The organism is Microbacterium sp. UBA7513, from assembly GCF_002478345.1.
GTDB lineage: Bacteria > Actinomycetota > Actinomycetes > Actinomycetales > Microbacteriaceae > Microbacterium.
In genome coordinates this window covers 1-54,995 of record NZ_DLNJ01000034.1, presented here as the reverse complement: position 1 = coordinate 54,995, position 54,995 = coordinate 1, and the positions used below count along the sequence as shown (strand labels likewise).

General features: G+C 72.1%; 53 protein-coding genes. 33 read left to right on the top strand and 20 right to left on the bottom strand.

Annotation, left to right across the window (positions count from 1 at the left end; all coding sequences use genetic code 11):
* From B2W79_RS16580 to B2W79_RS16570, 3 genes are all read left to right on the top strand, one after another.
* Positions 1–474 (top strand): cytochrome b/b6 domain-containing protein (locus B2W79_RS16580; RefSeq protein WP_292791461.1); only part of this gene is annotated, 474 nt, incomplete at its 5' end.
* Positions 475–477: 3 nt separating this feature from the next.
* On the top strand, positions 478–951 hold the full coding sequence (locus B2W79_RS16575) for an ASCH domain-containing protein (protein ID WP_071329904.1): 474 nt from the start codon (positions 478–480) through the stop codon (positions 949–951).
* A 13-nt stretch (positions 952–964) separates the two neighbouring features.
* A complete protein-coding gene (locus tag B2W79_RS16570; protein ID WP_071329905.1) occupies positions 965–2,116 on the top strand; it encodes an acetyl-CoA C-acetyltransferase in 1,152 nt (383 codons plus the stop codon).
* A gap of 53 nt (positions 2,117–2,169) precedes the next feature.
* Here the strand turns inward: B2W79_RS16570 and B2W79_RS16565 are convergent, their stop codons facing one another.
* Positions 2,170–2,679 carry a GNAT family N-acetyltransferase gene (locus tag B2W79_RS16565; protein ID WP_060922628.1) on the bottom strand — a complete coding sequence of 170 codons (510 nt, stop codon included), beginning with the start codon at positions 2,677–2,679 and terminating at the stop codon, positions 2,170–2,172.
* A gap of 130 nt (positions 2,680–2,809) precedes the next feature.
* Here B2W79_RS16565 and B2W79_RS16560 point away from each other — a divergent pair, with 130 nt between their 5' ends.
* The 7 genes from B2W79_RS16560 to rocD all read left to right on the top strand — a co-directional run bounded on the left by B2W79_RS16560 (position 2,810) and on the right by rocD (position 11,505).
* Positions 2,810–3,370, top strand: a complete 561-nt coding sequence (locus B2W79_RS16560; protein ID WP_025105424.1) for an acyl-CoA thioesterase — start codon at positions 2,810–2,812, stop codon at positions 3,368–3,370.
* Between the two features lie 64 nt (positions 3,371–3,434).
* Positions 3,435–7,109 carry a bifunctional proline dehydrogenase/L-glutamate gamma-semialdehyde dehydrogenase gene (locus tag B2W79_RS16555; protein ID WP_292791455.1) on the top strand — a complete coding sequence of 1,225 codons (3,675 nt, stop codon included), beginning with the start codon at positions 3,435–3,437 and terminating at the stop codon, positions 7,107–7,109.
* Positions 7,110–7,580: 471 nt separating this feature from the next.
* Positions 7,581–8,015: a hypothetical protein gene (locus B2W79_RS16550; RefSeq protein WP_071329908.1), complete on the top strand. Its 435-nt coding sequence runs from the start codon at positions 7,581–7,583 to the stop codon at positions 8,013–8,015.
* On the top strand, positions 8,015–8,245 hold the full coding sequence (locus tag B2W79_RS16545) for a helix-turn-helix transcriptional regulator (protein WP_292791452.1): 231 nt from the start codon (positions 8,015–8,017) through the stop codon (positions 8,243–8,245). Before B2W79_RS16550 ends, B2W79_RS16545 begins: the two co-directional genes overlap by 1 nt.
* Positions 8,242–9,240 (top strand): NAD(P)-dependent alcohol dehydrogenase, encoded by a 999-nt coding sequence (locus tag B2W79_RS16540; protein ID WP_292791449.1) that lies wholly within the window; start codon positions 8,242–8,244, stop codon positions 9,238–9,240. Before B2W79_RS16545 ends, B2W79_RS16540 begins: the two co-directional genes overlap by 4 nt.
* A gap of 163 nt (positions 9,241–9,403) precedes the next feature.
* On the top strand, positions 9,404–10,282 hold the full coding sequence (ddaH, locus tag B2W79_RS16535) for a dimethylargininase (RefSeq protein WP_071329911.1): 879 nt from the start codon (positions 9,404–9,406) through the stop codon (positions 10,280–10,282).
* Positions 10,279–11,505 (top strand): ornithine--oxo-acid transaminase, encoded by a 1,227-nt coding sequence (gene rocD / locus B2W79_RS16530; RefSeq protein ID WP_396654766.1) that lies wholly within the window; start codon positions 10,279–10,281, stop codon positions 11,503–11,505. Before ddaH ends, rocD begins: the two co-directional genes overlap by 4 nt.
* Before the next feature lie 90 nt (positions 11,506–11,595).
* On the opposite strand, the gene B2W79_RS16525 is transcribed toward rocD, so the two are convergent.
* The 3 genes from B2W79_RS16525 to B2W79_RS16515 are packed head-to-tail and all read right to left on the bottom strand — an operon-like array spanning position 11,596 to position 13,718.
* Positions 11,596–11,880 carry a hypothetical protein gene (locus tag B2W79_RS16525; protein ID WP_071329912.1) on the bottom strand — a complete coding sequence of 95 codons (285 nt, stop codon included), beginning with the start codon at positions 11,878–11,880 and terminating at the stop codon, positions 11,596–11,598.
* A 60-nt stretch (positions 11,881–11,940) separates the two neighbouring features.
* Entirely contained in the window at positions 11,941–13,272 is a 1,332-nt protein-coding gene (locus B2W79_RS16520; protein WP_292791470.1) for an MFS transporter, read from the bottom strand.
* A gap of 5 nt (positions 13,273–13,277) precedes the next feature.
* Entirely contained in the window at positions 13,278–13,718 is a 441-nt protein-coding gene (locus B2W79_RS16515) for a MarR family winged helix-turn-helix transcriptional regulator (RefSeq protein ID WP_292791443.1), read from the bottom strand.
* A 70-nt stretch (positions 13,719–13,788) separates the two neighbouring features.
* Between B2W79_RS16515 and B2W79_RS16510 the strand changes: the two genes are divergently transcribed.
* From B2W79_RS16510 to B2W79_RS16490, 5 genes are all read left to right on the top strand, one after another.
* Positions 13,789–14,547, top strand: coding sequence for a copper homeostasis protein CutC (locus B2W79_RS16510; RefSeq protein ID WP_292791440.1), 759 nt, complete (start codon positions 13,789–13,791; stop codon positions 14,545–14,547).
* Positions 14,548–14,556: 9 nt separating this feature from the next.
* On the top strand, positions 14,557–15,411 hold the full coding sequence (locus B2W79_RS16505; protein WP_292791437.1) for an alpha/beta fold hydrolase: 855 nt from the start codon (positions 14,557–14,559) through the stop codon (positions 15,409–15,411).
* Between the two features lie 775 nt (positions 15,412–16,186).
* The gene (locus B2W79_RS16500; protein WP_292791434.1) at positions 16,187–16,924 is read left to right on the top strand and encodes a DUF1684 domain-containing protein; all 738 of its coding nucleotides are present in this window, start codon (positions 16,187–16,189) and stop codon (positions 16,922–16,924) included.
* Between the two features lie 33 nt (positions 16,925–16,957).
* Complete coding sequence (locus tag B2W79_RS16495; protein ID WP_025105437.1) at positions 16,958–18,007, top strand: lipoate--protein ligase family protein; 1,050 nt, start codon at positions 16,958–16,960, stop codon at positions 18,005–18,007.
* Between the two features lie 56 nt (positions 18,008–18,063).
* Positions 18,064–18,981 (top strand): DNA-methyltransferase, encoded by a 918-nt coding sequence (locus tag B2W79_RS16490; RefSeq protein ID WP_292791431.1) that lies wholly within the window; start codon positions 18,064–18,066, stop codon positions 18,979–18,981.
* Positions 18,982–19,004: 23 nt separating this feature from the next.
* Here the strand turns inward: B2W79_RS16490 and B2W79_RS16485 are convergent, their stop codons facing one another.
* Genes B2W79_RS16485 through B2W79_RS16475 form a run of 3 tightly spaced genes read right to left on the bottom strand, consistent with a single transcriptional unit; the run spans position 19,005 to position 21,249 of the window.
* Entirely contained in the window at positions 19,005–19,355 is a 351-nt protein-coding gene (locus tag B2W79_RS16485; RefSeq protein WP_292791429.1) for a cupin domain-containing protein, read from the bottom strand.
* Positions 19,352–20,755: an NAD(P)/FAD-dependent oxidoreductase gene (locus B2W79_RS16480; protein WP_292791426.1), complete on the bottom strand. Its 1,404-nt coding sequence runs from the start codon at positions 20,753–20,755 to the stop codon at positions 19,352–19,354. The genes B2W79_RS16485 and B2W79_RS16480 overlap by 4 nt, the downstream gene beginning before the upstream one ends.
* 26 nt (positions 20,756–20,781) lie before the next feature.
* Complete coding sequence (locus B2W79_RS16475; protein ID WP_025105441.1) at positions 20,782–21,249, bottom strand: Lrp/AsnC family transcriptional regulator; 468 nt, start codon at positions 21,247–21,249, stop codon at positions 20,782–20,784.
* Between the two features lie 99 nt (positions 21,250–21,348).
* Between B2W79_RS16475 and B2W79_RS16470 the strand changes: the two genes are divergently transcribed.
* Positions 21,349–22,797 carry a gamma-aminobutyraldehyde dehydrogenase gene (locus B2W79_RS16470; RefSeq protein WP_292791423.1) on the top strand — a complete coding sequence of 483 codons (1,449 nt, stop codon included), beginning with the start codon at positions 21,349–21,351 and terminating at the stop codon, positions 22,795–22,797.
* A gap of 12 nt (positions 22,798–22,809) precedes the next feature.
* Here the strand turns inward: B2W79_RS16470 and B2W79_RS16465 are convergent, their stop codons facing one another.
* On the bottom strand, positions 22,810–23,337 hold the full coding sequence (locus B2W79_RS16465; protein WP_292791420.1) for a GNAT family N-acetyltransferase: 528 nt from the start codon (positions 23,335–23,337) through the stop codon (positions 22,810–22,812).
* A gap of 246 nt (positions 23,338–23,583) precedes the next feature.
* Between B2W79_RS16465 and B2W79_RS16460 the strand changes: the two genes are divergently transcribed.
* From B2W79_RS16460 to B2W79_RS16450, 3 genes are read left to right on the top strand one after another with little or no spacing between them, the layout of a single operon-like run.
* Positions 23,584–24,729, top strand: a complete 1,146-nt coding sequence (locus B2W79_RS16460) for an ROK family protein (protein ID WP_292791418.1) — start codon at positions 23,584–23,586, stop codon at positions 24,727–24,729.
* A gap of 22 nt (positions 24,730–24,751) precedes the next feature.
* On the top strand, positions 24,752–25,678 hold the full coding sequence (locus B2W79_RS16455; protein ID WP_292791415.1) for a polysaccharide deacetylase family protein: 927 nt from the start codon (positions 24,752–24,754) through the stop codon (positions 25,676–25,678).
* A complete protein-coding gene (locus B2W79_RS16450) occupies positions 25,675–27,000 on the top strand; it encodes an MFS transporter (RefSeq protein WP_292791413.1) in 1,326 nt (441 codons plus the stop codon). The genes B2W79_RS16455 and B2W79_RS16450 overlap by 4 nt, the downstream gene beginning before the upstream one ends.
* Before the next feature lie 54 nt (positions 27,001–27,054).
* On the opposite strand, the gene B2W79_RS16445 is transcribed toward B2W79_RS16450, so the two are convergent.
* From B2W79_RS16445 to galT, 4 genes are all read right to left on the bottom strand, one after another.
* Positions 27,055–27,642 (bottom strand): protoglobin domain-containing protein, encoded by a 588-nt coding sequence (locus tag B2W79_RS16445; protein ID WP_071329923.1) that lies wholly within the window; start codon positions 27,640–27,642, stop codon positions 27,055–27,057.
* A gap of 156 nt (positions 27,643–27,798) precedes the next feature.
* Positions 27,799–28,779 (bottom strand): UDP-glucose 4-epimerase GalE, encoded by a 981-nt coding sequence (gene galE, locus B2W79_RS16440; protein WP_292791409.1) that lies wholly within the window; start codon positions 28,777–28,779, stop codon positions 27,799–27,801.
* 46 nt (positions 28,780–28,825) lie between these two features.
* On the bottom strand, positions 28,826–30,010 hold the full coding sequence (gene galK / locus B2W79_RS16435) for a galactokinase (protein WP_292791406.1): 1,185 nt from the start codon (positions 30,008–30,010) through the stop codon (positions 28,826–28,828).
* Positions 30,007–31,176 (bottom strand): galactose-1-phosphate uridylyltransferase, encoded by a 1,170-nt coding sequence (gene galT / locus B2W79_RS16430; protein ID WP_292791467.1) that lies wholly within the window; start codon positions 31,174–31,176, stop codon positions 30,007–30,009. Before galT ends, galK begins: the two co-directional genes overlap by 4 nt.
* Before the next feature lie 118 nt (positions 31,177–31,294).
* Here galT and B2W79_RS16425 point away from each other — a divergent pair, with 118 nt between their 5' ends.
* Positions 31,295–32,260: a LacI family DNA-binding transcriptional regulator gene (locus B2W79_RS16425; protein ID WP_292791464.1), complete on the top strand. Its 966-nt coding sequence runs from the start codon at positions 31,295–31,297 to the stop codon at positions 32,258–32,260.
* A gap of 3 nt (positions 32,261–32,263) precedes the next feature.
* On the opposite strand, the gene B2W79_RS16420 is transcribed toward B2W79_RS16425, so the two are convergent.
* Both B2W79_RS16420 and B2W79_RS16415 read right to left on the bottom strand, forming a co-directional pair.
* Positions 32,264–34,222 (bottom strand): DUF2264 domain-containing protein, encoded by a 1,959-nt coding sequence (locus tag B2W79_RS16420; protein WP_292791403.1) that lies wholly within the window; start codon positions 34,220–34,222, stop codon positions 32,264–32,266.
* Positions 34,219–35,229, bottom strand: coding sequence for a hydroxyacid dehydrogenase (locus tag B2W79_RS16415; protein WP_292791400.1), 1,011 nt, complete (start codon positions 35,227–35,229; stop codon positions 34,219–34,221). Before B2W79_RS16415 ends, B2W79_RS16420 begins: the two co-directional genes overlap by 4 nt.
* Before the next feature lie 182 nt (positions 35,230–35,411).
* Here B2W79_RS16415 and B2W79_RS16410 point away from each other — a divergent pair, with 182 nt between their 5' ends.
* The 10 genes from B2W79_RS16410 to B2W79_RS16365 all read left to right on the top strand — a co-directional run bounded on the left by B2W79_RS16410 (position 35,412) and on the right by B2W79_RS16365 (position 46,267).
* A complete protein-coding gene (locus B2W79_RS16410; protein ID WP_292791397.1) occupies positions 35,412–36,512 on the top strand; it encodes a substrate-binding domain-containing protein in 1,101 nt (366 codons plus the stop codon).
* Positions 36,513–36,614: 102 nt separating this feature from the next.
* Positions 36,615–37,784: a Gfo/Idh/MocA family protein gene (locus B2W79_RS16405; RefSeq protein ID WP_292791394.1), complete on the top strand. Its 1,170-nt coding sequence runs from the start codon at positions 36,615–36,617 to the stop codon at positions 37,782–37,784.
* Positions 37,781–39,001: a DUF993 family protein gene (locus B2W79_RS16400; protein WP_292791391.1), complete on the top strand. Its 1,221-nt coding sequence runs from the start codon at positions 37,781–37,783 to the stop codon at positions 38,999–39,001. Before B2W79_RS16405 ends, B2W79_RS16400 begins: the two co-directional genes overlap by 4 nt.
* Positions 38,998–39,915, top strand: coding sequence for a sugar phosphate isomerase/epimerase family protein (locus B2W79_RS16395; RefSeq protein WP_292791389.1), 918 nt, complete (start codon positions 38,998–39,000; stop codon positions 39,913–39,915). The genes B2W79_RS16400 and B2W79_RS16395 overlap by 4 nt, the downstream gene beginning before the upstream one ends.
* 488 nt (positions 39,916–40,403) lie before the next feature.
* Complete coding sequence (locus B2W79_RS16390; protein ID WP_292791386.1) at positions 40,404–41,168, top strand: sugar phosphate isomerase/epimerase family protein; 765 nt, start codon at positions 40,404–40,406, stop codon at positions 41,166–41,168.
* A 43-nt stretch (positions 41,169–41,211) separates the two neighbouring features.
* Complete coding sequence (locus tag B2W79_RS16385; protein WP_292791383.1) at positions 41,212–42,279, top strand: LacI family DNA-binding transcriptional regulator; 1,068 nt, start codon at positions 41,212–41,214, stop codon at positions 42,277–42,279.
* Complete coding sequence (locus tag B2W79_RS16380) at positions 42,276–43,379, top strand: glycerate kinase (RefSeq protein WP_292791380.1); 1,104 nt, start codon at positions 42,276–42,278, stop codon at positions 43,377–43,379. Before B2W79_RS16385 ends, B2W79_RS16380 begins: the two co-directional genes overlap by 4 nt.
* 141 nt (positions 43,380–43,520) lie before the next feature.
* Entirely contained in the window at positions 43,521–44,372 is an 852-nt protein-coding gene (locus B2W79_RS16375) for an ABC transporter permease (protein ID WP_085605959.1), read from the top strand.
* Between the two features lie 30 nt (positions 44,373–44,402).
* Positions 44,403–45,437 (top strand): ABC transporter substrate-binding protein, encoded by a 1,035-nt coding sequence (locus B2W79_RS16370; protein ID WP_292791377.1) that lies wholly within the window; start codon positions 44,403–44,405, stop codon positions 45,435–45,437.
* An 11-nt stretch (positions 45,438–45,448) separates the two neighbouring features.
* A complete protein-coding gene (locus B2W79_RS16365; protein ID WP_060922883.1) occupies positions 45,449–46,267 on the top strand; it encodes an ABC transporter ATP-binding protein in 819 nt (272 codons plus the stop codon).
* Between the two features lie 437 nt (positions 46,268–46,704).
* On the opposite strand, the gene pgm is transcribed toward B2W79_RS16365, so the two are convergent.
* Positions 46,705–48,348, bottom strand: coding sequence for a phosphoglucomutase (alpha-D-glucose-1,6-bisphosphate-dependent) (gene pgm, locus B2W79_RS16360; protein WP_292791373.1), 1,644 nt, complete (start codon positions 48,346–48,348; stop codon positions 46,705–46,707).
* 45 nt (positions 48,349–48,393) lie between these two features.
* Here pgm and pheA point away from each other — a divergent pair, with 45 nt between their 5' ends.
* Positions 48,394–49,377, top strand: coding sequence for a prephenate dehydratase (gene pheA, locus B2W79_RS16355; protein WP_292791370.1), 984 nt, complete (start codon positions 48,394–48,396; stop codon positions 49,375–49,377).
* 89 nt (positions 49,378–49,466) lie between these two features.
* On the opposite strand, the gene B2W79_RS16350 is transcribed toward pheA, so the two are convergent.
* From B2W79_RS16350 to B2W79_RS16330, 5 genes are all read right to left on the bottom strand, one after another.
* A complete protein-coding gene (locus B2W79_RS16350; RefSeq protein WP_025105466.1) occupies positions 49,467–49,673 on the bottom strand; it encodes a hypothetical protein in 207 nt (68 codons plus the stop codon).
* A gap of 100 nt (positions 49,674–49,773) precedes the next feature.
* Positions 49,774–50,328, bottom strand: a complete 555-nt coding sequence (locus B2W79_RS16345) for an endonuclease domain-containing protein (protein ID WP_292791368.1) — start codon at positions 50,326–50,328, stop codon at positions 49,774–49,776.
* A gap of 750 nt (positions 50,329–51,078) precedes the next feature.
* Entirely contained in the window at positions 51,079–52,116 is a 1,038-nt protein-coding gene (locus B2W79_RS16340; RefSeq protein ID WP_292791365.1) for an LLM class flavin-dependent oxidoreductase, read from the bottom strand.
* A gap of 36 nt (positions 52,117–52,152) precedes the next feature.
* Positions 52,153–52,380, bottom strand: coding sequence for a DUF2795 domain-containing protein (locus B2W79_RS16335; RefSeq protein WP_071329940.1), 228 nt, complete (start codon positions 52,378–52,380; stop codon positions 52,153–52,155).
* Positions 52,381–52,447: 67 nt separating this feature from the next.
* Positions 52,448–52,870 (bottom strand): Hsp20/alpha crystallin family protein, encoded by a 423-nt coding sequence (locus tag B2W79_RS16330; protein ID WP_060922486.1) that lies wholly within the window; start codon positions 52,868–52,870, stop codon positions 52,448–52,450.
* 124 nt (positions 52,871–52,994) lie between these two features.
* Here B2W79_RS16330 and B2W79_RS16325 point away from each other — a divergent pair, with 124 nt between their 5' ends.
* Together B2W79_RS16325 and B2W79_RS16320 are read left to right on the top strand one after the other, a co-directional pair.
* Positions 52,995–53,303: a MerR family transcriptional regulator gene (locus tag B2W79_RS16325; RefSeq protein WP_292791358.1), complete on the top strand. Its 309-nt coding sequence runs from the start codon at positions 52,995–52,997 to the stop codon at positions 53,301–53,303.
* Positions 53,304–53,348: 45 nt separating this feature from the next.
* A partial coding sequence (locus tag B2W79_RS16320) for a cation:proton antiporter (RefSeq protein WP_292791355.1) occupies positions 53,349–54,995 on the top strand: 1,647 nt, incomplete at its 3' end.

The window sequence follows — 54,995 nt, the reverse complement described above, 5'->3', positions numbered from 1 at the left end:
ACGAGCTGGGAGGTCTTCCCGAACGCGCTGTCGGCGGCGCTGCAGTACATCTCGTTCGACTGGCCGCACGAGAACGGCTGGAACAACTACAACAGCCTGCAGCAGCTCGCCTACTTCGTCACCGTCTTCCTCGCGGCACCGCTCGCCGCCGTCACCGGGTTCCGCATGTCGGGGCTCTGGCCCAAGAAGGCGGAGCGCCTGTCGAAGGCGTACCCGGTGGAATGGGCCCGCGCCCTGCACTTCCCGGTGATGCTGTACTTCGTGGCGTTCATCATCGCGCACGTCGCGCTCGTGATGCTGACCGGCTTCCTGCGCAACCTCAACCACATGTTCGCCGCGCAGGATGCCGCGACGTGGACGGGGTTCTGGGTGTTCATCGCCTCGCTCGTCGTGATCGCGATCGCGTGGGTCGCGGCGCGCCCGCTCGTGCTCGCGCCGATCGCGAGGGCGTTCGGCAAGGTCTCGGGGCGCTGATCCATGACCGACCGCACCACCATCGAGGACTACTGGCGCGAGGCCCGCATCGCGCTGCCCCACCTGCCCGAGGCCCTTCCCGAGGCGTGGGGTTTCGGCGCGACGCCGGAGCACGCCGACGAACTCCTGGAGCTCGTGCTCCGAGGCATCAAGGTGGGCACCGCGTCCTCCGTCTGGGACTACGAGGAGACGGGGGACCCGCTGCCGACCGTCGGCGAGCTCAGCATCATCCTCGACGGAACCGGCGCCCCGCGCGCCGTGATCGAGACCACGGCGATCGACATCGTGCCGTTCGACGAGGTCGACGAGGCGCACGCGTTCGCCGAGGGGGAGGGGGATCGCACCCTGGCGCACTGGCGCGAGGTGCACGAGCGCTACTGGCGCACCCACTCCGAGAGCCCGCGCGGCTACGAACCCGACATGCCGGTGCTGTGTGAGCGCTTCCGGCTGCTCCTGCCGACCGGCGTGGAGGACTGAGGAGAGGGAGATCATGGCAGAGGCCTACATCGTCGACGCGGTCCGTTCACCGGTCGGACGCCGTGGCGGCGCTCTCGCGGAGATCCACCCCGCCGACCTCGGCGCGCACAGTCTGCGGGCCCTCGTCGACCGCACCGGCATCGACCCTGGCGCCGTGGACGACGTGATCCTCGGAGCCATCGATGCGCTCGGGGGACAGGCCGGGAACGTCGCGCGCACCGCGTTGCTCGTCGCCGGCTTCCCGGAGCACGTGCCCGGCGTGACGATCGACCGCCAGTGCGGATCCAGTCAGCAGGCCGTGCACTTCGCCGCGCAGGCGGTGCTCAGCGGCACCAGTGACCTCGTGATCGCCGGCGGGCTGCAGAACATGTCGCGGATCCCGCTCACGGCGGCCGCGACCGTCGGCCGGGAGTACGGTTTCACGACGCCGTACGCTGAGTCGCCCGGATGGCAGGAGCGGTACGGCGACCAGGAGATCTCGCAGTTCCGGGGCGCGGAGCTCATCGCCGAGCGGTGGGACATCTCGCGGGAGGAGATGGAGCGGTACGCGCTGGAGAGCCACCGCCGGGCAGCCGTCGCCCAGGACGAGGGGCGGTTCGCGGCGGAGATCGCGCCGCTCGCCGGGCTCGACCACGACGAGGGCGTGCGCCGGGACACCACGCTCGAACGCATGGCCGGCCTGCCGCCGCTCGCGCCCGGGGGACGGATCACCGCGGCGGTCGCGTCGCAGATCAGCGACGCATCGAGCGCCGTGCTCATCGCCAGTGCGCGGGCGGTGCAGGAGCACGGCCTCACCCCGCGGGCCCGCATCCACCACCTCTCCGTCCGCGGCGACGACCCCGTGCTCATGCTCACGGCACCGATCCCGGCGACCCGGCACGCGCTGGCGCGCACCGGGCTCCGGATCGAGGACATCGACCTGCTCGAGGTCAACGAGGCGTTCGCCTCCGTCGTGCTCGCCTGGATGCGCGAGACCGGTGCGCCGCACGAGAAGGTCAACGTCAACGGCGGCGGCATCGCCCTGGGGCATCCGATCGGCGCGACCGGAACCCGCATCCTCGCGACCCTGCTCAACGAGCTGGAGCGCACCGGCGGCCGCTACGGCCTGCAGACGATGTGCGAGGGTGGCGGCGTCGCGAACGTCACGATCATCGAACGCCTCTGAGGGCAGACGAAAAGGGCCGCCCCGCGGGGCGGCCCTTCCGGTGAGGACGAGGGTCAGGGGCGCACGAAGCGGACCTCGGTGAGCGTCTCACCGAGGAACGGCTCGGTGTGCGCGGCGCCGTCGAGGTGGAACCCGTTGCGCGTGTAGAAGCGGTGCGCGCGGGGGTTGTCCTCGGCGACCCAGAGGTAGAGCGGCTCGTCCTTCTCGACGGCGGCGTCGAAGAGCTTCTGGCCGATGCCGGTCGAGTGGTACGCGTCGAGCAGGTAGATGAAGTACAGCTCGCGGAACGCCGGGGCGTCCTTGTCGCGGGCCGGACCCGAGCCGACGAAGCCGACGATCTCGCCGTCGACGAGCGCCGCGTTCATCTTGAAGTCGGGGCCCTGCGAGGCCCAGTGCGTCCAGAGCTCGGCCATGCGCCGAGGCGAGACCTTCTCCAGCGCCGCCTTGCTGATGAGGTGATCGTAGGTCTCATGCCAGCACTGCGCATGCACGCGACCGAGGGCTTCCGCATCCACATCACGGACCGGACGGACGATGACTTCGGGCTGGGCTTCGGCGCTCATGCGGTGACTCTACGGCGGGTCCGTGGAAATCGGAAATCGGGATGACGGCCGGGGAAAGGCCCACCGGGGGCATGGAGGAATCGGACAACGAAGTTCGGTCGTCGTGCGCGGATGGCTACGATCAGTCCTCGTGAACGTGATCTGGCGGACCCTCCTCGTGATCCTCGGTGCGCGTCGCCGCGTGCGGCAGGGGAAGACCCTCGACCCCACCGCCGTCGGCACCGTGACGGTGACCACCCTGCCCACCGACCTCGACATCCTCCGCCACATGAACAACGGCCGGTACCTGTCGCTGTTCGACCTCGGTCGCTGGGACCACCTCATCCGCACCGGGTTGTTCGACGTGATGAAGGAGCAGGGCTGGTACGCGGTCGTGTCGAGCGAGACGATCACCTTCCGCAAGTCGCTCCAGCTCTGGCAGCGGTTCGAGGTGCAGTCCCGGTTCATCGGGCACGACGAGAAGGCCCTGTTCCTGGAGCATCGCGCCGTGGTCGGCGGCGAGGTCTACGCCAGGGCCATCGTGCGGGCCCGCGTGCTGCGGCGCTCCGGCGGCACGGTCAGCAACGAGGAGCTCTTCGCCGCGGTGGGCAAGCCCGACGGGGTGCCGGAGATCGACGCGTGGGTGCACGACTGGGCGGCCGCGTCCGCCCTGCCTCCCGTGCGCACCCCGGCCCCCAGCATCTGGAACTGAGCCGACTCCAGCCCGCACGGTCGGGCACCCCGGGATTCCGCGACCGGCGACCTAGGGTGGTCACATGGCAGAGTCGTCGTCATCCTCCGCGGAGGCGGGGGCATCCGCATCCCTCGCCGATCAGGCGGTCGAGCTCGCGCGCCGCTGGGTGATCGAGGCGGCCGCGGCCGACGTCGACCCCGCCGCGGAACGCCTCGCCGGAGTGCTCCGCGACGCCAACGGTCTGCCGTTCACCCTCGGTTTCGTCGACGGCGTGATGCGGCCCGAGAGCCTGACCGCCGCGGCCGCCCAGCTGCGCCGGATCGCGCCCATCGTGCCGGAGTTCCTGCCGTGGTACCTGCGCTCCGCGGTGCGGCTCGGCGGCGGCGTCGCCCCGGTGCTGCCGACCCCGGTCGTCCCCCTCGCGCGACGGGCGCTGCGCGAGATGGTGGGGCACCTCGTGGTGGACGCCCGGCCCGCGAAGCTCGGACCCGCGATCGAGAAGCTGCGGGAGTCGGGCTCGCGCCTGAACCTCAACCTCCTCGGGGAGGCGGTGCTGGGCGAGGCGGAGGCGCAGCGGCGGCTCGACGGCATCCACGAGCTCATCCGGCGTCCGGACGTCGACTACGTGTCGGTCAAGGTCTCGGCCATCGTCAGCCGCATCTCGATGTGGGGCTTCGACGAGGTCGTCGACCGGGTCGTGGAGCGGCTGCTCCCGCTGTACGTGACGGCTGCGGCAGACGGCACCTTCATCAACCTCGACATGGAGGAGTATCGCGACCTCGACCTCACGATCGCTGTCTTCACGCGGATCCTGGAGGACCCTCGGCTCATCGGGCTCGAGGCCGGGATCGTGCTGCAGGCCTATCTGCCTGACGCCCTCCCGGCCCTCCAGGAGCTCACCGCCTGGGCGCAGGACCGCGTGATCCACGGGGGAGCCCGCATCAAGGTGCGCCTCGTGAAGGGCGCGAACCTCGCGATGGAGCACGTCGAGGCGACGCTGCACGGGTGGACGCCTGCGCCCTACGACACGAAGCTCGACACCGACGCCAACTACCTGCGCTGCCTCGACTGGGCGCTGCGGCCCGAGCACACGACCTCGGTGCGGATCGGCGTGGCCGGCCACAACCTCTTCGGCATCGCCCACGCGTGGCTGCTGGCCGGGGAGCGGGGCGTCCGCGACGATGTCGAGTTCGAGATGCTGCTCGGCATGGCCCAGGGGCAGGTGCAGGCGGTGTCCCGGGAAGTGGGTCCGGTGCTGCTGTATGTGCCGGTCGTCGCGCCGGCCGAGTTCGACGTGGCCATCAGCTATCTCGTGCGGCGGCTGGAGGAGAACGCGTCGTCCGAGAACTTCCTCTCCGCGGCGTTCCACCTGCACGACGACGAGACGCTCTTCGCCCGCGAGGCCGGCCGCTTCCTCGACGCACTCGACCGGGCGGGGGACCCGGCCCTCGGCCTCGGCTCGCGGCGCACGCAGGACCGCCTCGCGCCCGTGCACGAGTCCGTGCGGCCGGCGCCGGTCAGCCCGGTCGCGGAGGCCGATCTCACCAAGGCCGTGCTCGGCATCGTGCGCGGCTCGGACGACGCCGACACCGGCGCCTTCCTCGAGACCGCCGTGTATGCGGCGCGCGAGCGCGGGGAGGACACCGGGGGCGCCCCGGGCTTCGCGAACACGGCCGATACGGATCTCGCCCTCCCCGCCAACCGCGAGTGGGCGGCGGGGATCCGCGCACGGCTCGCGGATTCGACGGTCGGGACGGAGGTCCTCGACGCCGCCCGCGTCGACGACGCCGACGACCTCGGCCGCATCGTGCGCGGCGTGCAGGGCGCGGCGGCGGCCTGGGGTGCGCGTCCCGCGGCCGAACGCGCCGAGGTGCTGCTGCGCGCGGCGGCGGCGCTCGAGTCCCGGCGCGCGGAGCTGGTCGAGGTCGCCGCCGCGGAGACCGGCAAGGTCTTCGCCGAAGCCGATGTCGAGGTGAGCGAGGCCGTCGACTTCGCCCGGTACTACGCCGCGACGTGCCGTGAGCTCGATGCGATCTCCGGCGCCGTCTTCGTCCCCGCCCGCGTGACCGTCGTCGCGCCGCCGTGGAACTTCCCCCTCGCGATCCCCGCCGGTGGCGTGCTGGCGGCGCTCGCCGCGGGCTCCGGCGTGGTCCTGAAGCCCGCCCCGCAGGCGCGGCGGTGTGCGGCGGTGCTCGTGGAGGCCCTGTGGGACGGCGGCGTCCCGCGTGAGGCTCTCGCTCTCGTCGACATCGAGGAAGGCGACCTCGGCCGTGCCCTCATCACGGACGAGGCGGTGGACCGGGTGATCCTCACCGGATCGTGGGAGACCGCGGCGCTGTTCCGCTCCTGGCGTCCCGACCTGCCCCTGCTCGCGGAGACCAGCGGCAAGAACGCCATGATCATCACCCCCTCGGCCGACCTCGACCTCGCCGTGGCCGACCTCGTGAAGAGCGCGTTCGGTCATGCGGGGCAGAAGTGCTCCGCAGCGTCGCTCGCGATCCTCGTCGGGCCGGTGGGGCGCTCGCAGCGTTTCGCCCGTCAGCTCGCCGATGCGGTCCGCTCGCTGCGGGTGGGCTGGCCCTCGGATCCGCTCGCCGAGGTGGGCCCCGTCATCGAGAAGCCCGAGGGCAAGCTCGCCTGGGCCCTCTCCGAGCTGGAGGGCGACGAGCGGTGGCTCATCGAACCCGCCCTCGATCCCGCCGACGACGGCAGCGGCCGGCTCTGGCGTCCCGGCGTGCGGGTCGGCGTGCAGTCCGGCTCCCGCTTCCACACCGAGGAGTTCTTCGGCCCGGTCCTCGGGATCATGCACGCCCCGACCCTCGCGAAGGCCGTCGATCTGCAGAACGCCGTCGCCTACGGTCTCACCGCGGGACTGCACACGCAGGACCCCGACGACCTCTCCTTCTGGCTCGACCGCGTGCAGGCCGGGAACCTCTACGTCAACCGCGGCACCACCGGGGCGATCGTGCAGCGGCAGCCGTTCGGCGGGTGGAAGCGCTCCTCCGTCGGGGCCGGTGCCAAGCCCGGCGGGCCGAACCACCTCATCGGACTCGGGTCGTGGCGCGCCCAGCACGGGTCCCCGGCGTCGAGCACGCTTCATCTGCGGGGGCTCGACTCCCGGATCACGGGGCTCATCGAGGCCGCGCAGCCGTCCCTCCCGTTCGAGTCGTTCGAGTGGCTCCGGCGGTCCGCCCTGTCAGACGCGTTGGCCTGGGACCGGGAGTTCGGCCGGGTGCGGGACGTCTCGCGGCTGGAGATCGAGCGCAACCTCTTCCGGTATCGCCCTGTGCCCGTGGAGATCCGCGCCACCGAGGACGCCGCCCTGCACGACCTGCTGCGGGTCGTGATCGCGGGAGTGCGCGCGGGGGCAGGGTTCGTCGTGTCCACTCCGGTCGGGCTTCCGGCGGGCGTGCGGCGTGCTCTGGGCGACCTCGACGCCGTGGTGTTCCTGGAGACGGAGGACGAGTGGCTCCAGCGGATGCGGGTGGCCGAGGGGGCTGGAGCCTCCGGAGATGCCGGTGTTCCGGCGCTTCCGCGGCATGAGCGCGTGCGGCTCGTGGGCGGACGGGAGTCGGTGGCGGCGCTGCGCTCCGTGCTGGCGGTGGCGACGGGCGGTGATCCGGACCTCGCGGTGTACGACGCGGAGGTGACGGCGGCGGCCCGCATCGAGCTCCTTCCGTTCGTGCACGAGCAGTCCGTCTCGATCACCGCCCATCGCTACGGAAATCCCGACCCCTGGAGCGCCTCCGTCATCTGACCCCCGCCCGGCCCGTCCGCCGGGGTGCCCCGCCCGTTTCGGTGCGGGTGCGACAAGGCGCCTCCCCGGGTCGCCCGGGGTGCGTTTCTGATCCCGCCCGTGCCGAGGGGTGCCGCGCGGGTTTCGGTGCGGGTGCAAAAAGGTGCCGCTCCGGAGCGATGGGGGTGCGTTTTCGATCCCGCCTTCCGGGGATGGCCGGGCTCCGCCTCGGTACGGGGGCGAAAAGGCGCTCCTCCGGAACGACGGGGGTGCGTTTTCGATCCCGCCTGCGGTGGGTGTGCGGGATTGGGGTGGGAGGTTCCTGGGACGCGGGATCGAAAAGGTGCCCTCGGGGGCCTGGGGAGGGGCGTTAGTGATCCCGCGGCGCGGGACGGGGCCAGGGGCTACGGGAGGCGGTGTAAAAGATTCTTGACACGCGCGGGAGTGCAGACGTATCCTCGTGTCAAGAATTTTTGACACGAGGAGATTCGCATGGTCTACGAGGAGCGCAACGTCTGGGCCGGGCTCATCGTCAGCCCGATCGTCGCGGTCGTCTACGTCGTGCTGCTGCTGCAGCAGGCCGGCGGCGGACCGCTCACCGCCACGGACTGGTTCCCGCTGATGCTCTGGACGATCGGCGGGGGCATCGTCGCGACGATCGTGCTCAGTGTCCTCTGGGGCATCATCGCGGGGATGTCCGATCCGGAGGGCATCGGCCGCTCCGACATCCGCGACCGGGACATCGGCCGGATGGGTTCCCGCGTGGAGCAGGCCTTCGTCACGATCGCCGGTCTCGGCGTCATCGTCCTCTGCGGTCTCGGCGCCGACGTGTTCTGGATCGCGAACACCATGTTCGCCGGGTTCCTCGTGGCGGCCGTCGTCGGCGGTGTCGCCCGGGCCGTCGCGTACCGGCGGGGGCTGCGCTGATGGTCAAGCCCACCCTCGTCTCCAACACCATCCGGGCCCATCGCGAGCGTGCCGGACTCACGCAGGCCGAGCTCGCCCGCACGATCGGGGTCACCAGACAGACCCTCATCGCGATCGAACAGCAGAAGTACTCGCCGACACTCGAGCTCGCGTTCCAGATCGCCCGGGCCTTCGGGGTCGGGCTCGACGACCTGTTCGCGTATCCGACCGACCCCGGAGGTGCCACATGACCGAGACGATGCCCGCCTGGACCCGCGAGACGTACGGCCCGGCCGCCGGGACAACACTGACCCGCCAGCCCGTCCCCGAGCCGCATCGAGGCGAGGTCGTGCTGCGCGTGCAGGCCACCGCCCTCAACGCCGGCGACGTGCGGCTGCTCCTCGGCGACCCGCTGCTGGTCCGGCCGTTCTTCGGGCTCACTCGCCCCAAGCACCCGGTGCGCGGGCTCGACGTCGCCGGCACCGTCGTGGCGGTCGGCGCCGACGTGGTGAACGCCGAGCTCGGCGAACTCGTCGTCGGGGAGCTGCAGGGCGGCGGCGGCCTCGCCTCCCACGCACGCATCGCGGCCGACCGTGTCGTGCCCGTGCCCCCGGATGTGACACCCGAGGCGGCGGCCTGTCTGCCGATCGCCGGAGGCACCGCGTGGCAGGCGCTCGATGCCGCCGGAGTGGGGTTGCGGCACCGTGCGCAGCGGGTCCTCGTGATCGGGGCGTCCGGCGGCGTGGGGACCTTCGCCGTGCAGCTCGCGGCGCTCCGCGGGGCCGAGGTCTGGGCGACGTGCGGCGCGCGCAACGCCCTCCTGATGGAGCGTCTCGGAGCCGTGCGCACGCTCGACCACCGCACGTCTCCGCTCACGCACCTGCCCTCCTCGCGGTTCGATGCCGTCATCGACATCGCGGGAGGTGTGCCGATCCGCGAGCTGCAGCGCCTCGTCCGTCCGGGTGGCCGCGTGGTGCTCGTGACCGGCGACGGCGGACGCGTGCTCGGCCCTGTGCCGCGGATGATCCGCGCCGCCGTGCTCTCGCTCCGCGGACCCCGGGTGGTGTCGCTCACGGCGACCTCGCGCCCCGAGGTCCTCACGAAGCTGCTCGAGCTCGTGGAGGAGGGGCATCTGGTTCCGGTGATCGAGCGCACGTACCCGTTCGACGAGGCCGTGTCCGCGCTCGCGCACGTCGAAGCCGGGCACACGGTCGGCAAGGTCGTGGTGACGCAGCGCGAGGGCTGAGGGCGACACGGGACGGATGCTGGTGGCGCCCAGGGTCCGGTGGCACAATGGTCACCGGCGTGCCCGAGTCGCATCTTCCCCTCCGCCTCGTCCGAGCAGGGGGTCGAAGGACCGCCGGGCCCCTGGACAGCGTCCGCCGCGCCCGTTCACACGAGGAGCATCCATGTCGACGCCGGAGACCGCCGTCACCACCGCCCCCACGCGCACCGCGCACCGCCGCCACTACCTGATGTGCCGTCCCGAGCACTTCACGGTGAACTACTCCATCAATCCGTGGATGGAGCCGTCGCGGCCGACCGATACCGCCAACGCCGTCGCCCAGTGGCAGAAGCTCTATGACCTGTACCTCGAGCTCGGTCACGAGGTCGAGCTCATCGATCCGCTCCCCGGCTACCCGGACATGGTCTACACGGCCAACGGCGGCTTCCTCATCGACGGTCGCGCCTACGTGCCGGAGTTCCGGTTCGTCGAGCGCCAGGGCGAGGCTCCGGCCTTCGCCGACTGGTTCCGCGCCGCCGGCTACGACACGGTCATGCCGAAGGAGGTCAACGAGGGCGAGGGCGACTTCCTGCTCGTCGGCGATGTGATCCTTGCGGGCACGGGCTTCCGCTCCACCGGTGACAGCCACCGCGAGGTCGGCGAGGTCTTCGGCCGCGAGGTCGTGTCGCTGAACCTCACCGACCCCCGCTTCTACCACCTCGACACCGCGATCGCGGTGCTCGACCCCGTGCAGGGCGTGGAGAACGGCGGCCCCGAGCGGGCGAACATCGCCTACCTCCCCGGGGCCTTCGACGACGCCAGCCGTGCCGAGCTGGAGAAGCGCTTCCCGGACGCGATCCTCGTGTCGGACGAGGACGGCGCAGTGTTCGGCCTGAACTCCTCGAGCGACGGCTACAACGTCATCATCTCGCCGCGGGCGAAGGGCTTCGAGCAGCAGCTCCGGGAGCGCGGGTACAACCCGATCACCGTCGACCTCTCCGAGCTCCTCCTCGGCGGCGGCGGGATCAAGTGCTGCACGCTCGAGCTGCGGGGTGCGAAGTGACGATCGAGCAGGCGGCGGGCGCTTCGACGAGCTCAGCGACCCGCGAGGTCGCGGAGCCGCACGTCGCGCACAACTACCACCCGCTGCCCGTGATGATCGCGCGCGGCGAGGGGGCGTGGGTCACCGATGTCGAGGGCAAGCGCTACCTCGACCTGCTCGCGGCCTACTCCGCGGTCAACTTCGGGCACCGTCACCCCGCGCTCGTCGCGGCGCTGACCGAGCAGCTCGGTCGGGTCACGCTCGTCAGCCGGGCGTTCCAGAGCGACACCCTGGAGCCGTTCGCCGCCGCCCTCGCCGAGCTTTGCGGCAAGGAGCTCGTGCTGCCGATGAACACGGGTGCCGAGGCGGTGGAGACCGGCATCAAGGTCGCCAGGGCCTGGGGCTATCGCGTGAAGGGCATCCCCGAGGGGAAGGCGCGGATCGTCGTGGCGAAGGGCAACTTCCACGGCCGCACGACGACGATCGTGAGCTTCAGCGACGACGAGACCGCGCACGACGACTTCGGCCCCTACACGCCGGGCTTCGACCGCGTGCCGTTCGGTGACGCGGAGGCGATCGCCGCGGCCATCACGGAGGACACGGCGGGCGTGCTCGTGGAGCCGATCCAGGGCGAGGCCGGGGTCGTGATCCCGCCGGAGGGGTACCTGCGCCGCATCCGCGAGATCTGCGACGAGAAGAACGTGCTGTTCATCGCCGACGAGATCCAGGCCGGCCTCGGGCGTGTCGGCGAGACGTTCGCGTGCGACCGCGAGGGCGTCGTGCCGGACCTGTATCTGCTGGGCAAGGCGCTCGGCGGCGGCATCCTGCCGGTCTCGGCCGTGGTGGGGAACACGGATGTGCTGGGCGTGATCCGCCCCGGGGAGCACGGCTCCACGTTCGGCGGCAACCCGCTCGCGGCGGCCGTCGGCCTCCGCGTGGTGGAGATGCTGCAGACGGGCGAGTTCCAGGAGCGTGCGCGGGCGCTCGGTGCCCACCTCGAGCAGGCGCTGCAGCCGCTGATCGGCCACGGCGTCACGGAGGTGCGCATCGCCGGGCTGTGGGCGGGCGTCGACATCGATCCGGCCGTCGGCACCGGCCGGGAGGTCGCGGAGAAGCTGCTCGACCGGGGTGTGCTCGTGAAGGACACGCACGGGCAGACCATCCGCATCGCCCCGCCGCTCGTCATCCGGGCGACCGAGCTCGACTGGGCCGTCGAGCAGCTCAAGGTGGTACTCGACGCCTGACCGCGCCCGACCCACCCCCTTCTGCACGAGCCACCCCCTTGCGAACGTTCGCAAGGGGGTGGCGCGTCTCAAAGGGGGTGGGTCGACGGATCAGGCCGGCGGGGAGTCGGGGTCGAGCGTGCGGAGGGTGTCCTCCTCGGCGGCGTTGTCGGCCGCGAGCTCGTCCTCGGTGTTCTCGTCGCCGCCCAGCGGAGCGGGGTGGCCGGGGCCGGAGCTGCCCTGGATGGCGCCGCCGGTCGACTCGCCGCGGGAGCTGTCGCCCTGGATCGCGCCGCCGGTGCCGTCGCCCTGGCCGGAGTTCTCGTCAGGGACGTCGACGCCGGGAGCGCCTTCGGCCGGATCCTGCGGGTGCGGGGTGCTCATGTTCTCGTCCATGACCCGACGCTACGACCGTCGGGCCGAGATGAGGAAGGCGTTGACAAACGCCTTCGCAGCTCACTCGCCGTCGCGGCGCGGGAGGCGGATGGGCGTGGTGGCCGCCGCCTTCTCCGTGTAGTCGACCGGCTCGACCGGCTGCACGACCCGCAGCGGCCGGGTCTCGTCGAGCGTCAGCCGGAAGCGGCTGCTCTCCTCACGGCGCAGCCTCCCCGACGTCAGCACCCAGGTCGCGCCGATCGCGCACGCGATGAAGCCGGCGGTGCCGCCGAGCATGATGGCGGCACGAGGACCGAACGCGTCGGCGACCCAGCCGGCGATCGGCGCGCCGACCGGAGTCGACCCCATGATGACCGCCATATAGAGGGCGAGCACGCGGCCGCGCAGTGCCGGATCGGTCGTGATCTGCACGTAGCCGTTCGCGGTCGTGAGCAGCGTCACGATCATGAAGCCGGTGAACGTGAGCGTGACGGCATAGGAGAGGTACGTGGGCATCGCGGCCGAGACGAAGGCCGCGATCCCGAAGCCGCCCGCCGCGAGGATCACCACGCGCACCCTCGCCCGGTCCCGACGCGCGGCGAGGAGGGCGCCGATCAGGGACCCGATCGCGAGCACCGAGCTCAGCACCCCGTACCCGTCGGCGCCGGCTCCGAACTCCAGCGCCATGGTCGAGGCGAAGATCGGGAAGTTCATGCCGAACGCGCCGATGAGGAACACCGTCACGAACACGACCTTGAGGTCGCTGCGCGCCCAGACGTAGCGGAAGCCCTCGGCGAGACCACCGGTACTGCGGTTCTTCGGACGCGGCGCGAGCAGGTGCGTGCGCATGAGCAGCAGCGCGACGATCATGGCGAGGAAGGTCGCGGCGTTGACGATGAACACCCAGCCGGAGCCGATCGCGACGATGAGCAGGCCGCCGACCGCGGGGCCGATCATGCGGGCGAGGTTGAAGGAGGCGGAGTTGAGCGCCACGGCGTTGGAGGTCTCCGTGGCGGACACCATGTCCGACACGAAGGCCTGTCGCGCGGGGGCGTCGAAGGCGTTGACGATGCCGAATCCGAGGGCGAACGCGAACATCATCGGCAGGGTCATCACCCCGGCGAGCAGCAGGGAGCCCACGGCGATCGCGAGGGCGAGGAGCGCGGCCTGCGTGGTCAGGAGGATCCTCCGCCGGTCGAAGCGATCCGCGACCCAGCCGGTCAGGCTCACGAGCACCAGGGGCGGGCCGAACTGCAGCGCCATGGTGACGCCCATCGCGGTCGCGTCGTTGTCGGTGAGCTCGGTCAGCACGACCCAGTCCTGTGCGGTGGCCTGCATCCACCCGCCGACGTTCGACACGAGGGCTCCGGCGAACCAGATCCGGTAGTTGATGTTCGCGAAGGAGCGGAACATGGCGCTCATCGCTCCACCACCCTCCGCATCAGGGCGCTCGCTTCTCGCAGCGTCGCCAGCTCCGCTTCGGTGTAGTCGACCTCGCGGAGCATGTCGGCCAGCAGCACGTCGCGGCGGCGGATGGTCTCGACGACGATCTCGACCCCGGCGGGGGTGATGTCCACCTGCACGCGGCGGCGGTCGTCCTCGTCAGGGGTGCGGGCGACATAGCCCTGCGCCTCCAGGCCGTTCACGATGCTCGTCATCGAGGGGGCGGTCACGCGCTCGCGCTCGGCGAGGGTGGAGATCGTGCGCCGACCGTTCATGCGGAGGTCGGCGAGGACGGCGAGCTGGGTGTCGCTCATCATGTCGGCGGCACGGGCGCAGCGGAGCCGGCGGGCGAGCCGGAACGTGGCCATGCGGAGGTCTGTGGCGGTGAGGTGCAGGGAATCATCGGACGCAGACATACTTAGTTAGTCTATCTAATATTTCTGGCCCGGGGGCGGCCAGGGGCGGGGCACCGGGCACAATGGAGGGGTGACCCGAACCATCCCCCTCGAAATCGCCGTCCAGGATCCCGCCGGAGTGCGCATCGCCGCTGAGGTCGGCGCCGCGCGCGTCGAACTCGCCACGGCCCTCGCGCTGGGTGGGCTCACCCCGTCGCCGGCCACCCTGGAGCTCGCGCTCGAAGCCGCGGGGGTGAAGGGCCCCGAGGTGCACGTCCTCATCCGTCCGCGCGCCGGCGGCTTCCACTACAGCGCCGACGAGCTGGCCGTCGCCGAACGAGACGTGCGGCACGCGGTCGCGGCGGGGGCCGCAGGAGTGGTGATCGGCGCGCTCGACGGCGAGGGGCAGCTGGATCGCGACGCCATGGCGCGGCTCCGGGATGCGGCCGGGGGAGCTCCGGCGACGCTGCACCGCGCGATCGACGTGACCGCCGACCCGGTGGCGACCCTGCGGGCTGCGAGGGAGCTCGGGCTCCGGCGCGTGCTCACCTCCGGAGGGGCGTCCGCCGCGATCGACGGCATCGACACCCTGCGCGCGCTGGTCGCCGCAGCCGAGGGGCAGATCGAGGTGATGGCCGGCAGCGGCGTCGACGTCGCGAGCGCTCCGGTGCTCGCCCGGGCCGGTGTGGACGCCCTCCACTTCTCCGCGAAGCGGGCCGTGACCGAAGACGGCGGCGTGCGCATGGGCTCCGCCTCCGACGGGGTCGGCGGCTACGAGGTGACGGATTGCGACATCGCCTTCGCCATCCGCGACGCCATCCGCGGCGCCCTCGCGGAGACCGACCGGTAAGGCAGGATCATGACCGAGACCCGCGAGTACACCGACAGCCACGGCATCGCCATCGTCTACGACGTCCACCCGGCGGAGGGCACGCCCCGCGGCGTCGTCCAGCTCCTGCACGGGGTGGGCGAGCACGCGGGACGGTATCCGGCGCTGATCGCCGCGCTCACCGGAGCCGGGCTCACCGTCTATGCCGACGACCATCGCGGGCACGGACGCACCGGTATGCGCCAGCACGGCGACCCCGCCCGGCTCGGACGGCTCGGCCCCGGCGGACTCCGGGCGGCCAAGGACGCGGTCTGGCAGCTGACCGGCATCATCCGTGACGAGAATCCCGACCTCCCGCTCGTGCTCCTCGGGCACTCGTGGGGGTCGTTCCTCGCGCAGATGCTGGTGAACGAGCACGCGGAGGCCTTCGATGCGGTCATCCTGTCCGGCTCGGCGCTGCGGACGCCCCGCTCCCTGAACCCGGCGCCGCTGAACGCCGCGTGGGCTGCCGACGACGCGACCGGATACGAGTGGCTGAGCCGCGACCCCGCGGTGTGGAAGGCGTTCGAGGAGGACCCGCTCACGACGGGGGTGCCGCTGCTCAAACTCTTCGGCCTGCTCGACGCGGCGCGACTCTACGGGCGTCCGGCGAAGCACCTCGCGCGCGACGTTCCGATGCTTCTCCTCGTCGGCCGTGACGATCCGGTCGGCGGTCCCCGCAGTGTCCACAAGCTCGCCGACGCGTACCGCCGACGCTCCGGGCTCACTGACGTCACGACCCTCGTCTACCCCGACGCCCGGCACGAGATCTTCCAGGAGCTTCAGCAGGACGAGGTGCGCGCCGACGTGCTCGCGTGGCTCGACGCCCACATCCCCGCCCGCTGACCCCCGCCCCGGCCCGTTCCGTCCCGTTCCGGCCCGTTCCGGGTCCAGGTCCAGTTCCGGTCCGGGATCACTTTCGCCCCTTCCGCCGCTCCCGCGGGATCACTTTGGTTCCCGGAACACGTCCCAGAGGCGCGTTCTTGCACTCGCGAGGAGTGTGCGGGCGTCGGCGTGCGTCGAGGAGGCGGCGTCCGCGGCGGCGTATCGGGATCGCTTTCGCGCCTCCGGCCATCCCGCGGGATCACTTTCGTGCCGCCGGCCATCTCGCGGGATCATTTTCGGGCCTGGGGCGGGCTGCGAAAGGACGTTTTCGAACGCGCACGGTGAGCTGGTGCGTTGGCGCCCGCGCGCATCGTCGGGATCACTCGCGCCTCACCCGCTCCGGGATCACTTTCGCGCCTCCGGCCATCTCGCGGGATCACTTTCGTGCCGCCGGCCATCTCGCGGGATCATTTCCGGACCTGGGGCGGGCGGCGGAAGAGCGTTCTCGAACACACGCGGTGAGCGGGTACGCCGGTGGTCGCGTCGCTGATCGGGCGGTCGTGGTGAGTTCGGAGCGTGCGCGTCCCGGAGGACCGCGCGGTGGCGGGATCAGGAACGGGCTGGGGACGGGATGGGGGGTGCGGTTTTGATCCCGCACCGGAAGGAGGGACGGGGCGGGGGACTGTGACGCGGGATGACGCGGGGTGAAGGCGTGTGACGGACGGGGATCGCGGGCGACGGGGGCAGCCCTAGATTCGGGGCACATCCGCACGAGCGAGGGGGAGGGCCCGCGGCGATGAGCTTCCTGACGGACTGGCACGAGTGGCATGCGGCGCGCGAGCGCTATGCGGGGTCGGAGTACGGGCCGTCCGCGCTGGAGTCGACGAACTGGCTGATCACCGAGCCCGCGGCGGTCGACGGCGTGCCCGGGCTCTGGGCCCTCACCGGGGACGGCGGCATCCGGGGCAGCGAACTCGGACCGTCGGGGTCGGTCGTCACCCTCCGCGGCACCCAGACCCTGCGTCTCGGGCGGCGGGAGCTGCGTGTGTTCGACCGCAACGGACTGCTGGCGCTCCGCGTCTGGAACCCCGCCCGTCCACAGCGGGAGTGGTTCACGGCGATCGACGCCTACGCCCCCGACGAACGATGGCGGATCCCGGCCACGTTCGAGTCCGCGCCGGACGAGCGGATCGTCGTCACGGCGGTGGACGGCGAGGAGCGCGAGACCCCGATCGCCGGGCGCCTGCGGTTCGAGCTCGCCGGTGCCCCGCATGAGCTCACGGTCACCCGCGGCGGGAGCGGAGCGCTGAGCGCGGTCTTCGCGGACGGGACGAACGGGCTGGAGACGTACCGGTTCCGGTTCCTCCCGGTCGACGAGCCCGCTGCCGACGGGTCCGCCGTGATCGACTTCAACCGGGCGTATCTGCCGCCGTGCGCCTTCTCCGACCAGTTCATCTGCCCCCTGCCCACACCCGGCAACCGCTACTCCACACCGATCAGGGCCGGGGAGCGGGTGGTCGTGCTCGGCGGCTGACCACGGCGGCAGCACGCGCCTTAAGCTGGATCCGTGCACGGAGAATACAAGGTTCCTGGGGGCAAGCTCGTCGTCGTCGACCTCGAGGTCGAGAACGACCGGATCGCGCGGTTCCGGCTCGCCGGGGACTTCTTCCTCGAACCGGACTCCGCGCTCGACGACATCAACGCGGCCGTCGAGGGACTCCCCGCCGAGTCCGACGCCACGGCCATCGCCGCTGCCGTCCGCGGCGCCCTTCCCGAGGGGGCGCAGCTGCTCGGCTTCAGCCCCGAGGCCGTGGGCACCGCCGTGCGTCGCGCGCTGGTCACCGCACCGGGGTGGCGCGACTTCGACTGGGAGATCGTCCATGAGAAGGCGGTCTCGCCGCGCATGAACCTCGCCCTCGACGAGGTGCTCACCTCCCGCGTCGGCGAGGGGCGTCGGCGTCCGACGCTGCGCATCTGGGAATGGGACGAGTCGGCCGTCGTCATCGGCTCCTTCCAGTCGTACCGCAACGAGGTCGACCCCGAGGGCGCCGCGAAGCACGGCTTCGACGTCGTCCGCCGCATCTCGGGCGGCGGTGCGATGCTCATGGCCGCGGGGCAGATCATCACCTACTCGCTCTACGTGCCGGCCTCGCTCGTGGCGGGCATGACCTTCGCCGACTCCTACGCGTTCCTCGACGACTGGGTGCTGCAGGCGCTCCGGTCGCTCGGCATCGACGCCGTCTACCAGCCGCTCAACGACATCGCGAGCCCGACCGGCAAGATCGGCGGCGCCGCGCAGAAGCGCCTCGCGAACGGGGGTGTGCTGCACCACGCCACCCTCTCCTACGACATCGACGGCCAGATGATGACCGAGGTGCTGCGGATCGGCCGCGAGAAGCTCAGCGACAAGGGCACGACCTCGGCGGCCAAGCGCGTCGACCCGCTGCGGAGCCAGACCGGGCTGGAGCGCGCCGAGATCATCGAGCGCTTCAAGGACACGTTCCGCTCGCTCACCTCCGCCGAGGACGGCGGCATCACGCCGGACGAGTACGCCGATGCCCAGGCGCTGGTGGAGTCGAAGTTCTCGACCGACGCGTGGCTGCACCGGGTTCCGTGAGCCGTTCGACAAGCTCACGCCCTTCGACAGGCTCGGGGGCCCAGGGCCGGGGGCGGGTGTCGGTGATCGAGGGGGACAACCTCGCGGTCGCAGCGACTCTGCCGTCCGCATCCTTCACACTCGTCTACCTCGACCCGCCCTTCAACACCGGGCGGGTGCGGGAGCGGCAGGTGGTCACCGCCCGCCGCACGTTCACAACTCCGGAAGAATCGGCGGATCCGGACGGGTGCAGCCCCCAACCGGCCGAAAGCGCGTCGGATCTCCTGAGTTCTGAACACGCGGTCGGCGGGCCCGAGGTGCGACACGGCTTCCACGGGCACCGGTATGAGCGGGTGCGCGGCATGCTGCGCGCGTACGACGACAGCTTCGACGACTACGGCGCCTTCCTCATGCCGCGGCTGGAAGAGGCCTGGCGGCTGCTCGCCGACGACGGCACCCTGTACCTGCACCTGGACTACCGCGAGGCGCACTACGCGAAGGTCATGCTCGACGCGGTGTTCGGCCGGGACTGCTTCCTCAACGAGCTCATCTGGGCGTACGACTACGGCGCGAAGTCCCGGCGGCGGTGGCCCACCAAGCACGACACGATCCTGGTGTACGTGAAGAACCCGCGGACGTACGTGTTCAACTCCGACGACGTCGACCGGGAGCCGTACATGGCGCCGGGCCTGGTGACCGCGGAGAAGGCCGCACGCGGCAAGCTCCCGACCGACGTGTGGTGGCACACGATCGTCCCGACCACCGGACGCGAGAAGACGGGCTATCCGACGCAGAAGCCGGAAGGCGTCCTGCGGCGTATCGTGACCGCGTCGAGCCGGCCGGGTGACCGGGTGCTCGACCTCTTCGCGGGCAGCGGCACGACCGGAGCCGTGGCCTCCGCGCTCGGTCGGGAGGCGGTGCTCGTGGACGACAACCCGGAGGCGGTGCGGGTCATGGCCGAGCGCATCCCGCACGCGGAGGTCCGTCGGGCCTGAACGGGACGCGCTCGGCGGAGGCGTCAGATCCCGATCGAGACCTTCCGCAGGGCCTCACTCACCGTCCAGACCGTCCGCATGCCGGCTGTGAGCCGCATCACGGACCCGGGGCCGAGCTCCACCGGAGGGAGCGCGGGCGCGGTGAACGTCACGGTCGCGCGACCGGAGAGCACGACGAACACCTCGTCCTCCTCGACGTCCTCCGCGGTGCCCGGCGTCATCTCCCAGACGCCGATCTCGATGCCGCCTGCGTCGTCGAGCACCGTGTATGCCGTGGTCGGCGCGCCGTCGCGGACGTCCTCGTCGGGCAGCGGGGTGTGCGTCAGCGCGAGGCGTCCGGCGTCGACGACGGCCCCCGGGGCGAGCGCGGTCACGAGTCGAAGCCCATGCCGAGGGCGTCGAGCGTCTTCAGGAACAGGTTGCGGCGCCCCTCGTTGTGGTCGGCCTTGTCCATCGCGGCGCGGACGAGGTTGATGCCGACGGACGCGGCCGGCTCCGGCGGGAACGGGATCGGCTTCTCGCGCACCATCCGCAGCTGCGTGCGCTCGGTCTCCTCGCCGGCGAGTTTGTCGAGCATGACGTCGGCGGCGAACCGGGCGGCGCCGACCCCGAGGCCGGTGAACCCTGTGGCGTAGGCGACCCGGCCGCCGCGGGCGGTGCCGAAGAACGCGCAGAACCGGCTCGACGAGTCGATCGCGCCGGCCCAGCGGTGCGTGAAGCGGAGGCCGGCGAGCTGCGGGAAGGTGGTGAAGAAGTGCGAGGCCAGCCGCCGGTGGCTCTCCATCCGGTCCTCGTAGGCGGGGCGCACCTTGCCGCCGAAGTGGTAGACCGCGTCGTAGCCGCCGAACAGGATCCGGTCGTCGGCGGTGAGCCGGTAGTAGTGGAACTGGTTGGCGCTGTCGGCGAGTCCCTGGCGGTTCCGCCAGCCGATGGACGCGAGCTGCTCCGCCGACAGCGGCTCCGTCATCAACACGTAGTCGTACACGGGCACCGTCATGAGGCGGTTGCGCTTCAGGAGCGAGGGGAACACGTTCGTCGCGAGCGCCACGGCATCGGCGGTCACCCGGCCGTGCTCCGTGACGAGGGTCACCGGACCGGAGTCCGCGCCCTCGATCCGCCGGACGAGGCTGTGCTCGTGGATCTCCACGCCGAGCTCGACGGCCACCCGAGCGAGCTCCAGGCCCAGCTTCGCGGGGTGCACGAGGGCGCTGCCCTCCCGGTCCCACGCGCCGGCGAGGAACGTGGGGGAGTGCACCTCCGCCTGCACCGCCTCCCGGTCGAGGAAGCCCTCCTCCTCGCGCAGCCACTCGACCTGATGCGGCTCCACGGCGACCGCGAGCTGGCCCGTCCGTTCGAACTCGGCATCCATGTCGTACCGCCGCACGGTTTCGGCGATGCCGTCGAGGTTCTCGTGGCCCAGCTCCTCCAGCCGGTCGATCTCCTCGGGCCAGCGGTTCACGCCGTTCTCGTGGCCGTGGGTGAGGCTGGACTCGCAGAAGCCGCCGTTGCGCCCGGACGCCGCCCAGGCCACGCGGGACGCCTCCAGGAGGACCACCTTCCGCTCCGGATCCCGCTCCTTCGCGCGCACGGCCGTCCAGAGTCCGGTGTAGCCGCCGCCGACGACCACGAGGTCCGTGTGCGCGGTGCCGCGCAGCGGCGGATGGGCGGGGCGCTCGACGTCGTCGAGCCAGAAGACCGACAGGGCCGTGTCGCGCAGGGCGTCGTCGATGACGGACTGCGGAGGACGCCGGCGTTCGAAGACCGTGGTGCCCATGTTCACTCCGATGCGAGGGGAGCGCGTCAGCGCGTTCCCCAGTTGTAGAGGTCTTTGTAGAGGCCGGCGTAGAGCAGGCTCTCCGTCTGGATGATGCCGGGGATGGTGCGGATGCGGGTGGCGATGAGGTCGAGCAGGTGGTCGTCGTCCTCGCACACCGCCTCGACGAGGATGTCGAACGTCCCGAGGGTGACGACGACGTACGCGAGCTCGGGGATCGCCGTGAGCTCCTCCGCGATCGCGCGGGGGTCGCCGGACACCCGGATGCCGATCATCGACATGCGGTGGAAGCCGAGCTGCAGCGGGTCGGTCACCGCGACGATCTGGATCAGGCCCGATTCGGTCAGCCGCTGCACCCGCTGGCGGGCCGCGGCCTCGCTGAGCCCCACCTCGCGGGCGATCTCCGCATAGGGACGCCGCCCGTCCTCCTGCAGCAGTTCGACGATGCGCTTCGAGATATCGTCGAGGGCGGGGGGAGGCGTCTTCGGACTCATGTACCGATCGTGACATTCCGATGGGCCCTGCGCAACTGAATCCGTCGATCGCTGGCCGAAAAGCTACAGATTCCGCGTCCGGATGGCTACCATGGCGCTATGTCCTCACCGTCGTCGACGACCGTGCCCCTGCAGAACTTCATCGGCGGCCGCGCCGTCACGGCAGCCGGGAGCGGCCGCCTGCCCCTCATCGATCCGGTGACGGAGGAAGCCTACGGCGCGATCCCGATCTCCGACCGCACCGACGTGGATGCCGCGTACGCCGCGGCCGCGGCGGCATTCCCGATCTGGCGGGACACCCCACCGTCCGCGCGCCAGCTCGCGCTGTTCCGCATCGCCGAGGACATGGCCGCGCGGGCCGAGGAGTTCGCCGACCTCGAATCGAAGGACACCGGCAAGCCGAGGGCGACGCTCGTCGCGGACGAGATCCTCCAGTCGGTGGACCAGCTGCGGTTCTTCGCCGGCGCCGCGCGGAGCCTCGAGGGTCGAGCCGCCGCGGAGTACCTCCCCGGGCACACCTCCTTCGTGCGCCGGGAGCCGATCGGCGTGGTCGGGCAGGTGACGCCGTGGAACTACCCCCTGAACATGGCGGTGTGGAAGATCGCTCCCGCGCTCGCGGCCGGCAACGCCGTCGTGCTGAAGCCGGCGGAGTCCACGCCGCTCACCACGCTGCTGCTCGCCGAGATCGTCGCCGCGCACACCCCCGCCGGCACCCTCAACATCGTTCTCGGCGATCGCGAGACCGGAGCGGCCCTCGTCGAGCATCCGACGCCGCAGATGGTGGCCATCACCGGCTCGGTGCGGGCGGGCATGGCCGTGGCCCGCTCCGCGGCCGACGACGTCAAGCGCGTGCACCTGGAGCTCGGCGGCAAGGCGCCCGCGATCGTCTTCCCTGACGCGTCGATCGAGAAGGCGGTCGAGGGCATCGTCACCGGTGCCTTCTTCAACGCGGGTCAGGACTGCACCGCGGCGACCCGGGTGCTCGTGCACGCGTCGGTGCACGACGAACTCGTCGCCGCACTGGTGGAGCGGACCCGCACGCACGCGAGGACCGGGGCGCCGGACGAAGAGGGCGTGCTGTACGGGCCGCTGAGCAGCGCGGCCCAGCTCGCGCAGGTGCAGGGCTTCGTCGACCGGCTTCCCGCGCATGCGACCGTCGCGACGGGCGGGGCGCGGCAGGGCGACCGTGACTACTTCTGGGAGGCGACCGTCGTGACCGGCGTGCAGCAGGACGACGAGGTCGTGCAGGGGGAGATCTTCGGTCCCGTGCTCACCGTCCAGGCCTTCGACACCGAGGAGGAGGCCCTCGCGATGGCGAACGACGTGCCGTACGCGCTCGCCGCGTCGGTGTGGACCCGGGATCATGCCCGCGCCATGCGCTTCTCCCGCGATCTCGACTTCGGGTGCGTGTGGATCAACACCCACATCCCGTTCGTGTCGGACATGCCGCACGGCGGGTTCAAGCACTCCGGATACGGGAAGGACCTGTCGCAGTACGGCTTCGACGACTACACCCGGATCAAGCACGTGATGAGCGCGCTGGACTGACGACGGGACCGCTCAGCGCGGGGCGAGGTGCTTGACGCGGCGGTGCTCCCGGAGCGTGAACTGCGGGCGTTGGTCGATCTTCGTGGCCCCGTCGAGCTCCCACCCGTGCCGGGCGTAGAAGCCGTCGGCGCGGTCGTTGCCGTCGAGGACCCAGAGGTAGGCGCGGGTGTGGCCGGCGTCGATCATGCGCTGCTCGGCGGCGTCGAGGAGGGCGTGCCCCGCGCCCGTCGACCACGCGGTGGGATCGGCGTAGATGCCGTACAGCTCCGCGTCGTCCAGTCCGTCGGGGTCGCGGCCGGAGCCGGACGACGCCCAGCCGACGACGGTGCCGTCGCGCTCGGCCACCAGGGTTCCGAGGCTCGTGGGCAGCGGGTCGGCGAAGATGCGGCGCCACCCGTCGGCGCGCTCCGAGACGGACAGCCCGTCCAGCACCTCCTGGTCGATGAGGCCCTCGTAGGCCGCCTGCCACGACCGCACGTGCACTCTCGCCACGGCCTCGGCATCGTCGGCGACGGCGTCTCGGATCACCAGGGGCGTCATCCCTCCACTCTATGCACGCCCGCCGACGTCCTTCCGACACCTCCCGTCCCTTCCTCCTCCGGTCACCGGGTCACACCTGCACGACCTGGGTACGTCTGTGGGACCCAAACCCGTGTTCCGTCCTGCAACCGTGCCCGGGTCGTGCAGGCGACACAGCCGGAGAGGACGGGTCGACGGGTGCGACGCGATGTGGCAGGCTGGCGGGCACCGACTCCGCACGAGAATCGACCCCAGAGGTTCCGCCGCATGTCACGACCCCTCGCAGGACCGCAGACCCTGCTCCGTACACTCAACGGCCGCGCGATCCTGGAGCGCCTGGCCCGGAGCGGACCGCAGACCCGGTCCGAGCTCATGGCGGCGACCGGCCTCTCCCGCACGGCCGTGACCCAGGTGCTGCGGATGCTCGATGCCGCGGGAGCTGTCACCGCAGCCGGGGTCGACCGCGACACCCGCGGACCGGCGGCCGGCCGCGTCGCGCTGCACCCGGCCCTCGGCTTCGCGGCAGCGGTCCACGTGGACCATCACGCGGCCCACGTCGTCCTCGTCGACGCGACCGGCGCCGTCAGGGCCGAGCGGCACGGCGCCTTCCCCGCGGGCGAAGACCGCGTCGCGCACATCGCCGCCCTCGTCGCGGCCTGCCGCCGGTCCGTGAAGGGCGCGCTCCACCTCGCCGTCGTCGGAGTGCCGGGCATCGTCGCCGCCGACGGCGCGATCCGCGACGACCAGGGACCGGACGGCGGCGCCTTCCGCTCGGCTCTCGTGGCCGCCCTCGACTGCCCGGTCCGCGTCGAGAACGACGTCAACCTCGCCGCGCTCGCCGAGTCGACCACCGGCGTCGGCATCGACCTCGCGAGCTTCGCGCTCCTGCTGCTCGACGACGACCTCGGGGCCGGCATCGTGATCGACGGGACGCTGCATCGCGGGTTCTCCGGTGTGGCGGGCGAGGTCATGTACCTCCCGCAGACGCCGGTGCCCATCGGCGCCCCCGTCGCGGGCGCCACGGTGGTGCGCGACCTCGCCCTCGGCCTCGGACTGGATGTCGACGCGCCGTTCCTCGCCCACCTGGAGGCGGCGCGGCACGGCGACGAGGCGGCGCAGGCCCTCGTCGCCGAGATCGGACGGCGGCTCTTCCTCGCGGCGGGCAGCGTCGCGCTCGTGCTCGATCCCGAGGCCTTCATCCTCGGCGGGGAGGCGGTGCACCCGGCGCTCCTGGACGCGATCGAGCGCGTCGCGGACGAGTTCTCCGCGCAGCTGCCGCTCCGCTTCCTCGCCTCGGCGTTCGGGCCGGAGGCTCCGCTCGTCGGAGCCGTGGGCGAGGCGGCCTCCGCGCTCCGTGCCGACGTCTTCACCCGGATCCTCACCCCCTCCCGCGCAGCCGCCGCCAGCCGCTGACCGCCCCCCGACAGGACACGCCATGACCGCCTCCTCCGCCCTCGCCGACCGACTCGGACTGCCGTCCGGTGCCAGGGCGGTCATCCTCAACGCCGACGACTTCGGGATGTGCCATGCCGCGAACGCCGCGATCTCGGGACTCCTCCTCCGCGAACGGATCGACTCGGCGACGGTGATGGTGCCCTGCGCCTGGTCCCCGGAAGCGCTCGCTTTCGCTGCCGCGCACCCGGACCTCGACGTGGGCGTGCACCTCGTGCTCACGAGCGAGTGGCGTCGGTACCGGTGGCGTCCGCTCACTGGGGCCTCGACCCTCGTCGACGCCGACGGCTTCTTCCCCGCCGACGTCGCGACGGTGGAGCAGCACGCCTCCGAAGCGGACGTCGCGGCCGAGATCGCCGCCCAGCTGCAGACCGCGCTCGATGCCGGTGTCGACGTGACCCACCTCGACAACCACATGGGCTCCGTCTACGGGCTGCTGACCGGCCGTGACTTCCTGCGCGCCGTCTTCGAGCTCGCCGCCCGACAGGGCCTCCCCTTCCGCCTGCCCCGCGAGATGGAGGGGGCGGACGCCGATCCGATGCTGCAGGCGAAGCTCACCGAAGCCGCGGCGGTGGCCGATGCGTTCGGGGTGGAGATCGTCGACCGGCTGTGGACGCATCCGTTCGAGCTGCGCGGCGAGGGCACCGCGGACGAGGAGTCGTACGAGCAGGTCCGAGACGGCTTCCTCGCGGTGCTGCGCGCCGTCCCGCCCGGGGTCACCGAGATCTACCTGCACCCGATGGCCGATGGCGAGGAGCTGCGCGCCGCGGTGGACTTCGCGGCGGCCAAACGCGGCTATGAGCTGCGGCTGCTCGACGACCCGCTCGTGCAGCAGACGATCGCCGAGGAGGGCCTGGTCCGCGTCGGCTGGCGCGCGCTACGGGAGCTGCAGCGCGGAGACGCCCGGTGACGGCGCTCGGCGAACGGCTGCGCGACCGCCGTCTCGACGCCGCTCCCACCCGCTCCCAGACCATCGCCTTCGGGGCCTCGGGGTTCCCGACGCAGCTGATGACGCAGACGTTCTCGGCGTTCGTCGTGTACTTCTACGTCTCGCACCTCGCCGTCCCCGCCGGGTGGGTGGCGGCCGCGATGATCGCACACGGCATCCTCAACGCAGCGCTCAACCCGGTCGTCGGAGCGCTCTCCGACCGGATCCGCACGCCGTGGGGCCGCCGCATCCCGTGGATCGGGCTCGGTATCGTGCCGCTCGTCGTGGCCTTCGCCCTCGTCTGGATGCCGCCCGCGCTCCCGGCGGCCGGGCTCATCGTGTGGTTCCTCGTAGTCGTCGCGGTGTACGACATCGCGTTCGTCGTGGTGGTGCTGAACATCTCCGCGCTGTTCCCGGAGATATTCCGCACCACGGAGGAGCGCGCCCGCGGGAACGTGCCGCGGCAGATCTTCGCGATCCTCGGCATGGTCCTCGGCACGGCCGGCGCCCCCGCGCTCTACGACGCGATCGGCTGGCCGGGGATGGCGCTCGTGCTGTCCGGCGTCTGTCTCGTGCTGCTCACCTGGTCGTTCCTCGGCGGGATGATCGAGCGCCGAGTGCCAGAGGCCGCCTCCGAGGCGATGCGCTGGCGGGACCAGCTCGTCTACACGTTCCGCAACCGCGCCTTCGTGCCGTACGTGCTGGGCTCGCTCTGCGTGCAGACCTCGATCGCCGTGATCCTCGCCGCCGTCCCGTTCTACGTCCGCTACTCGCTGGGGGCGGCCGAGGGCGAGGGGAGCCTGCTGCTCGGCGCCATCTTCCTCACCGCGATCCCGTCGATCGTGCTGTGGAGCGCGGTGGTCCGGCGTACCTCCCCGCGCACGGCGCTGCTGTGGAGCGTCGCGGTCTTCGGGGTCGCGGTGCTCGGCTACCTCCTCCCGACGTCCGTGGGGGCGGCGGCTCTCGTCGGGATCGCGGTGGGGGTCGGCGTCGGCGGGCTGCTGCAGCTCCTCGAGGTCGTGCTCGCCCAGATCATCGACGACGATGCGCACCGCACGGGCCACCGCCGCGAGGGCGCCTACTTCGGCGTGAACGGCTTCGTCGTCCGCGGCTCCGTCGTCCTCCAGGCGATCGTCGCCGCGGCCGTGCTGACCGCGACCGGCTTCGACGCCGAGCTCGGCGACGCGCAGCCGGAGGCCGTCGACGGCGGCATCCGGCTCATGCTCGCGGTCATTCCCCTGGCCTTCACCGCCGTCGGATGGCTGTGCTTCTGGCTCTCCCCGCTCCGTGGACAGGACGTCTGAGCGTCGCGGAAGGGAGAACAGGGGGCGACCCTGCGGCCGGGCCGCCCCGAGTGCTCACCAGAGCTCGGTGCTGTACGGACGCGCCCACAGCGCGACCGTGAGGGTGACGGCCTTGAGCCAGGCGTCGAGCATCTCCTGCACATCATCCTCTCCGGTGCCGCCGTTCCTGAGGAACGGGCGGATGGTCAGCGTGATCGGGGTGATGAAGCCGATGAGATCGCGGAGGGGGATGTACGCCGAGGTGGACGCCACGCCGTCCGTGCGGTTCTTGCCGCTGGGGTGATGGCGTCGGCCGATCTCCTCCTGGTAGGCGAGCCACGTCTCGTCGTAGGGACGGTTGCACAGGTCGTCGATCCACCGGGCGAAGCGGCGGCGGACGGCTCCGAGGTAGGCGGGATCCGGGGTGCCGTCTTCTCCGGCGAACGTGGCGACGAGGTGCGGGTGCGCACCCACGAAGCCGTACCAGACGTCCAGGATGGCCTCGGTCTGGGGCACGAGGATGGCCCCGGCGCGGCGGAGGGCCTCCTCGTCGGCGCTCGACCAGAGGACCGAGGCCTTCAGACGCTCGAGGTCGGCGAGGGTGACGGGCGATGTCGGGATCCGGGGGTCGGCGTAGTCGTATCCGGCGGTGTGTTCGTGCACGAGGCGGTATCCATCTCTCGAAGGGCGGCGGATACCGCCTCCGTAGACGAGCGGAGCGCGGCACCCGTGGTGTGTCCCTCGACTCTGCCGCAGGAGAGCGGACGAAACAGCTCAGATCGACCGGACTTCGGTGCGGATCGTCCAGAGCTCCGCGTGTCAGACGGCGGCGGCGCGGCGGGCCTCCCAGCCCGTGCGCACCATCTCGTCGACCGTGTAGCGCATGGTCCAGTCGAGGTCGCGGGCCGCGAGCTCGCCGGTCGCCACGATCCGATCCGGGTCGCCGGGGCGGCGAGGGCCGATCTCCGGGGTGAAGCCGATGCCGGTGACGCGGGCGACCGCATCCATGATCTGCTTCACGCTGAGGCCGTCGCCGGAGCCGAGGTTGTAGGCGGGCTCGATCGCAGCGCCCGAGGCCAGGCGCTGCGCCGCGGCGACGTGGGCGGCGGCGATGTCGCCGACGTGCACGTAGTCGCGGACGTTCGTGCCGTCGGGGGTGTCGTAGTCGTCGCCGAAGATCTTGGGGGTGCGGCCCTCGATCAGCGCCTCGAAGACGATCGGGAAGAGGTTGTGCGGGCTGACGTCGTAGACCGTCGGGTCGGCGGAGCCCACGACGTTGAAGTACCGCAGCGAGGTGTGGCGCAGTGGGCGGTCGGAGTCGGCGGTGGCGGTCGCCTGATCGCGGAGCAGCCATTCGCCGATGAGCTTCGACTCGCCGTAGGGGCTCGCGGGCCGCTTGGCGGTGTCCTCGACGACGAGGGAGACGTCCGGGGTGCCGAACACGGCCGCCGAAGACGAGAAGACGATGTTCGCGACACCCGCCGCCGCCATCGCCTCGAGGATGATCCGCGTGCCCTCGACGTTCTGGGCGTAGGTGTGCAGCGGGCGTTGGACCGAGACGCCGGCGTACTTGTAGCCCGCGACGTGGATCACGCCGTCCGCCTCGTGGGTGCGCAGCGTGTCCTCGACGAGCGCGCGGTCGAGGATGCTGCCCTGCACGAACGGCACGCCCTCCGGCACGAACGAGGCCACGCCGCTGGAGAGGTCGTCCAGCACGACGGGGGAGAGGCCGGCCTCCGCGAGAGCGCGGACGACGTGGGCACCGATGTAGCCGGCGCCGCCGGTGACGATCCAGGACATGCGTTCCTCCTCTGCCGCGGCGGTGGCGGCTCGACCCTTCATTGTGTCAGGCGTCGCGGCGCGGACCTGCGGACGGGCTGACCTCGAACAGGTGCGGGGGGTCGAAGCCCTCGGCGGCGAACCGCGCCCGTACCGCGTCGGCGAGGTGGGGCACGGCGTCGCGGTCGACGAGGGCGATCGCGGCACCGCCGAACCCGCCGCCGGTCATGCGCGCGCCCACCGCTCCCGAGGTGAGGGCGGTCTCCACGGCGGCGTCGAGTTCGGGCGTCGAGATCTCGAAGTCGTCGCGCATCGACGCGTGGGACGCGACGAGGAGGTCGCCGATGCCGCGGGCGCCCGCGGTGCGCAGGGTCGCCACGGTGTCCTGCACGCGTTGGTTCTCCGTGACGATGTGGCGCACGCGGCGGAAGGTCACGTCGTCCATCAGGCTCTCGGCGCGGGCGAGGTCGGCCACGGCGACGTCGCGCAGCGCGGGCACCCCGAGGATCGCGGCCCCGCGCTCGCACGCGGCGCGGCGTTCCCGGTAGCCGCCGGTGGAGTGCGCGTGCGTGACGCGGGTGTCCATCACGAGCACCGCGAGGCCGGCGTCGGCCATGCCCAGCGGCACGACGTCGGCGGTGAGCGAGCGGCAGTCGAGGAAGATCGCGGAGTCGGGCTCCCCGAGCATCGAGGCCATCTGGTCCATGATCCCGGTGGGCGCGCCGACGGCATCGTTCTCCGCCGTCCGTCCGATCCGGGCGAGGGCGACGGCGTCGAGGCCGGTGCCCCAGAGCTCGTCCAGCGCGGTCGCCGTCGCGCCCTCGATCGCGGCGGACGACGAGAGCCCGGCCCCGACCGGGACGTCGGAGGCGATCGCGATGTCCAGGCCGGAGACCGCGGTCGCGGGGGCGCCCGCGCGGAGGGCCCAGGCGACGCCGAGCGGGTAGGCGGCCCACTCCGGCACCGCGGGTGCCGCGCCGGCCGGGGTAGGGAAGAGGCGGTCGAGGTCGTCGAGGGCGATCTCGACCGGCTCGTCCGCGAAGGTCGAGGCGACGCGGAGCCGACCGTCGGCGCGGCGACCGACCGCGGCGACGGTCCGCTGCGGGATCGCGAACGGCAGCACGAAGCCGTCGTTGTAGTCGGTGTGCTCGCCGATGAGGTTCACGCGGCCCGGGGCGGACCAGACGCCGTCCGGCGCGTGTCCGGTGAGGGCGGTGAAGAGGTCGACGGCGGCGTCGTGTGCGGAGGTCATGCGGAAGCTTCCTGATCGGTGCGGGCGATCGCTTCGCGGAGTCGGGCGGCGCCCTGCTCGGGCGCGACCTCGGCGGCCCACGCCCACATCGCGGCCTCGGAACCTGCGAGGAACTTGAGCTTGTCGGCGGCGCGGCGCGGGCTCGTGAGCTGCAGGTGCAGGCGCACGGTGTCGCGGCCGACGTCGACCGGAGCCTGGTGCCAGGCGGCGATGTACGGCGTCGGGCTGTCATAGAGCGCGTCGACACCGCGGAGGAGGCGGAGGTAGAGCGGGGCGAGCTCGTCGCGCTCCTCCGCCGTGGTCTCGGCGAGGTCGGGCACGTGCCGATGCGGCATGAGGTGCACCTCGAGCGGCCACCGCGCCGCGAAGGGCACGAACGCCGTCCAGTGCTCGCCGCGGAACACCACCCGCTCGGACGCCTGCTCCTCGGCGAGGATGCGGGCGAAGAGGTCGGGCGCGGTGCGGTCGACCGCGTCCAGCACCCGGGCGGTGCGCGGGGTCACGTAGGGGTACGCGTAGATCTGGCCGTGCGGGTGGGGGAGCGTGACGCCGATCGCCTCGCCGCGGTTCTCGAACGGGAAGACCTGCTGGATGCCGGGGAGGGCGGACAGGGCGGCGGTGCGGTCGGCCCAGGCCTCGATGACGGTGCGGGCGCGGGTCACGGTCTGCGTCCCGAAGGAGCCGGAGTGCTCGGGGCTGAAGCACACGACCTCGCAGCGGCCGACCGCGGTACGGGTGCGCCCGAGTCCGAGGGCCGCGAGGTCGTCGAGGCCGCGCGGGGGGTTCGTCGCCCCGGGGGCGGTGCCGACCGGCTCGGCGAGGGCGGGGCCGAATGCGGGGGAGCGGTTCTCGAACACGGCCACGTCGTACCGGGACGGCACCTCGGACGGATTCCCCTGCGTCTGCGGCGCGAGCGGGTCGGCATCGGCTCCCGGCATCATGACGCGGTTCTGACGGTTGGCGGCGACGGTGATCCAGTCGCCCGTGAGCACGTCGAGCCGCATGGTCGCTGTGTCCGGCCGCGGGGCCAGAGTGCGGGCGTCGACCGACCGCTCGGCACCGAGAGTGGTGTCCGGGTCGTCGTAATAGATGAGGTCGCGGCCGTCGGCGAGGGTGGTCGGGCGCTTGACGACACCGGCGCCGAGACGCTCCGTGGGGACCTCCATGGATGCGGGCGTGTTCACGTCAACATGGTAGGCACGGCCGCGTGCTAACGTCAACACGACGGAGTTGTGAACGGAGGTTCCCGTGGCCGAGAAGCCCACGACCGCCGCGCGCGTGTCCATGGCCACCGTCGCGGCGCGCGCCGGCGTCTCGGGGCAGACCGTCTCCCGCGTCGTCAACGGCAGCCCCCGCGTCGACCCGCAGACCCGGGCGCGGGTCGAAGCCGCCATGGCCGAGCTCGGCTACCGACCGCACCGGGCGGCGCGGGCTCTGCGCACCGGGCGCAGCCACACCCTCGGCCTCGTCGTGACCACTCTGGCCACGGTCGGCAACTCCCGGATGCTGCAGGCCACGGCCGAAGCGGCGGCGGATCGTGGATACGCGCTCACCGTCGTCACGGCCGCGGACGGCGTGGAGGCCGCGTTCGCCCGGCTCGCCGATCAGGGCGTGGACGGGGCTCTCGTGCTGAACGAGGCCTCCGCGCTCGTCCCCGCCGCGACCCTGCCGCCGGAGCTGCACCTCGTCGTCGTGGATGCCCCCGCCGGCGCCGGAGCGGCCGTGGTGCACAGCGATCATGCCGCGGGATCGCAGGCCGCCACCCGCCACCTGCTCGATCTCGGGCACGAGACCGTCCACCACCTCGCGGGACCGGCGGGCTCGTTCGCCGCCGCCGAGCGCGAGCGGGGCTGGCGTGACGCCCTGGCGGATGCCGGCGTCGTGCTACCGCCGGTCGTGCGCGGCGACTGGAGCGCGGAGTCGGGCTTCGCCGCGGGCGCGGCTCTGGGCACGGCGACCGCGGTGTTCTGCGCCAACGACCAGATGGCGCTCGGGCTGCTGCGGGCGGTGGCGGAGTCCGGGCGCGCGGTTCCGTCGGACGTCAGCGTGGTCGGCTTCGACGACATCCCCGAGGCGGCGAACTTCCTCCCGCCGCTCACGACCGTCCGGCAGGACTTCCCGGCGCTCGCGCAGCGGGCGGTCACCGCGCTCATCGCGGCTGTGGAGGCCGACGGGACGACGACCGATCCTGCAGCACCCGCGGTGGTGCCGACGCGGCTCGTGGAGCGGGCGAGCACAGCACACCGCTGACGCTCATCCGCGGGGCAGCTGCTCGTCGGGGCGAAAGGTCGTCGCGGCGCCGTCCGGCCACGACACCGTCGCGTCCCCTCCCCGCAGCTCGAGTTCCGGTGGAGCGGGCGAGCCTCCGAGCAGCACGCCCACCGCGATCCAGGTGCCGGGTCGCACCGGCGCGGAGAGCCACGGGGTGACCGTCTCCGGGCCGAGCGGGGTCACGTCCCGCTCCCGCCGGACCCCCGCGGTCGCGTCGTCGAGGCCGTGGAGGCCGACCACCCGACTCTGCGTCTCCCCGCCGGGGGTGAGGGCGGCGGTGACGGCGGCGGGGCCGGTCCCGACCACGGTGGCGGCGGACAGGGCCCATCCGCCGATGCGGAGGACGTCGCCGTCGTGGATCGCTCCGTCCGGCCCTGCGCCCGCCCGTACCCGCACGAGCCGCACCTCCCACGGTCCGCGCACCACCGACACCACATCGACCATCGGGCCGACCGTGGTCTCGACGGCCATGCCGCCTCCGCCGACGTCGAATTCCATGCGGACGCCGTCGTGCCAGTGCGCGGGGCCGCAGGAGCCGCCGAGCGCCGTGCCGTCCGTCTCCCTCAGGCGCCCCGTCACGAAGCCGGAGCGGTGGCTCGCTCGGCCCCCGCGCACCACGGCGACCGTGCCGTCGAGCGGGTCGCGTGCCCCGGGGCCGGCGAGAACGGGGGCGGTCGCGGTGCTGTACGCGAGCTTCGCGTACAGCGGCGCATCGGGCTGGAACGCACCGGGGATGCGGTGGTCGGTGCCGTGGTTGACCACGCGCACGACGCCGTCCGGGGTGCCCGTCGCCAGCCACCCCGGGGCGAGCAGGACGCGGGTGAACGGGCCCCGATCGATCGGCAGGGGCTGTTCGACGGCGGTCCAGAACGGATGCGCGGCGGGGAGGGCGAGCGGCAGGAGACCCTTCGCCGCCCAGTACGGGGAGCCGGGGCCGGAGTAGTCCTGGGCGAGCGGGCGCCAGGCGCCGTACCAGCCGAGGGGCAGCACTCCGGTCGCATCCGGCGCACCGCGGGCGGCGAAGTGCCGGACCTGACCGCTCACCGCCCGGCGCAGGAGGCCGGGGTCATGCCGCGAGGTGCCGGAGAACGCCGCGGCCCCGGCCGCGGCGGCCGTCGCGAAGCGGTAGGTGAGGCTGCGCCCCTGGATGAGCGGTCCGCCGTCGGCGCCGACGAGATGCAGGGCGTCGTCGAGGAACGCGTCGAGCCGGCGGCGGAACCGGGCGACCCGGTCCGTGTGACGCGGCTCCGCGCCGATCATGTCCGCCCAGAGCAGCGGGTAGAAGGACAGCGCCCAGCCGGCGTAGTGGTCGAACGACCGGGCGGCGCCGTCGGCGCTCCACCCGCCCTCGCATTCGAACCCGTCCAGGAGCGCGAAGTCGGTCGCGCGGTCCGTGGCGGAGGACGGCCCGCCGACGCTCTCCAGGAACTGCTCGACGAGCACCCGGAACCACGCCCAGTTGTTCGGCGGGTAGCTGCCGCCGACGAATGCCGCGAGGTAGTCCACGGTGTGCGTCCGCGCCGTGTCGTCGAGGCGTGCCCACACCGTGTCGCGCGTGAGGTGCAGGCCCAGGGCGAGTGCCGCGGCCTCGACCTTCGCCTGGTCGACCTCGTCGGGGCGCGGCCACCGTTCGGCACCATCGGGGTCGACGCCCGCAGCGAGGCCTCGGGCGTAGCGGTCGGCCAGCGCCTCCGTGCCGAGCGGGTCGCCGGCGATGCGGAACGCGGCCAGCAGGAACGTGCGGCTGAATCCCTCGAGCGCATCGACCGCGGCGCCGAAGCCGCCAGGAGCGCCGGGGTAGCGGATGCCCGCGCCCGCCGGGCTCGCGTGACGGGCGGCCCCGTCGAGGATGGCATCGGCGACCGTCGTCAGGTGTGCGCGCGTCCATCCCGTGTGCGGGGAGAGCGCGCGGTCCTCCGGAGGCAGTGCGAGGGACGTCATGCGCTGTGCGCGAGGTCGGCGCGGTGCACGGGGTGTCGAGGCGGACGACCGGCCACCCACGCTTCCAGCTCGTCGAGGGCGGCGTCGGCCAGCCGGTGTGCCTCGGTGCCGAGGGAGCCGGCGAGGTGCGGGGTGACCGCGACGTTCGGCAGGTGCAGCAGCGGGTGGTCGGGCGGAAGCGGCTCCGGGTCGGTGACGTCGAGGATCGCGTCGAGGCGACCGGAGGCGCACTCCGCGAGCAGCGCGTCGTGATCGAGGAGGGCGCCACGCGCGGTGTTGAGCACGGTGGCGCCGTCGCGCAGCGCCGCGAGCTGCGCGCGGCCGATCATCCCCCGCGTCGCGGGCAGGGCCGGTGCGTGCAGGGAGAGCAGGTCGACGGCGGGGAGCAGGGCGTGGAGCGGGACCAGCCGGGCGCCGGCCGCGGCCACCTCCTCGGGGTCGGCGAACGGGTCGGCGACGAGCACCTGCAGTCCGGGAAAGGGCCGCAGCAGTTCGACCACGCGGCGCCCGATGCGGGAGAACCCGACGATGCCCACCGTGCGGTCGAGGTTGCCGATACGGCCCCCGACGCGGGGGCCGACGCGCAGGTCGTGCTGTGCGTCGGCCGTACGGAGCGGGAAGAGGGCGCGCTTGCCGGAGAGCAGGATCATCGCGAGCGTGTACTCGGCGACGGGAGCCGCGTTGGCCTCGGCGGCCGAGGTGAGCAGGATGTCGCGCTCCCAGAACGCGTCGGACACGAGTCCGCGCACGCTCCCCGCCGCGTGGAAGACGGCGCGCAGCCGGGGCAGACGGTCGAGCAGGTCCGCGTCCAGGACCGGCGCGCCCCAGCCCGTCACCAGCACCTCCACGCGGAGGAGGTCGTCCCGGGCCGCGGCGTCGAGGGAGGGCGTGTGCAGCGCGTCGGCGGGTGCGGCGAGGGTCTGCAGGCGGGCGCGTCGAGCGTCGTCGAACACGAGGTCCCACGCCTCCGTCGACAGCGCGGCGAGGACGGATGGTCGAGGGGTCATGAGTCTCCGCAGTTCTGGGTATGCGCTTGCCGAGGCGCAGGGTTCCAGTGAAGACTGTGCGTTCGAGCGCAGGCAACGTGATCGAACCGAAACCGTCTGCATCGAACAGACTCGAACAATGAAGGCGAGAATCCGATGATCCCCCGCGGCACCCTCGGCAAGCACGCATCGCGGAGGTCGTCATGACCGAGGAGCGTCCCACCCCGCGTTTCGGCCTCTCCCGCCGGGAACGGATCCTGGACGAGCTGCGCCGGACGGGGGCGGTGCGCGTGGCCGATCTCGCCCGCGACTTCGGGGTGGCGGAGCTCACCATCCGCCGCGACATCACCACGCTCGCAGACCGCGGGCTGCTGACCCGGGTGCACGGGGGAGCGGTGCTGCGGAGCGCCCTGGACACGACCGTCGCGCGGGCCGCCCTCCCCGGGCCACAGTTCCGGATCGGGATGGTGGTGCCGTCGCTGAGCTACTACTGGCCGCAGGTGGTCGTCGGTGCCCGGAGCGCCGGGGTCGAGGCGGGGGTGCAGCTCGTGCTCCGCGGGGCCAGCTACGCCGCGCAGGACCAGCGCCGCCAGATCGCGGCGCTCCTGGAATCCGGGACGGTGCACGGGCTCATCGTGGCCCCCGAGACGCAGGGCGCCGACGGACACGCGCTGCTCTCCTGGCTGGACATGCTCCCGGTGCCGGTCGTGCTCGTGGAGCGCCGGACCCCGTCCGCTCTCGCCCTCACCCGGATGCAGACCGTGGCGACCGACCACGCATTCGGGGGCGCGCTCGCCGCCGGGCACCTCGCCGCGCTGGGACACCGGCGGGTCGGGATCCTCACCTCACCGCAGTCGCCCACCTCCGCCGGGCTGCGGCAGGGCTGGTCGCGGGCGGTCGCCGAGCTCGGGCTCACGGTGACGGTGGACCGCGACGCGGCGCTGGACCGGATGGAGGGATCGGCGCAGGCGGAGGTGGTCTCGGCGCTGCTCGCCGAGATCCGCGAGACCCGCACGACCGCCCTGCTCGTGCACTCCGACCCGCAGGCGCTCCTGCTTCAGCAGCATCTACAGGACGCGGGCTGGCGGCTGCCCGACGACCTCTCGCTCATCGCCTACGACGATGAGGTCGCCGAGCACGGGTCTCCGCCGCTCACCGCGCTGCGGCCGCCCAAGCAGCACGTCGGGCGCCGTGCGGTCGAGCTCCTCCGCGATCGCCTGCGCGAGGGCCCGAACCGGCCCGCGGAGCGCGTCGAGGTGGCTCCGGCGCTGCACGTGCGCGCCAGCACGGCCCCTCCGCGCTAGGGGCGGTTGCGAGGTCGTGCGTCTCATGCCATGATCTCGGAAAGCGCTTACCAAGATTCTCCTGTCAGCGCCGACAGCTTCCACCGAGAGGAACGGACCGAGATGGCACAGGCCCCCACCCGCGAGATCGGGATCATCATGAACGGCGTCTCCGGGCGCATGGGATACCGGCAGCACCTGGTGCGGTCTATCCTCGCGATCCGCGACGAGGGCGGGATCGAACTCCCCGACGGCACCCGCGTGACCGTGCGGCCGATCCTCGTCGGACGCAGCGAGGCCAAGCTCGCCGAACTGGCCGCGAAGCACGGCATCGAGGACTGGACGACCGACCTCGACGCCGCCCTCGCCGACCCGCAGTGGGAGATCTACGCCGACTTCCTCGTCACGAAGGCCCGGGCGTCCGCGATCCGCAAGGCCATCGCCGCCGGCAAGGCGATCTACACCGAGAAGCCCACCGCCGAGTCGCTGGACGAGGCACTGGAGCTCGCGCGGCTGGCGCGCGATGCCGGCGTGAAGACCGGCGTCGTCCACGACAAGCTCTACCTCCCGGGGCTGCAGAAGCTCAAGCGCCTCATCGACTCCGGCTTCTTCGGCCGCATCCTGTCCGTCCGCGGCGAGTTCGGCTACTGGGTGTTCGAGGGCGACTGGCAGCCCGCGCAGCGTCCGAGCTGGAACTACCGCACCGAGGACGGCGGCGGCATCATCACCGACATGTTCCCGCACTGGAACTACGTGCTGGAAAACCTTTTCGGCGAGGTCACGAGCGTCTACGCGCAGGCAGCGGTGCACATCGCCGACCGCTGGGACGAGAAGGGCGAGCACTACACGGCCACAGCCGAGGACGCCGCCTACGGCATCTTCGAGCTCGACGGCGGGGCGATCGCCGAGATCAACTCCTCGTGGACCGTGCGGGTGAACCGCGACGAGCTCGTGGAGTTCCAGGTCGACGGCACGCATGGCTCCGCCGTCGTCGGACTGTTCGGCGCGAAGATCCAGCCCCGCAACGCCACGCCCAAGCCCGTGTGGAACCCCGACCTGGAGGACAGCCACGACTACGACGCCGACTGGCAGCAGGTGCCGACGAACGACGTGTTCCACAACGGCTTCCGGCAGCAGTGGGAGGAGTACCTCACCTCGTTCGTCCTCGGCACGGACTATCCGTTCGACCTGCTCGCCGGCGCGCGCGGGGTCCAGTTCGCCGAGGCCGGACTCGCGTCCAGTGCCGAGGGGCGCAAGATCGTGCTCGAGCCGCTGACCCTGGACCACGCATGACCACCCTCCGCCTGCTCGCCGCCGACGGCCACACCGCCGAGGCGGAGCTCCGCGAAGCCGGGGCCGTCACACGGCCGGAGGGTCCGCTCCGCAGTCGGGTGGCCTACGCCGCCGCGCACGTCGTGCCGAAGGTGCACGCCGACAACACGCCGGGACGCCCGGCCGACATCGACTGGGACGCCACGCTCGCGTTCCGGCGCAACGTGTACTCGTGGGGACTCGGCGTGGCCGACGCGATGGACACTGCGCAGCGCAACATGGGCCTGGATGCGGCGGCAGTGCGCGAGCTCATCGCCCGCAGCGCCGAGGTCGCCCGCGAGGAGGGCGGGGCAGTCGTCGTCGGGGTCAACACCGATCACGTCGACGACGCACGCATCTCGCTCGATCAGGTGATCGCCGCCTATCTCGAGCAGCTGCACTTCGCCGAGGAGCAGGGGGCGGGGCCGGTGCTCATGGCGTCGCGGCACCTCGCCAGGGTCGCGGAGAGCGCGGACGACTACCGCCGCGTGTACCGCGAGGTGCTGTCCCGCGCATCGGCACCGGTCGTGCTGCACTGGCTCGGCACCGCGTTCGATCCGGAGCTGGCGGGGTACTTCGCGCCCTCGTCCTCCGGGGGGAGCGGCGGTCCCGCGTGGCAGGAGGCCGCCGAGGTGCTGCTCGACATCATCGGCGAGAACCGCGCCGCGGTCGCCGGGGTGAAGATGAGCCTGCTCGACGCGGAGTCCGAGGTCTGGGTGCGCGAGCGGCTGCCGGAGGGGGTGCGCATGTTCACCGGCGACGACTTCCACTACGTGGGCCTCATCGGCGGAGACAGTCTGGCCGACGCGGCCGCGCCCGAGGGGTCCGCGTCGCGCGGGCATTCGGATGCGCTGCTCGGCGCGTTCGCCGCTCTCGCCCCGGTGGCCTCCGCCGCGATCCAGGCGCTCGACGCGGGCGACCCCGAGCGGTACCTCGCCCTCCTCGGACCGACCGAGGAGCTGAGCCGGCAGGTGTTCGCGGAGCCGACCTTCTACTACAAGACCGGGGTCGCCTTCCTGTCGTGGCTCAACGGTCATCAGCCGGCGTTCCAGATGGTCGGGGGACTGCACTCCGCGCGGAGCCTGCCGCACCTCAGCCGCATCGTCGAGCTGGCCAACGGGGCGCTCGCCCTGGAGCGGCCGGAGCTCGCGCGGGAGCGCTGGCACAGCCTGCTCCGGCTGAACGGGGTGGACGTATGACCGCCCCCCGGAGCCTGGCGGCGGAGCGCGAGTCCCGGGCGGCCGGCGTCGGGACCGTGCCGCACCCGCGGCTCTCGATCAACCAGGCCACCGTGAAGCACGCGGACCTCGCGACGGCCCTGCGCGTCACGGCGGCGGCGGGGGTCGAGGCCATCGGTCTGTGGCGGGAGCCCGTGCAGGCGGTGGGCCTCGATGTCGCCGCCCGCATGCTGACCGACTCCGGCCTGCGCTTCACGACCCACTGCCGCGGGGGCTTCTTCACGCTGCCCGCCGGTCCAGAGCGCGACGCCGCGCTCGACGACAACCGCCGGGCGATCGAGGAGGCGGCCACTCTCGCGGCGGCCGGTGCCGAGGGGTCGACCGCGGTGCTCGTCCTCGTCGCGGGCGGTCTTCCCGAGGGGTCGCGCGACCTCGTCGGGGCGCGGGAGCGCGTTCGCGATGCGATCGGCACCCTCGCGGAGGACGCCCGGGCCGCCGGGGTGACCCTCGCGATCGAGCCGCTGCATCCGATGTACGCCTCCGACCGTGCCGTGGTCTCCACCCTCGGTCAGGCGCTCGACATCGCCGCGGACTTCGACCCTGCCGTGGTCGGTGCCGCCGTCGACACGTTCCACATCTGGTGGGACCCGCAGGTGCTCGACCAGATCGCCAGGGCCGGACGCGAGGGCCGCATCGCCACGTATCAGGTGTGCGACTGGAAGACCCCCCTCGCCGCAGACCCCCTCCTCTCCCGGCACTATCCGGGGGACGGGGTGATCGACTTCAGCGCCCTGACCCGCGCCGTGCAGGACACCGGCTACGACCGTGACATCGAGGTGGAGATCTTCCATGCCGACGTGTGGGCCGACGACCCGGCTCGTGTGGTCCGTCGCACGGCCGAGGCCTTCGCGACGGCGGTCGCCCCCCACCTGTGACCCTCGGCCCCGTCCTCACCGAGGTTCCGGATGCACGACCCCGCCACGGATGCACGACCCGTTCCCGGGTGTCGGTCGTCCCGTCGTGCTCAGGTCGTGCATCCGTCCCGGTCTCGGTCGTCGTGTGTCGGATCGACCGGGGGACACCGGCACGACTCGGGTTCGTCTGCAGGGTCAGACCTGGGTTCCGGTCGTGCAGGCGGGACGAGGTCGTGCAGGTGGGACTCGACGAGGAAGTCCGTACCGTCCCGTTCCCCGGTCTCGGTCGTCGTGTTTCGGACCCGCGTCGTGTATCGGTCCCACAGGGACACCTGCACGACTCGGGAACGTGTGCAGGGTCAGACCCGGGGTTCGGTCGTGCAGACGGGACGAGGTCGTGCAGACGGACTCGACACGGGGAACGGAAGGGGCCGGGTCGTCCGACCGGGGAGCCCGGGGTGGACGGGCCGGACGGTGCCGGCGGACGGGAGGACTGAGAGGATGACGGGATGACGGGGATCCGTGCGGGGCTGTGCTCGGTGACGTTCCGGGCGCTGCCGCCGGAGAGGATCGTCGGGCTCGCGGCTGCCGCGGGTCTCGACGTGATCGAGTGGGGCGGCGACGTGCATGTGCCGCCGGGAGACGTCTGCCGCGCCGCGGAGGTCGCGCGGATGACCGCGGATGCCGGGCTCGCCGTCGCGTCCTACGGATCGTACTTCCGCGCCGGATCGGAGGAGTCGCTGACCGCGGTCCTCGACAGCGCCGCGGCCCTGGGTGCCCACCGCGTGCGGGTGTGGGCGGGTGCGCACGGCTCGGCGGAGGCGTCGGCGGAGGAGCGCCACCGCATCGTGACCCGGCTCCGCGCGGCCGCGGTCGAGGCGGCCGCCCGGGGCGTCGGGCTCGCCCTGGAGTTCCACGGCGGCACGCTCGCCGACACCGCCCCGGCCACGCTCGAGCTGCTGCAGGAGGTCGACCACCCGATGCTGTCGACGTACTGGCAGCCCACGGTCGGCGCCCCCGTCCCCGTGGCGCTCGAGGAGTTCCGTCGGCTCGGCCCACATGTCTCCGCCGCTCATGTCTTCTCCTGGTGGCCGCGCACCGAGCGCCACCCCCTCCGCTCGCGCTCCGCGCTCTGGACCCGGTTCTTCGCGGACGTCGCCGCCGCCCCGCACCCGCCGCGCGACGCGCTGCTGGAGTTCGTGCCCGACGACGCCCCTGAGCTGCTCGCCGGCGAAGCCGCCGCCCTCCTCGGGTTTCTGGGGCGGCAGCCGTGAGCGCCCCTCGAAGCGGTTCCGGCGCCGTCGGTAGGCTCGGAGCATGACCCCGCCCGTCACTCCGGCAGAGCCGCCGGCCGCGCGCCGCCCCCGTCACGCGCGGGGACCGGCACCCACGCTGCACGACGTCGCACTCGAGGCCGGAGTGTCCCTGGCGACCGCGTCGCGCGTGCTCAACGGTTCCGAACGCAAGGTCGCCGCCCCCTTCCGGGAACGGGTGGAGGCCGCCGCCGCAGCCCTCGGCTACACGGCCAACGTCTCCGCGCAGGCGACCGCCCGCGGACGCTCGCCGGTGATCGCGCTCCTCGTCGCCGACATCGCCGACCCCTACTTCGGTCTCATCGCCTCGGGCGTCGCCCGCGGAGCCGACGAGCAGGGCCTCGTCGTGACCGTGGCCATCACCGAGCGCGATCCGGCGCGGGAGGCCCGGATCGTCCGCGCGCTGCGCGGACAGCGACCGCAGGGCCTCATCCTCGCCGCCTCGCGGACGCAGGAGGAAGGGCAGGCCGAGACCGCCCGCGAGCTCGCCGAGTTCACCCGGCTCGGCGGCCGTGTGGTCGCCTTCGGTGCGGACGGCGACGGCGATCGCCGGGTGGAGATCGACAACCGGGCCGGGGCCGCCGCGCTCGGTCGTCGCATGGCGGCACTCGGCTATCGTTCCGCCGTGCTCGTCGGGGCGGCGGAGGGCGTGCGGACCTCGGACGACCGGCTGGCGGGCTTCCGCGCCGGCTTCGCGGAGGGCGGCGGAGAGGTCGCGCAGACCGTCCGCGGAGACTTCCGTCGGGAGTCCGGGGCGGCGGCGATGACCGAGGCCCTCGCCACCGGTGTCCCCGCGGGCACCGTCGTGTTCGGCATCAGCGACGTCGTGGCGATCGGCGCGATGGCGGCCATCCGCGCAGCAGACCGTGAGGTCGGCACGGACATCGCGGTCTGCGGCTTCGACGACGTGCCCTCGAGCCGCGACGTCACCCCCGCCCTCACCACGGTCTGCGTGCCGCTGAGCGACGCCGGGTACCAGGCCTTCCGCGCGATCGTCGACGAGGACTGGCAGCAGCCGACGCTCCCCCTCGAGGTGGTCGTCCGCGCGAGCACCCCGGGGCTCGGGGCATGACCCGCGTCGTCATCGCTCCGGACAGCTTCAAGGGCACGATCACCGCGGCCGACGCCGCCGCGGCGCTCGCTGCCGGCTGGCGGGAGGTCGAGCCGGCCGCGGACATCGTCCTCCGCCCGATGGCCGACGGCGGGGAGGGGACCGTCGCGGCGTTCGCGACGGCGGTACCGGATGCACAGCGCCTGCCGGTCACGGTGGACGGTCCGGCGGGCGCTCCCGTCGAGACGTCCTGGCTGCTCCTGCCGAGCACGACCGACGCCCCCGGCGGCACGGGCGTCGTCGACATCGCCTCGACCTCTGGCATCGAGCTCCTCGACGGTCTGCGCCCCTGGGAGGCCGACACGATCGGCTTCGGGCAGGCGATCGCCGCGGCCCTCGATCACGGCGTCTCGCGCCTGATCCTCGGCATCGGCTCCAGTGCTTCCACCGACGGCGGCACCGGCCTGCTCACCGCTCTCGGGGCACGCTTCCTCGACGCGGACGGCGAGCCGGTGGCGCGGGGCGCGCGTGGTCTGGCGGATATCGTCACGGCCGACCTCGGGGCGCTGCGCACGGCAGCCGACGTCCGCGTGCTGACCGATGTCACGAATCCGCTCGTCGGCCCTCGCGGTGCGGCGGCGGTGTTCGGTCCGCAGAAGGGCCTCACGGCTCCGGAGGACATCGCCCGTGTCGACGACGCGCTCGCGCACCTCGCCGCCCTCCTTCCCGTCGATCCGGCGCTGCCCGGCACCGGTGCCGCCGGAGGGACGGGGGCCGCGCTCGTGCGCTGGGGCGGGATCCTCGCTCCGGGGGCGGCCGAGGTGGCGGCCCTCATCGATCTGGCCGGAGCCGTCCGGGGCGCCGAGGTCGTGATCACCGGCGAGGGATCCTACGACGGACAGTCGGGCGACGGGAAGGTGCCGTCGTTCCTCGCCGCGCTCGCCGCCGAGGCAGGGGCGCGTCCTCTGCTCGCGGCGGGTCGGATCGCGGACGACGCGGATACGAGCCTCTTCGCGGAGGCGGTGTCGTTGACCGCGCTGGCGGGGTCGCCGACCGCCGCCCTGACCGACCCCGCACGCTGGCTGCGGGTCGCGGGCGCGGCTCTCGCCCGGACGCGGTGACCGGCCAGGACGCCCCGCCCGTGGGGGCGACGACGGTGCGGCCGCGGCCATGCGTTGACACGGCAGAAGCGTCGGCATAGACTCGCAACACCGAACGGGAATGCGCTTTCCCGAATCCTTCACGAAGATGTCGAGGACCCCATGTCGTCTGCCCCCTCCGCGACCATGACCCTGGCGATCGCCGCCGATCGCCCCGAGCCTCCGGGCATCGTCCGCTGGTGGAGCCGCCACTGGCACCCGCTCGTCTTCGTGCTCGCGGTGCTCGCGCTCTGGTGGGTCTCCACGAGCCTCGGGTGGGTGCCGGCCTTCATCATCCCGTCGCCTGCCGACACCTGGGCCGCCTTCACCGACAACGCCGCCTACCTTGCGCAGAACACCTGGGTCACCACCTACGAGACCGTGATCGGGTTCGTCATCGCGGTCGTCGTCGGCGTCCTCGTCGCGGTGCTCATGGTCTACTCGCGAGGCCTGGAGCAGACGCTCTATCCCGTCATCCTCTTCGCGCAGGTCATCCCGAAGATCGCCATCGCCCCGCTGTTCGTCGTGTGGCTCGGGTTCGGGGCGGAGCCGAAGATCCTCGTGGCCGTGCTCATGGCGTTCTTCCCTGTCGTCATCTCGGGCCTCGCGGGTCTGCGCACCGTCGACCCGGAGATCCTCCAGCTCGCATCGACCATGGGAGCGAGCCGCTTCAAGACCTTCCTCAAGGTGCGTCTGCCCGCGGCTCTGCCCGAGCTCCTCTCCGGCCTCAAGGTCGCCGCGACGCTCGCGGTCACCGGTGCCGTCGTCGGCGAGTTCGTCGGCGCGAACGAGGGCCTCGGCTACGTGATCCTCCAGGCCAACGGCAACCTCGACACCGCCATGCTCTTCGCCGCGCTCATCATCATGTCGCTGCTCGGCGTCATCCTCTTCGGCATCATTCAGATCGCCGAGCGCTTCCTCATCCCGTGGCACGCCTCCAAGCGCGACGTCGCCGCGGCCACCGTCCGACTCTGACCCCCCTCGCCCCCACGAAAGAAGGCACTGATGAAGAAGTCAGGCACCATCCTCAGCTCGATCGCCCTCGCGTCCGTCGCGGTGCTCGCCCTCTCCGGCTGCGGAGGATCGACGGCCCCGGCGAGCTCCGGCGACGGTGACGGCGCCGAGCTCACGCCGGTCACCCTCATGCTCAACTGGTACCCGTACGGCGAGCACGCGGCCTTCTACTACGGCGTCGACCAGGGCATCTTCGAGGAGCACGGCATCGACCTCACGATCAAGGCCGGCCAGGGGTCGACGAAGACCGCACAGGCCGTCGGGCAGGGGCAGGTCGACTTCGGCTGGGCGGACACCCCGGCCGTCCTCGCGAACATCGACAAGGGCGTCGGCATCAAGAGCGTCGGCGTCTTCCTGCAGACCACGCCGTCGGCCGTGCAGGTCTTCGCCGACTCCGGCATCTCCAGCCCCGAAGACCTCAAGGGCAAGACCATCGCGGTCTCCGCGGGCGACGCCCCGACCACCACCTTCCCGATGTACCTCGAGGCGGTGGGCCTGGAGGAGGGCGATGTGACGCAGCAGAACCTCGACGCCGCGGGGAAGATCGCCGCCATGCTCTCGGGCAAGGTCGACGGCCTCATCGGGTTCGCGCACGACCAGGGCCCGACCATCGCCGACAAGAGCGGCAAGGACGTCGAGTACCTGCGCTACTCCGACGCCGGCCTGAACTTCTTCAGCAACGGCCTGATCGCCCCGACCGACACCATCGAGAACGACCCGGAGCTCGTCGAGGCGCTGGTCGCGGCGACCTCCGAGGCCTTCGCGGCGGCGCAGGAGGACCCCGAGGCGGCGGTGGCCGCGATGGAGGGCAAGGACCCGCAGATGCCCTCGCAGGAGGTCCTGCTGCACCAGTGGGAGGAGACCATCGAGCTGCTCCACACCGACGCCACCGAGGGCCAGGCTCCTGGCGCGAACGCCACCGAGGACTGGGAGTCCACGCTGGAGGTGCTGTCCGAGGCCGGGCTCATCTCGGGCGACGGCGAGGTGGACACCTACTTCGACGACTCGTTCACCCCCGGTAAGTGAGACCGAACGTCATGGACACTCACGTTCAGCAGGAACGCGGACCCGCGGCCACGAGCACCGCTCCGGCGCTCGAGGTCTCGGATCTCGCGATCACCTTCGCCTCCAAGCGCCGCCAGGTCACGGCTCTCGAGGGCGTAGACCTCCGCGTCGAGGAGGGGGAGTTCCTCTCCATCGCCGGGCCCTCGGGATGCGGCAAATCGACGCTCCTGAAGGCCGTGGCGGGCCTCACCGCTCCGAGCCGCGGCAGCATCCGGCTGCGTGGCGACGAGGTCCGCGGTCCGCGGCAGGATATCGGCTACGTGTTCCAGCGGGCGGCGCTTCTGGAATGGCGCAGCGTCCGCGGCAACATCCTCCTGCAGGCCGAGATGCGCGGGATGGACATGCGCAAGGCCCAGGCCCGTGCCGACGAGCTCATCGAGATGACCGGGCTCACCGGCTTCGAGAAGTCGCTGCCGCACGAGCTCTCCGGAGGCATGCAGCAGCGGGTGTCGCTGTGCCGCGCGCTGCTGCACGAGCCGCGGGTGCTGCTCATGGACGAGCCGTTCGGTGCCCTCGACGCCCTCACGCGCGAGCGCATGAACGTCGAGCTCAACCGGATCTGGAGCGCCACCGGCACGACCGTGCTGCTCGTGACCCACTCGGTCGCGGAGGCGGTCTACCTCGCCAGCCGCGTCATCGTGATGGGGCCGCGCCCCGGACGGATCCTGGAGGAGCACCGCGTCGACCTTCCGGCCCGCCGCGGCTACGCCGATGTGCTGGAGACGGAGGAGTTCCACCGCGTCTCCAGCCGCGTCCGCGAGCTCCTCGGCTCCTCCACCGACGCCGACTGACCCCGCCCCGTCCGGTCTCGTCCCCGCCCCGCCCTCGCCCCCCCCGCCCGCGTGCGGGATCAAAACGGCCCCTCCCCAGCGTCCCCCGGGCCCGTTCTCGATCCCGCCCCAGGGGTGGTCGGCGGGACGGGATCGAAAAGGCCCCTCCGGAACCCCCGGCGAGCCCGTTTTCGATCCCGCGCGGGGAGTGGCGGACGGATCGGTGCCGACGGTCCGACGCGCGACAACAGGAGGGGCCCCGTCGCCCGAGCGTGCGCGGAACTCGACGGTCCGGCGTGCGGGATGAGGAATGCTCCCGCGAAACGCTGACGAGGGTCCTTCTTGATCCCGCACCGGCGCCCCCACGGCGCGGGATCGAAAACTCCCCCCGGCGGCTGCCGAGGGGAGCGGTTTCGATCCCGCAGCACGCCCGGGAGACGGCGCCGCGGGAGGGAGGCTCAGTCGCCGAGGGCGGCGGACACCACGGCGCGGGCCTCGGCCTGCACCTCGGCGAGATGCTCCGGGCCCCGCAGGCTCTCGGCGTAGAGCTTGTACACGTCTTCGGTTCCGGACGGCCGCGCGGCGAACCAGGCGTGGGGAGTCTGCACCTTGAGGCCGCCGATCGCCGCACCGTTGCCGGGGGCGTGCGACAGCTTCGCGATGATGTCCTCGCCGGCGAGCGTGGTCGCGGTCACCGATTCCGGGGCGAGCTTGCCGAGCGTCGCCTTCTGCTCGGGGGTCGCCGGAGCATCGACGCGCTGGTAGGCGGACGAGCCGAAGGCGTCCTCCAGTTCCGCGTAGCGCTGCGAAGGGGTCTTGCCGGTCACCGCGAGGATCTCGGCCGCGAGCAGGCAGAGGAGGATGCCGTCCTTGTCGGTGGACCACACGGAGCCGTCGTGTCGGAGGAACGAGGCCCCCGCCGACTCCTCGCCGCCGAACGCCACGGAGCCGTCGAGCAGTCCGGGCACGAACCACTTGAAGCCGACCGGAACCTCGAGCAGACGCCGTCCGAGCGACTCGGCCACGCGGTCGATGATCATCGACGACACCAGCGTCTTGCCGACCGCGGCCTCGCGCGGCCAGTGCTCCCGGTGCGAGAAGAGGTAGTCGATGGCGACGGCGAGGAAGTGGTTCGGGTTCATGAGCCCGGCGTCGGGGGTGACGATGCCGTGCCGGTCCGCGTCGGCGTCGTTCCCAGTGAGGATGTCGTAGTCGCCCTTCTTCGCCACGAGCGATGCCATGGCCGACGGGGACGACGGATCCATCCGGATCTTCTCGTCCCAGTCCAGGGTCATGAAGCGCCACGTGGGGTCGACCTCGGGGTTCACGACCGTGAGGTCGAGGTCGTGCATCTCGGCGATCAGCGACCAGTACTCCACCGAGGCGCCGCCGAGCGGGTCCGCGCCGATACGCACGCCGGCGCGGCGGATCGCCTCGATGTCGATGATCGACGGCAGGTCGCGCACATAGGCGTCGCGGAAGTCGTATCCGGTGATCGCGTCCCAGTCCACGTCGGCGAAGCGCTCGCGGCGCACGGCGGTCAGGCCGTCCGCGATGAGCTGGTTGGCGCGGTCGGCGATCCAGCCCGTCGCATCGGTGTCGGCGGGACCGCCGTGGGGCGGGTTGTACTTGAAGCCGCCGTCGCGGGGCGGGTTGTGCGAGGGGGTCACGACGATGCCGTCTGCGCGACCCGGGTCGTCGGCGGCGCGGTCGCGGTTGTACGTGAGGATCGCGTGGCTCAGCGCGGGGGTCGGCACCCAGGAGTCCCGGGCGTCGACGCGCACGTCCACTCCGTTCGCGAGCAGGACCTCGATGGCGCTGCGCTCCGCCGGGAGGGAGAGCGCGTGGGTGTCGCGCCCCAGGAAGAGCGGACCGGTGATGCCCTGCGCGGCGCGGTAGTCGACGATGGCCTGCGTCGTGGCGAGGATGTGGTTCTCGTTGAAGCTCTTCGTGAGCGACGAGCCGCGGTGCCCGCTGGTGCCGAACACGACCCGCTCGCTCGCGACATCCGGATTCGGCACGCGGTCGTAGTAGGCGGCGATCAGCTCGTCGACGTCGATCAGGTCACTTTCCTCCGCGGGGAGGCCGGCACGGCTGCTCATGCTCTCAGTCTGCCCCGTGCGGCGGATGCTCGCATCCGGCTTGACATGCGCGATTGCGATGAGTCACCGAGGGATAGGCTGAACGCCGTGACTGCACGCCGAACCTACAGCTACCTCGGACCGGCCGGAACCTTCACGGAGGCGGCGCTCGACCAGGTGGCCGAAGCCAGGGGGCAGGACTGGCGACCGGTGCACAACGTGGGCGAGGCGCTCGCGGACGTCCTCGAAGGACGCAGCGACGCCGCCATGATCGCGATCGAGAACTCCATCGAGGGCGGGGTCTCCACCACCCAGGATGCGCTGGCGACGCTGCCGGGGCTCCGGATCATCGGCGAGTACCTCGTCCGGGTGAACTTCGTCCTCGTCGCACCGCGTGGCACGACACTCGACCAGGTCGAGGTCATCGCCGCGCACCCCGTCGCCTACGCGCAGTGCCACGGATGGCTCGGTGAACACCTCCCGACGCATTCGCACGTGCCGGCGGCGAGCAACGTCGCCTCGGCCATCGGCGTCCTCGACGGCACCTCGCCCGCGCAGGCCGCGATCGCCGCCCCCGGCATCGTGCAGCACTATGACGTGGAGGTGCTCGCCGAGGGCATCGGCGACAACGCGGCGGCCGTGACCCGGTTCGTCCTCGTCACCCGCACCACGCGTTCGCCCGCGCCGACCGGTGCCGACAAGACCTCGCTGATCGTCGAACTCCCGCACGACCACCCTGGTTCGCTCCTCGAGATGCTGGAGCAGTTCTCGACGCGCGGCATCAACCTCTCGCTCATCGAGTCGCGGCCCATTGGCGACGAGCTCGGCCGGTACCGGTTCGTGATCGACGCGGACGGCCACATCGAGCACGAGCGGATGGCCGACGCCCTGCTCGGGATCCGTCGCTTCAGCCCCCGCGTGGTGTTCCTCGGGTCGTACCCGCGTGCTGACCGGCAGATCGTGCAGTATCCCGACCGGTACTCCGACGAGGTCTTCATCGAGGCCCGCGACTGGCTCCGCGGCATCCTCTCCGGCGAACCCGAGTCCTGACGCGGCCCGCTGCAGGTCCCGCGGGATCAACATTGCACCTCATGCGCTCCGGGGAGGAGCTGTTTCGATCCCGCACGACGAGGAGCGGGTCAGTGCTCCTGGAATCGCGGCCAGGCGCTGCCCGGCAGCATACGGGCGTGCAGTGCGCCCTTCGCGGAGGCGAGGCTGGGATAGGTTCCGGCCGCCGCGTCCGCTCCCGCCATGGTCACCACGTAGCCGTTCTCATCGTGGCGGATGCTCCCCACGACGCCGTTCGTCCCGTACGCGACCCAGAGTGCGAGTGTCTTGGTGCTCATCGTCGAACCCCTCTCTCTGCCGCCGAGGCTACGCCTCCCTGACATCCGGAGCCAGCCCCCTCATCGCGGAGAGGACCGAACGCCCATCCGTGAGCACGCCTCAACCCCGGATGCCGTGGCGAACCGTGAGTGCGCGACGCACACGGGCGGCGAGGGCGGCGCCACCGTCGCGCAGATCGAGCTCGGTGACGCGGATCACGAGCCAACCGTGGTCTTCGAGGTCGCGCTGACGCCGGATGTCGATCCGCCATTGGTCACGGTCCGTCCGATGGCCGTCGCCTTCGTACTCGATGGCGATGCGGCATTCGGGGTAGGCGAGGTCGACCCGTGCGAGGAAGTGTCCGTCCACGGAGACGAGGTGCTGGATCGCGGGTTCCGGGAGGCCGAAGCTGCGGAGGAGCAGACGCGTCTCGGTCTCTTTCGGCGACTCGACACCCAGGCGTGCGAGAGGCAGCGCCTCGCGTACGCGACCGCAGCCGGGGAACCGCCCCCATCGCGTCAACCGTCGATCGATGGTCTCGATGGTGGCGACCGGCCGACCCGTCCGCAGCCCCGGATAGGCGTCGGACGATGTGAGCAGGGCGTCGAGCGCGACGACCATCGGCACGGAGACGAACTCCCGCGCGCAGAGGAAAAGTGCGCTGACCGGATCCACCGTCGGAACTCCGTGGAGGTGCCATGTGTCGGCCCTTCCCGGCGCGATGCGGCGCCCTCGGACACCGATCGTCCGGGGCGGCGAGGTCCCGGTGTGCACGGCGACGTCGAGGGGCTCATCGGGCGACCATCGGACGGACGCGGGGAGTCCCCACAGTCGGAGAGCCGTGCGCCCGGCGAACGCCTGACCCTCGCGAAGACGCGGCAGGTAGGAGGCGACTCGATCGTCGAATGTGGAGGCTTCCCCTGTCGATCGCACTCCGGCGAACGGTCGCGCGAGGTCTCGGCTGGAGTATCTCTTCCGCCCGACCCCGATGGCAGCGGCATCACGGACGGCGAAGTGAGGGCCGAGCTCGGGCGGGAGGGGCACACGGTGTCGCATCCGTCCATGCTGTCCGTGCATGATCGGCGTCCCGGCGGAGGACCGTCCTCAGCCCGGCCTTTGTGGAAAACACGGACTGACTGGCGATTGTGGCGGAGGTCCTGTTCCCGCGCCGGATCAGAAATGTCCCTTTGGCCGCGGCCGAAGGCACGCTTCCCGTCCCGTGTGCCGACACAGCGAGGGGTCCGCGGCGAGAACGACGACGGCAGGCGCGCGGGATCAGAAGGGTGCCGCGGGACGTGCGCGGGGGACCGTTATCGATCCCGCACCAAGCGACCGATCGGACGCGGGATCAGAAACGTGCCGTCTCAGCCGCGTGGGGGAGCGTTAGTGATCCCGCGACGGAACTCCCGTCCCGCGCGACGCGGGTCACGCGCCGGCGACGAGCTCCAGCGTCTGAGCGCGCCCCGCGGCCGAGTCCTTCGGCTCCGCGTCGTAGGCCCCGGCGACGGGGGAGAGCATGACCTCGTCCACCCCGTAGGTCGCCGCGAAGGAGCGCACCTCGGCGGCGACGGACTCCCCGGTGCCGACGAACCACCGCGACCGCGCGGCCTCGACCACCTGATCGGTCGCGGCGTCGTGCTCCGCGGCGAGGGCCTGCTCGACGGTCTCGAGCGCGACGAGCGGCTGGTTGAGCCGGAGCCGTGCCATCATCCGCAGCTGTGGGAGGGCGCGGGCCTCGGCCTCCTCCGCGGTCGGGGCGGCGACGGCGTTCACGGTGAGGAAGGTCCGCGGCTCCGGGTGCTCCTCGCTCGGACGGTAGTTCGTGCGGTAGAGGTCGAGGGCGCGTTCCAGGCCCTGTCCGGAGAAGTGGTTCGCGAACACGTACGGCAGGCCGAGGGAGGCGGCGAGCTGCGCGGAGTAGTCGCTCGAGCCCAGCAGCCACACCTCGGGCACCCCGGTCGCGGCGGGGGTCGCCCGCACGGTGTACTCCCCGCCGGAGGTGAAGCGCACGGTGGCGCCGTCGGCGGTGAAGAGCGCCGCGATGTCCTGCACGTGGCGGGGGAATTGCTCCACGTCGCTGGTGGTCCCTGACCCGCGGAGGAGCTGGGTGATCACGGGGTCGCTGCCGGGGGCGCGGCCGAGGCCCAGGTCGATGCGGCCGGGCGCGATGGCTTCGAGGGCGGCGAACTGCTCGGCGACGATCAGCGGCGCGTGGTTGGGCAGCATCACGCCGCCGGAGCCGAGGCGGATGCGCGAGGTGCGCGTGGCGGCAGCCGCGATGAGGACCGGCGGCGTGGTCGAGGCGACCGCGGGCATGTTGTGGTGCTCGGCGAACCAGTAGCGGCGATAGCCGAGCCGGTCGGCGGCCGCGGCGAGGGAGAGGGAGGCGGTGATGGCCTCGGCACTGGTCTGGCCGGAGCGGACCGGCACGAGGTCGAGGACGGAGAGGGCGACGTCGTTCATCCCCGGATGCAACCTCGGCGGCCGCTCCGGCATTCCCTAGGCGGCGAGGCGCGAGGCGGGGGTGAGCGCGTCGGCGAGAGCGTTCCTGGCGAGGCGATAGCGGATGAGCCAGGCGGCGCTGAAGCTCTGCTCCGGCAGGTCGCGGAGTGCGGCGCGGTCCTCCGCCGGCAGCCCGTCCCGCGTGGCTTCGCGCAGGAGGTCGTCGCGGGTCGCCGGGTATTCCATGTCGGCGAGGAAATGGTCGAGGGTCGAGGAGAGTGCCATGGGTCGTCCTTTCCGTAGGAAGAGAGGAGAGCAGCGGGGGCGGTGCCGCAGCACCGCCCCCGGGGGATCAGGCGTCGATCGCCTGGCGCTGTTCGCCGGACTCGACGGTGATCTTGCGGGGCTTCGCCCGCTCGCTGACGGGGATGACGACCGACAGGACGCCGCTCTCGTACGAGGCGCTGATGTTGTCGAGGTCCACACCGTCGCCGAGCGAGAACTGGCGCAGGAACGACCCGGCCCCGCGCTCGCGGGCGAGCCAGCGCACGCCTTCGCGGGTGTCGGCCGTGCGCTGGGCGCGGATGGTGAGCTGCCCGCCGTCGAGGTCGACGTCGATGGAGCCGGGGTCGGCTCCGGGCAGGTCGGCGTGCAGGATGTAGCGGTCCCCGTCGCGGTACAGGTCCACCGGCATCGACCGGGGCGCGCGCACGGAGTCCAGCACGCTCGCGGCGAAGCGATCGAGCTGGCTGAAGGGATCGAAAGTCAGTGCCATGAGGTTCTCCTTTCGTGCGGCCCTGCAAGGGCTGAGGTGGCGTGCAGATTATCTGCACTTCAGGTATAGATTTGTTATAGAACACGCGTAGAAACTTCGCAACCCCCGAACCGAGGACTCCCGGATGACCGCACCCGACTCGCGCACCCCGCTCTACGGCATCGCCGTGGCCGCCCAGCTCGTCGACCTGCCCGAGGCGACGATCCGGCTCTTCGAGAGCAAGGGACTCCTCGCGCCGGCCCGCAGCGACGGCGGCACGCGCCGCTACAGCGACGACGACATCACCCGTCTGCGCCGCGCGGCCGCGCTCCGCGGCGACGGCATCAACATCGCCGGGATCGCCCGGGTCCTCGACCTGCAGGATGAGAACGCGGGCCTCCGCCAGGCTCTCGACGCGGGCGGACCGGAACCCGAGCGCTCCGCTCGCGACTGACGCCCGGCGGACAGGGGGCGCCGACGACGCCGCTACGCTTTCCGCATGGAAGCCGGGATCTTCTACGCCCTCGTCGGAGCCGTCGCCGTGGCCGCCGTCGCGCGGTGGCGCGGATGGCCGGCTCCGCTGCTCGTGACCGTCGTCGCGCTCGCCGCGTCGTTCCTGCCGTTCGTGCCGGAGCTGGAGATCGACGGGCACCTGCTGCTCGGGCTGGTCCTGCCGCCGCTGCTGTACTCTGCTGCCCTCGATGTGTCGTTCGTCGGGTTCAAGCGCAGCCTGCCGCAGATCCGTCGCCTCGGGATCTGGCTCGTGCTGCTCACCGCGTTCGCCGTGGGGCTCGTGGCTTGGTGGATCCTGCCGTCGCTCACGCTGCCCGGCGCGCTGCTGCTGGGCGCCATCGTCGCCCCGCCGGACGCGGTGTCGGCGGCGGCGATCGGCCGTCGTCTCGGTCTGCCCCGCCGCATCATGACGGTGCTGTCCGGGGAGAGCCTCATCAACGACGCAACCTCGCTCACGCTCTACCGGGTGTTCGCCGCGATCCTCGCCGGGGCGACGGTGTCGATCTGGGGTGGCATCGGGCAGTTCGCTCTCGCCGTCGGCGTGGGGGTGGGCATCGGGCTGATCTTCGGGATCGTCCTGCACCAGCTCCGGATGCGCATCGGCGACCCGGTGGTTATCGGCACGTTCGGTCTGCTCGCCCCCTTCGGCGCGTACAACATCGCGGAGCACCTGCTCGGCTCCGGCGTCCTCGCGGTCGTGGCCATGGGGCTGTTCGTCGGCTTCAACGCCCCGCGCACCGACTACACGACCCGGCAGCAGGAGGCGCCGCTGTGGCTGTCGGCCGACCTGCTGCTGGAGAGCTTCGTGTTCGCCTACATCGGCCTCCAGTTCCCGCGGGTGCTCAACGACCTCGGCAGCGAGTCGGTGGGGCACATCCTCCTGCTCTCCGGCGCCGTGCTGCTCGTGGTGCTCGTCGTCCGGCCGCTCTACATCTATCCGATCAGCGCGTGGTCGAACTTCCAGGACCGTCGTCGGCTCGCCCGCATGGACCGCGGCATCGCGTCCGGGGAGTTCGACGAGCGTCGCCGGCGGTCCCGGCGGTGGCGCGACCAGAGCACGGACGAGCTGCGGACGCAGATCGTGCGGGAGCGCATGGCCGGGCTGCGGCTCACCTGGAAGGACAACGCCGTCATCTCCTGGGCGGGTATGCGTGGCGTGGTGACCCTGGCGATCGCGGTGGCCGCCGCCGATCTGGCCGGGCTCGACACCGAGGCCTCGCACGCCATCGTCGTCGTCGCCTTCATCGTCACCGTCGGCACGCTCCTGCTGCAGGGCCTCACGCTGCCGCTGCTCATCCGGCGGCTCGAGATCGCGGGGGACGAGGAGCACGAGGAGGACGTCGCGGCGCTGGAGATGGTCAAGGCCAAGAGCCGCGAGGCCGGCAAGGCGTACCTCGCCGAGAAGCGCCGCGAGTGGGAGCAGAAGCACGGCGAGGTCGACCTCGGCATGTTCGATGCGTTCACGAAGCGCATGACCCGGGTGGAGAAGGACACCGACGACGCGCAGCAGGTCGAGGACTCCGTGGCCCGCCCGTCCTACGACGACCTCGTCGCCCTGACCAAGGGATGGCTGCAGGTACGACGGGAGATCCTCGTCGCGGAGCGGGATGCCGGCGAGCTCGACGAGGAGGTC

What these genes read in the sequence shown, in the direction of transcription:
- B2W79_RS16465 (WP_292791420.1), bottom strand. Translation starts at nt 23,337, where the DNA reads ATGACGCCCCTGGTGATCCGAGACGCCGTCGCCGACGATGCCGAGGCC.
- B2W79_RS16410 (WP_292791397.1), top strand. Translation starts at nt 35,412, where the DNA reads ATGACCGAGGAGCGTCCCACCCCGCGTTTCGGCCTCTCCCGCCGGGAA.
- B2W79_RS16420 (WP_292791403.1), bottom strand. Translation starts at nt 34,222, where the DNA reads ATGACGTCCCTCGCACTGCCTCCGGAGGACCGCGCGCTCTCCCCGCAC.
- B2W79_RS16380 (WP_292791380.1), top strand. Translation starts at nt 42,276, where the DNA reads ATGACCCGCGTCGTCATCGCTCCGGACAGCTTCAAGGGCACGATCACC.
- B2W79_RS16390 (WP_292791386.1), top strand. Translation starts at nt 40,404, where the DNA reads ATGACGGGGATCCGTGCGGGGCTGTGCTCGGTGACGTTCCGGGCGCTG.
- B2W79_RS16575 (WP_071329904.1), top strand. Translation starts at nt 478, where the DNA reads ATGACCGACCGCACCACCATCGAGGACTACTGGCGCGAGGCCCGCATC.
- B2W79_RS16335 (WP_071329940.1), bottom strand. Translation starts at nt 52,380, where the DNA reads ATGGCACTCTCCTCGACCCTCGACCATTTCCTCGCCGACATGGAATAC.
- galT (WP_292791467.1), bottom strand. Translation starts at nt 31,176, where the DNA reads ATGGAGGTCCCCACGGAGCGTCTCGGCGCCGGTGTCGTCAAGCGCCCG.
- B2W79_RS16405 (WP_292791394.1), top strand. Translation starts at nt 36,615, where the DNA reads ATGGCACAGGCCCCCACCCGCGAGATCGGGATCATCATGAACGGCGTC.
- B2W79_RS16340 (WP_292791365.1), bottom strand. Translation starts at nt 52,116, where the DNA reads ATGAACGACGTCGCCCTCTCCGTCCTCGACCTCGTGCCGGTCCGCTCC.
- B2W79_RS16455 (WP_292791415.1), top strand. Translation starts at nt 24,752, where the DNA reads ATGACCGCCTCCTCCGCCCTCGCCGACCGACTCGGACTGCCGTCCGGT.
- B2W79_RS16545 (WP_292791452.1), top strand. Translation starts at nt 8,015, where the DNA reads ATGGTCAAGCCCACCCTCGTCTCCAACACCATCCGGGCCCATCGCGAG.
- B2W79_RS16370 (WP_292791377.1), top strand. Translation starts at nt 44,403, where the DNA reads ATGAAGAAGTCAGGCACCATCCTCAGCTCGATCGCCCTCGCGTCCGTC.
- B2W79_RS16565 (WP_060922628.1), bottom strand. Translation starts at nt 2,679, where the DNA reads ATGAGCGCCGAAGCCCAGCCCGAAGTCATCGTCCGTCCGGTCCGTGAT.
- B2W79_RS16325 (WP_292791358.1), top strand. Translation starts at nt 52,995, where the DNA reads ATGACCGCACCCGACTCGCGCACCCCGCTCTACGGCATCGCCGTGGCC.
- B2W79_RS16470 (WP_292791423.1), top strand. Translation starts at nt 21,349, where the DNA reads ATGTCCTCACCGTCGTCGACGACCGTGCCCCTGCAGAACTTCATCGGC.
- galK (WP_292791406.1), bottom strand. Translation starts at nt 30,010, where the DNA reads ATGACCTCCGCACACGACGCCGCCGTCGACCTCTTCACCGCCCTCACC.
- B2W79_RS16460 (WP_292791418.1), top strand. Translation starts at nt 23,584, where the DNA reads ATGTCACGACCCCTCGCAGGACCGCAGACCCTGCTCCGTACACTCAAC.
- B2W79_RS16550 (WP_071329908.1), top strand. Translation starts at nt 7,581, where the DNA reads ATGGTCTACGAGGAGCGCAACGTCTGGGCCGGGCTCATCGTCAGCCCG.
- pgm (WP_292791373.1), bottom strand. Translation starts at nt 48,348, where the DNA reads ATGAGCAGCCGTGCCGGCCTCCCCGCGGAGGAAAGTGACCTGATCGAC.
- B2W79_RS16375 (WP_085605959.1), top strand. Translation starts at nt 43,521, where the DNA reads ATGTCGTCTGCCCCCTCCGCGACCATGACCCTGGCGATCGCCGCCGAT.
- B2W79_RS16395 (WP_292791389.1), top strand. Translation starts at nt 38,998, where the DNA reads ATGACCGCCCCCCGGAGCCTGGCGGCGGAGCGCGAGTCCCGGGCGGCC.
- B2W79_RS16570 (WP_071329905.1), top strand. Translation starts at nt 965, where the DNA reads ATGGCAGAGGCCTACATCGTCGACGCGGTCCGTTCACCGGTCGGACGC.
- B2W79_RS16540 (WP_292791449.1), top strand. Translation starts at nt 8,242, where the DNA reads ATGACCGAGACGATGCCCGCCTGGACCCGCGAGACGTACGGCCCGGCC.
- B2W79_RS16505 (WP_292791437.1), top strand. Translation starts at nt 14,557, where the DNA reads ATGACCGAGACCCGCGAGTACACCGACAGCCACGGCATCGCCATCGTC.
- ddaH (WP_071329911.1), top strand. Translation starts at nt 9,404, where the DNA reads ATGTCGACGCCGGAGACCGCCGTCACCACCGCCCCCACGCGCACCGCG.
- B2W79_RS16350 (WP_025105466.1), bottom strand. Translation starts at nt 49,673, where the DNA reads ATGAGCACCAAGACACTCGCACTCTGGGTCGCGTACGGGACGAACGGC.
- B2W79_RS16385 (WP_292791383.1), top strand. Translation starts at nt 41,212, where the DNA reads ATGACCCCGCCCGTCACTCCGGCAGAGCCGCCGGCCGCGCGCCGCCCC.
- pheA (WP_292791370.1), top strand. Translation starts at nt 48,394, where the DNA reads ATGCGCGATTGCGATGAGTCACCGAGGGATAGGCTGAACGCCGTGACT.
- B2W79_RS16365 (WP_060922883.1), top strand. Translation starts at nt 45,449, where the DNA reads ATGGACACTCACGTTCAGCAGGAACGCGGACCCGCGGCCACGAGCACC.
- B2W79_RS16500 (WP_292791434.1), top strand. Translation starts at nt 16,187, where the DNA reads ATGAGCTTCCTGACGGACTGGCACGAGTGGCATGCGGCGCGCGAGCGC.
- B2W79_RS16515 (WP_292791443.1), bottom strand. Translation starts at nt 13,718, where the DNA reads ATGTCTGCGTCCGATGATTCCCTGCACCTCACCGCCACAGACCTCCGC.
- B2W79_RS16480 (WP_292791426.1), bottom strand. Translation starts at nt 20,755, where the DNA reads ATGGGCACCACGGTCTTCGAACGCCGGCGTCCTCCGCAGTCCGTCATC.
- B2W79_RS16520 (WP_292791470.1), bottom strand. Translation starts at nt 13,272, where the DNA reads ATGTTCCGCTCCTTCGCGAACATCAACTACCGGATCTGGTTCGCCGGA.
- B2W79_RS16415 (WP_292791400.1), bottom strand. Translation starts at nt 35,229, where the DNA reads ATGACCCCTCGACCATCCGTCCTCGCCGCGCTGTCGACGGAGGCGTGG.
- B2W79_RS16425 (WP_292791464.1), top strand. Translation starts at nt 31,295, where the DNA reads ATGGCCACCGTCGCGGCGCGCGCCGGCGTCTCGGGGCAGACCGTCTCC.
- B2W79_RS16330 (WP_060922486.1), bottom strand. Translation starts at nt 52,870, where the DNA reads ATGGCACTGACTTTCGATCCCTTCAGCCAGCTCGATCGCTTCGCCGCG.
- B2W79_RS16525 (WP_071329912.1), bottom strand. Translation starts at nt 11,880, where the DNA reads ATGGACGAGAACATGAGCACCCCGCACCCGCAGGATCCGGCCGAAGGC.
- B2W79_RS16475 (WP_025105441.1), bottom strand. Translation starts at nt 21,249, where the DNA reads ATGAGTCCGAAGACGCCTCCCCCCGCCCTCGACGATATCTCGAAGCGC.
- B2W79_RS16400 (WP_292791391.1), top strand. Translation starts at nt 37,781, where the DNA reads ATGACCACCCTCCGCCTGCTCGCCGCCGACGGCCACACCGCCGAGGCG.
- galE (WP_292791409.1), bottom strand. Translation starts at nt 28,779, where the DNA reads ATGTCCTGGATCGTCACCGGCGGCGCCGGCTACATCGGTGCCCACGTC.
- B2W79_RS16555 (WP_292791455.1), top strand. Translation starts at nt 3,435, where the DNA reads ATGGCAGAGTCGTCGTCATCCTCCGCGGAGGCGGGGGCATCCGCATCC.